Consider the following 49,940-nt stretch of genomic DNA (forward strand, 5'->3'; position numbering starts at 1 on the left):
CCCCCGCCGGGTTCGAGTCCCTCCCTGCGCTTTGGGTGTGTTGCGTTGGTGCCGGCCTCCCCCCCCGGCCCCCCCCCCCCCCCCCCCACGACTGTATCGGCAGGCGGCAGGCTCGCCAGCAGATTGCGAAAATCGTCGAAGGGCAGCGCGCTGGTCATGTCGGTCCTGATCATCCCCTGTGGTTGATCAGCGGCATAACCGCCTTGCCCGGCCGGCACAACTCCCCTCGACATTGGCGCGAAAGCGGTTGCCCGCGCCGCATTCCGAAGGGCTTGCATTGGCTTTGCCGTTGCACCATGTGGAGATGAAATGAGGATTCCGGACGGAGCCTTCAAGAGAAAGTCATGACGGCCATCGAATCCCCGTGCATCCTGGTCTGTTCGATCGACATGAAAACCGGCTTCTGCTTCGGCTGTGGCCGCACGCGCGATGAAATCGGCGCCTGGATGGGCATGACGCCGGAGGTACGCCGCAGCGTCATGGCCGAGTTGCCGGCCCGATTGGAAACGGTCGAGCGCCGGCCGCGCCGGGAAACACGCCGCAGCCGGATGGCGCGCGAGCGCGACGTCCTCTCTTGAGGCGGCAGGTCCAATGAACCGACTGTTCTGGATCGTGATGGCGGCAATCGGCCTCGGGCTGGTGCTGCTGATGATCAACAACGACGCCGGCACCACGTTCGGCATCGAGAATTACGATTTCAGCCGTCTGGTCTGGCTGGGGGCGATCGGCTTGCTCGTCAGCGCCGGCCTTGTCCGGTCCGGCAGGCCGCTCGGCGTCATGGCCCGCAATCTCGGCACGTGGGCCCTGATCGTGCTGGCGCTCGTCGCCGGCTACCAGTACCGCTACGAGTTGCAGGATTTCGCCAGCCGGGTGACGGCGGGCCTCGTTCCCGGCAGCCCGCTGGCGCTCGGCGTCGAGGACGGCCATGCCACCGTGACCCTGGACAAGGCCGACAGCGGCCATTTCGAGGCCCGCATCACGATCAACGGCGCGCCGATCCGCACCGTCGTCGATACCGGCGCGACCAGTACAGTGCTCACCGCCGAAGACGCGCAGGCGGCCGGCTTCAATCCGGCAGCGCTGAGCTTCACCGTCCCGGTCTCGACTGCCAATGGCATGGCACGCGCCGCTTCGGTGCGCACCGACGAACTGGCGATCGGCGGCATCGTGCGCAAGAACATGCAGGTCATGGTCGCCGCGCCCGGCGCGCTCAGCCAGAGCCTACTCGGCATGAATTTCATCGGTTCCCTGTCGGGTTTCGACGTGCGCGGCGACCGGATGATTCTGCGCGACTGAACTGCTTAAGCGGCCTTTTCAACACGGTCGAAATCGACGGCAGCGAACGCTGCCTTCAGCACATCCGGTCCGGCGCCGGGTTTCGTCGCGTCGGTGGACAGTATCTGCCGGAAGCGGCGCGCGCCCGGCAGGCCGTGGAACAGCCCGACCATGTGGCGGGTGACGTGGCCGAACCGCCCGCCCTGCTCGATATGCCGCGCGGCGTAGTCGGCCATCGTGTCGATCAGCGCGGCAAAATCGTAGGTGCCGGCCTTGCCGCCGTAGAATGCCGCGTCGACGCCGGCCAGGATGCCTGGCGTGTGGTAGGCGGCGCGGCCAAGCATGGCGCCATCGACATGATCGAGGTGGCGAGCCGCCTCTTCGAGCGATTGAACGCCGCCATTGATGCCAATGAATTTGTTCGATTTTCTAGCCTTGAGGCGATAGACCCTGTCATAGTCGAGCGGCGGGATGTCGCGATTTTCCTTCGGGCTCAGACCCTCCAGCCAGGCCTTGCGCGCATGCACCCACAGCGCGTCGGCGCCGGCCGCGAAGACGCCGTCGGCCAGCGCGTCGAGCGCGGGCTCCGGATCCTGCTCGTCGACGCCGATGCGGCATTTAACCGTCACCGGGATTGTCACCGCCGCCTTCATCGCCGCCACACAATTGGCGACGAGGTCAGGCACTTTCATCAGGCAGGCGCCGAACGTGCCGGACTGGACGCGGTCGGACGGACAGCCGACATTGAGATTGATTTCGTCGTAACCGAACGCCTCGCCGATGCGCGCCGCCTCGGCCAGCTTTTGCGCATCGGAGCCACCGAGCTGCAGTGCCACCGGATGTTCGGTCTCGTCAAAACCAAGCAGCCGCTCGCGGGCACCATGGATGACAGCGTCCGCCACCACCATTTCGGTGTAGAGCAGCGCACGCTGCGTCAACTGGCGGTGGAAGAACCGGCAATGCCGGTCGGTCCAGTCCATCATCGGCGCAACAGCCAGTTTATGATCTTGATATTTCAGCATTTTTTCTTTAACATCAAATCGTTAGAACCTAACGAGTGCACACGAATTTACGCCAGAATACGACCCGTTTTCGCCACGTTTCGATCTCTCAGTGCACACGGAGGGCACACGAAAAAATGGCCACCTGCACAAAGCTCTCGTCCGGTTCCTGGCGTGTCCAAGTCCCTCTCAAAGGTCGCTACGTTAGCGAGACCTTTCTGCGCCGAGACGACGCCAGGCGCTGGGCAACCTAAACCGAGCGCCAAGTCGATCGCGGTGAGACGCCCACCAAGTCCCGCATAGCGCGCCTTAAAACCTTCGGCGAACTAATAAACCTTCATATCGACGACATGTGCGATGTAGGCAAGTCCCCTCGCCGCTCCAAGGCCGCGGCCCTCAATATGCTCCAACGGCATTTGGGGAAGTGCAACCTAGCAGCGCTTGACCGCGAACGGCTCATTCGTTTTGGTCGTGAGCTCGCCGCCCAAGGTGCCGGACCAATGACCCTCGGTATCGACATCGGCTTTATAAAACTTGTTCTTACTCACGCCGCTGCGGTCCACGGCCTGCCCGTCAAGGTCGAACCGGTCGATCTCGCGCGTGTCGCCCTCACGAGGCTCGGTCTCGTTGGGAAAGCCATCCGCGCGACAGACGGCCGACGCAGGACGAACTCGATATCCTGATCGCTCACTTGGACGCAAATCCTCGTCAATTTGCACCGATCAGCCAGATCATACGTTTCGCCGTCGCAACCGCGATGCGCCAGGAAGAGATCTGCAAGGCGCGTTGGTCCGATTTGGAGTCTCGCACGCGGATGCTCCTTGTCCGCGACAGGAAGGACCCTCGAAACAAGAACGGTAACAACAAGCGCATACCGCTGTTTGCAGCCACTGGCTATGATGCGTGGGCCATTGTTGAAGAGCGGCTGAGAAAGCGTAGCAATGACGACGATCGAATTTTCCCGTTCAACCATCGGTCAGTTGGAACTGCGTTCCGTCGAGGATGTGCTGACTTGGGAATCCACGATCTTCATTTTCATGACTGCGGCACGAAGGGACAAGCCGCCTTTTCGAGGCCGGATTCACAATCGAACAGGTTGCGCTGATAACTGGGCACAACGACTGGAAAATGTTGAAGCGCTACACCCATCTGAAGCCGGAGGCTCTCCACGCGCTGTTGGCAGCGCGCGCCGCATAGATGTGAGCATCAAAAGGTTTCGGCGCCGGCGGTATCCTCTCGACGCTGGAGGAGGTGGAAGGGCGCGGTGTCCTGCATGCCGGCATCGGGGCCGACGAGACTGACGCGAGGAAACCTGGGGCCGCCGGCTGGGCGCGCGCGACGTCGCGCTTCTTGCGATGGATGCAGGTCCCGGCCCGACCAACATGTATGCCGAAGACCGCACGGCCTTCCGGCCGGCTCGGCCCGGCGTCAATCGTCTGAACACCGTCCGCAAGATAGGGGTGCCGGACGGACATTTCAGCAGACTGGCAAGGCTGAGCGCTCAATTGCAAAGCTCCCCCTTCGAACTGGCCAACTATGCGCAACCGGAGGACCCTGTTGAGGCGTCGGCCGGCACGGAGATCAATTTCTACGGAACCGTCTTCGCGCAGGCCGCCGATTTCGGCCGTCTGATAGAAGTCGACCAGCGGAGCGCGGCCATACACCTGTCCGACATCCGGCACGCGGCTGCACAGGGCGATTTCGTCATTGCCTATCTGCACCACCATCATTGGGAGCCAGGTTGGCAGGAGGTACCGCGCTGGGTGCAGAGCTTGCCCGTATGTGCATCGACGCCGGCGCGAACCTTTTCGTCAGCCACGGCGCGCCGGTGCTGCAGGCCGTGGAAATCTACAATGGCGCGCCGATCTTCTACGGCCTTGGAAATTTCCTATTTCACGTCCACCCCGCGCCGCGCTTCCCGTTACGGCGATGGGTACCAGTCTGGCCGTTGCTGATCCGGGAGACTGTGCCTCCGCGCCGATCACGACCGGCAGGAGGTCTATGGCTGCCAGGTTTCCGCCCGCATCATAGCGGCACGCGGCGACGAACGAAGCACGTCATTGAAAGGCCGAAATGGGGCCGGAACCGGCCGGTCGCTATCGGGGCGAGCTCGGCGGATAGCTGCCATTCGGCAGACGACCTCTGAGTGGACGTTGATGCGAGTTGCATGCATACAGATGCCCGGGGCCCTGAGGAGGGATCTCAGACAGCGCTGTCTGTACGGAGAGCTTCATGAGCGTCTAGGGCCTGACATCGCGCCAAACAGGCAGGGTGGGGTGTTCATCAATAAAAGTGCGGCGAGGAACCCAAGCTCCAGAATATCCGCGCCACAAATTGTAGGCAGCGCTTATAGCGGCGATATTGCCGACGAGCGGACGCATTTCTACAGCTGCCCTACCAGCAATTCACCCTTCAGAACGGTGATGTCGAGTTGGCAGAGGGGGTGATAACGCGATGTCTTCCTGCTGCTGGAGCAGGCTCCCCTTTTCGGCCAGTCGCTTGCGCCTCTGTTCGCGGCAGGCTGTCATGCCATAGCGGGTGATGCCATAGAACAACAGGCCAACAATCAGCCCGAGGGGCACCGCGCCGCACAGCATGGGCTTTAAGACCGGTGCCCACAATTGCGAGATTGAAAGGGTCTGCAACATCTCACTCAAATGGGCTGGCCGTTCGTGACTTTGCATGTGGCCGTGCAACATGATCTTGCCGGTCTCCCAAGTCGCTCCCTCCCACAACAAACGGGAGGGTCAGCGGATTGCCAAAGACAAATGTTCCTAGCCCGGCCGCCACCATGTTTCCTGAAATCAGCCAGCACACGATGGCGGCAATGGCGAAATGGGACCCTAGTGGAAAGAAAGACGCGAAAACCCCAGCTGCCACCCCCGCCGCAACGGCGTTTGGAGTGGCGTTCAGACGGAGAATTCGCTTTGAAACATACTGAAACGATCGCGAGAAGGAGCGGCGTGGCCATATATAAATGCGCAATCGCTCGAAGAGACCATCAGGATTTCGACGTCTAAAGAGCACTCTCTTGCCCCTTCAAACGCGGTCGGTTGAACGGATGGACCTCGTCTCTAAAAAAACGCAGCCTGTGCTGCTTTGTTCCGAATTTGCTGATCAACCGGTGCCCGCAAGCGCAAGTGCGGATAGTCGGGCAGCAGTCGTAAAACCCAGGCTGAGAACGGGGCATAGTTTTGTACTGAGTTGAATGGGCATTCCGCCAACCCTACGTTGGGCGCCCCTTTTTTCGGCTCCTGCGCGGCGCGCCACGGGCCGGCGGGCTTCTAAAGTGGCAGCATTTCTTACCTCAACAGCGCCCAGGACCAATACGCAACAATTCAGAGGTGGTCCCAACACAGCTGACGACCCACCCGGTCCTGACTCGCTGACCCGTGTCACCGCACGCGGGCACAGTTGGACCCTGAGTTGGGGGCATCTTCAGCCCCGGGAATAGTGGTGAGTGAGCTATCTTGTCGGTCGCATGCGTTTGGCGGCACCTCCGATTGCGTTGCGGAAGGCAGCATCGAAATTTACGCCTGCGATCTCCCACTTTGTACCTTCTGGTCCAAGTGGCAGGCGCCAAACCGCATGCCAGCCCGGCTCGTTGGTTTTCCAATGGAGGTGCCCGACCAAGATCACGTCAGCCCCCAATCTGGATTTCAGTCTGGCCAGGCGCTCATGAGGTATTACATCGACGTTTTCCTGCGCGACCGCCGACAGATTGGCTTCTTTTGCGAAAATGATCGGTATGGCGAATAGCACCGAAGCATCTTCAAAGCTTGCGCGCAGGTCCGATCCGTGGACGCCATCGGCCGCGAGTACATAGCTACGCGTCATATCGGTAACCTCGATGACAAGCGCCAGCTTCGGGCGCGGCCCCAACCACGGTCTCTCACCCAGCAGCGCCATCGCATGGTCCATTCGCGTCCGGTCGAACTGGAAGGTGAGATCGAAAGGGCGATCGCGTGTGCCCTGCTCGTCGTGAATTGGCCTGCCGAACATGCGGTCATGGTAGGTGTAGGACCAAACCATGGCAGGTGCCCCGGTCGCCAGCGAAGCGAAGGTCAGATTGTGCACGACGTCGGGATTTCCGGTCAGCTTTTGCGCTGCCAGTGCGAAACCCTCAGGGATGGCAGGGACGCGCGTTTCCTCGCGATCTCCGGTGACGATCACGCTTGAGCGATAAAGGACATCGTCGTTTGCCTGGCCAGTGACTGCAAACGCAAACCAGGACAAGACCGTCAACAGAGGCTTCTTCATTTAACCCACCCTGCCCTCTTGAGTAACTGTTTAGGAGGTTACATATTGACAGCGATGGAATCAACAGAATTTCTACGGACCTACGTCTCGCCGCGCGGGCCTATGCGCATGCTGGGTGGTGCGCCCGCACTTGATCTTGCCAACACATTGCACTGGCGCCAGGGAGCAGAGATCGATTGCATAACGAGCTATCAGGATATGTTGGCCTTTTGCATTCCGGCCCTGTTTTTGTCGGAAACTGAAAGGCGGGTCCTCGACCGTCATGCCGTAAATCGCCCACGGGTCGCTCGCGAGGTACATCTCGAGGTGCTAAAACTGCGCGCCGCCCTCAAATCCTGGCTCGGTGTCTGTGCAAAAAACCTCGGCCGTGGTGTCGCCTCGAAACGCGTTGCCCTGCGCAGCTTTCACAAAGCGATAGGGCACGCTGGCGGCTCGGCGGGCCTCGGCGACATCTTGAACCTCCAATCCACGTCGACAAACGAAGGGCTATACCTGCCGCTGCGCCGGTCAGCAGCAGCCGCTGCCATGCTGGTGCTGTTTCCATCAGGAAACGACATCCGGCAATGTGAGGCTGACAATTGCGGTGGCTTTTTCATCGACGACAGCCGCTCCAAACCGAGGCGCTGGTGCTCGATGGACAGTTGCGGCAACCGCGCCAAGGCCGCCCGCTACCGCCTGGCACATCGGAAGTAGCGCGGTCGAAGCGCAGAATGAAAAGGCCAGTAGCCAGTCCGCGCAACGCCATCGGACATTCAGGGGGACTGTGTCGCTAGTCGCGATGGTACAGATTGTTGGAGGTGGGTCCGACTGTCTCTATCGGTCGAGGCATGTCCGCCGTGGCGGGGGCACGCAGCAAGCGTTGCGTGACCTGGAGATATTGAACTGATGTGATCGATTTGTTCGTCCGAAAGAAGCGATCAAATCGGCGCACTCGTCCCTTTGACTCGCCCCGGCCGGGTTGAGGCAGGCAGATAGCGAAATCAACGGCGCTGACGGTAAGTCGCCTTAGGTTTGCTGTGACCGGTTGCTAATGATTCGCCGGACTATGCACGAGATATTTCAGTGACAATCATCCGTCTTTGGATAGCGGCGACGTGCCGAGGGTCAGGTGTAGTCGGGCTGTAGTGCGTAGGAATCGGGGGAAGATGTCCGCTTGCAGGCGATGGCGAAGCTGATCCAAATGGCAGACTTTGGGCGCATAGCCGCCCGGCAGCCTTGGGGCCGGAAAATGACCGAGTGGTTGTTTTAGGTCAACGGTCTAAGAAGCGGACATTCGGCTGAGATGCCACCTAGGGCATATTCCTTCCGGTCAATCGGCCGGGAAGCGCATGCTTAGGTGCATTACCAAAGCGGCCTCCGGCTTTTTGGCGTACTCGCGACGGTTTTGCCGGTCAGGATTGTGCTACGAGAACATATTCGGACCGATCTCTCCACCAATTTCAATGATGGCATCTGCGGGGATGTTGTTCCTTCGTGCCGCAACCCGAATAGCCTCCGGGTTAGGCGCCTCGTAAAGGCAATAGCTCTTTTTCTTGTCGGCGCTGAGGAACGAGAAAATCCACTGCACGCCTTCCTGGTCATTGATCAAATTGACACTCTCAACGCCCTCCTTCGTGAGGTTGAGCTGTTCCGCGAACTCCCTTTCGATTACGTAGCGTGGCATAAGCATGCTCCTTCTCAACGTGGTGATGCAGTGAGGCATGAGAGCCTACCTAGTGAACCGTTGTCTCCAGCCTCTTCTGCAAACGGACCATACCCAGTTCAGCCGCGGTCACCGAGGCTTGCTCCGAAAGTGACATTGCCCTCCCAATCGCTTTCTTGCTACCTTTTTTCATAAGCAAGTTCGCATATTCAGCCTGGGAATGCGCCAGCCAAGGTCGTGATTCGCTGGCTGCGTTCATATCCATCGCATGCTCGAAGTGCTCGGCGGCCTTCCCAAAATCGCCCAGCGATGCCGACAACATTCCCAGATAGCGACTTGCCGCTCCAAAGCAGACCGTTGCGACTCCTGCCGTGATCGTCATATCCTTGTAGGCGAGCATAAGGTTGTAGATTGTCCGAGCCGCCTCCGTGTCGCCCAGACTAACAGCAACCTCAGCCACGAATGAGAGGGATGCGCTTCGCTTTCCATCCAGCGGCATTGCGAAATTAGCACTCGCTAGTTCACTCAACCTGCGTTGCGCTGCGTCCCGGTATCCCAAATCGGCCGCAACCAGCGCAAACCCTGGCAACCATGTGGTCTCATCCGGATTTTCATCGATAAGATTCTTCATCACCGGAGCCACCTCCGACAGGCGATTCTGTTCGCGTCGGATCGTGAACATCTGCATGCCATAGACGCCTTCGACTTCCGCGCCATGCGTCTGTCTGCCCAGACCCAACGCTTCTCCAGCCAGCTTCTCGGCGGTGGTGAACCTTCCATCGAGGATGGCCATCATTGCCCTTGCGTTCCACGCAAGCCATAGAATGTTGAGCCGTTGTCGCAACGTTCCCAACTCTTCCAGCCCGCCCACGGCTTGATCGGCGCGCGCGCGGTCGCCAAGCTCAGTCGAGACGTAGACGTCAAGCGCGAGAGCGCGGCCGCGCAGGTCATCGTCGTTGATGCCGGCCGCGAGGCGCTTTATCTCATCTACCCGCGCCATCAGTTGAGTTGCCTCTGCCGCGGACTTCACGGTCCGGGGCGTTAAGAAAGGCAGGACAGAAAGTTCAAAAAGCGAAGCTTGGTCGCCTAGTTGCCGAGCCAATTTAACCCCTTCTGCGTGACATTTGGCGCTGTTCTTACTGTCGCTAAGGTAAAAGTATGCACGCGTGAGGCGGCTGAGGAGTTGGCTCCGCGACCTCTGATCCTCGGGATCGAGCATACCCATTGCTTCAGTGAGCAGCTGAAGCGATTCGTCTAGCAGCTTCGAAGACAGGAACTGGGCGCCGTCAAAACCAAGAGCAGAACGAACGAAGGCCTTCGTGTCATGGGTCTCGCGAGCCAAGTGCGCGGTCAGCTTGTATTTTGCAACTGAGTCCGACAAGCGACCTGCGGCACTCAGTGCCTCCCCGAGCTTTAGGGTCGCCTCGAGCACTTCCTTTTGCCGAGCCGGTCCTCCCGGCAGGTGCTCCGCGATGGCGACAGCGTTCTGAAAGTGATCAACCGCCTCATAGTTGGCTGATTGCCCTAGCGCCCGTTCGCCGGCCTTCATCCAGTATGGCAGCGCGAGCGCACCTTGCTGTGCCTTGACATAATGCTGGGCAATGAGCTCGGGTTGGGTCACGATGAGATCCGGATATGCGTCGATGAGCGCATTAGCGATGGCTTCATGATATTGACGGCGCCTTTTGCTGAGCAGCGATTGGTATGCCGTATCCTGAATGAGCGCATGTCGGAATACCAGCGCGTCTCGCACCACACCGCCGACGACAACGAGCTGGGTAGACATGAGCTCATTGAGCGCTTCGCCGAGAGTTGGGTCATCGAGACCGGCAACCTTGGAAAGTAAGCCGCGGTCAAATTCCCGGCCTATGACAGAGGCGATTTGCGCCACCTCCTTGGCTGCCGCTGTCAAACGGTCAAGTCGAGCCATGAGAGATCCCTGCAGACTGTCGGGAATCTCAACATTGAGAGACGCCGCCTTTCCGCTTTCCAGAATCGAACGTGTCAATTCTTCCACAAACAGCGGCACACCGTCAGTTCGCTCCACGATCCTGTCGGCAAGCTGATCCGGAACGTCTGCGAGCATCGAGTCGATCAGCTCGCGCATCTGTTGCTTCGTCAGCCGACCAATGGCCAGCGTCGTCACGTGGACCAGCCCCGTGGGCCAGGTCGGCGTCCATTCGGGCCGGTGTGATACGACCACAAGGACGGCCGCGCCATGCATGCGACGGACAACCTCTGTGAGAAATTCATTGGTCGACGGATCGATCCAGTGAGCATCCTCAACAACAAACAAAACGGGCGCCATCTTTGCCGCGAGCAGCACCCGGTTCGCCAGTGTGCGGACGATCAGTTCTTTGCGCTGTTGGGCGGAGAGATCGGGCGGCGTGAATTCACTGGCCAGATCCAGCGAGAGCAGCTCGGCATATGTGGAGCCGACTTCTGAGGGATCTTCGCCGTAACGCTGAACAATTGCGCGCAGCTTGTCTGCTCGCATCAGAGGTTCGTCGGCGGCTGAAAGACCTGCCAGCCGGCTCAGGCGCTGAATGATGGGATAAAAGGCCGAGGTGGAGTGATAGGGCGAACATTGCAGTCGTATTAACTCGGGCTGGTTCTCATGCAACCGTTCCTCAAGCGCGTCGACGAGACGCGATTTCCCGATTCCCGCCTCTCCCGATACAAAGACTGCTTGGCCTTGTCCGTTTTTAGCCAATTCCCAGCGATCCAGCAGCATTCCAATTTCACTGCTGCGGCCAACGAATTTTGAGAGTGCACTAGTTTGCGCGGCATCGAAACGGCTTTCCACTTCTCGTTCCCCGTGGACCGCAAACAGCGCAATAGGCAGTCGAAAGCCTTTCAATTCCTGCGCGCCGAGGCTCTCGATCTCGAAGGATTGCCCCGCGAGCCGCCGCGTGGCGTCTGCCACCACGATCTGGCCAGGCGCAGCAGCAGCTTGCAGGCGAGCCGCGAGATTCGGAGTATCTCCTGCGATTGAGGCCCGCTCGTTTGCACTGCTGCCGGCGATATCACCGACGACCACGTGACCCGATGCAATGCCGATCCGCGCCTTCAATTGCTCGCCGCTGGGGGACTGAAAGGCCTCGACTGCAGCGAGGGCCTCAAGGCCTGCACGAATCGCACGCTCGGCATGGTCCTCGTAAGCCATGGGCCATCCAAAATATGCAAGCACGCCGTCGCCTAGATATTTCGCGACGTAGCCTCCAAAGCGCGTGATCGCGCCTGCAACACTGTCCTGATAGCGTCGCGTAAGCTCGTGCATGTCTTCGGGGTCGAGTTGGGCAGATATCGCAGTCGACCCGACCAAGTCACAAAAGAGCACACTAAGCAGCCGTCGGTCTGCAGTCGGTTCTTGAGCGAGGTCGCTGGCCTGAAGTTCCGAACCCGCAGGAGAAGGTGAAGGGACCAGGGACCCGGCGAGATTTGGCTGAGCAAGTCCGGCGACAGCAGCCATGATAATTTTGCGATGCCCAAGTGAGACACCAAGCTCCTGGAGGTCGCGTTCAGTGACATGAGGGAGCGCTCGCAGGTCCACGTCGTTTTGGACGAACGCCTCCAGGTATTTGCCGAGGCCGAGCTGGCTCAGCCAGTGTTCGATCGTCTGCATCGCGTTTTTGCCGATGTCACCATGCTAAACTAGCGCGAAGTTAGCCATAGCACCATGCCGCACTGAGGGTCAGCTTAGTTGCGATGAGGCCTCATTTCACGATTCCCTTGGACCAAGGGCTCATTTTCGGGCAAAGTAGGCGTTGTTCTTAAGTGATGGCTGCCGGTCAACATTGTCAGCTAGGCGGCCCGTGCCGGGAGGCGGCGCGCCAGAAACTATCTGATCAACCTTCGATCCGAACTCGGAAACTCGGTATCGCGATTTCTCGGGGGGTGGAATGAACAGCGGCGCCATTGCCAAATTCGCGCAGGATATCCGAGGCACGCTAATCGGTCGCGATCACGCTGACTATGATGAAGCTCGCAAACTCTATAATGGCATGATCGACAAGCGGCCTCTTCTAATTGCGCGCTGCATGGACGTCGCCGATGTGATTGCTGCGGTGAACTTCGGCCGCGACAGCCAACTCCCCATAGCAATCCGCGGCGGCGGGCACAACGGACCGGGGTTCGGCGGTGTCGACGATGGCCTCGTCATCGACCTCTCGACTATGAAGGGCGTTCGCGTCGATCCACAGAACCGCACGGTGCGGGTCGGGCCTGGTTGCACTACAGGCGACGTGGATCATGCTACCCACGCCTTTGGCCAGGCAGTGCCGTTCGGCATCATCTCGACCACCGGGGTCGCCGGTCTGACGCTGAGCGGCGGCCACGGCTACCTCAGCCGGCAATATGGGCTTGCCGTCGACAATCTCATCCAAGCCGACGTGGTGTTGGCGAACGGGAGTTTCATGACCGCCAGCGAAACCGAGAATGCGGATCTCTTGTGGGCGCTTCGCGGCGGCGGAGGAAACTTCGGCGTCGTGACCAGTTTCTTATTTCGCACGCACCCGGCGAAAATGCTCTATGGCGGGCCGATCATCTTCGATGTTGGCGATGCCGCTGAGGTGATGCGCTGGTATCGTGATTTCCAGGCGAATGCTCCGGAGGATTTCTACATCTTCCTCGGACTGCAATCCGTGCCCGGCGGCGATCCATTTCCGCAGGAGCACTGGAACAAGAAGATGTGCGTCCTCCTTGTCGCGCATAACGGCGAGGGTGGAGAAGCGGCTGTCAATGCCATCCGGGCGGCTCTCCCCAAGCCACTCATCGACTGGGCGGGCCCGATTCCTTACACAGGGTTGCAGACCTTATTCGACGCGCTCTATCCGGCCGGGCAGCAATGGTATTGGAAGGGCGACTTTGTCCGAGCGCTGCCAGATGCCGCCATCCACGCGCATCTCCTGCATGCAAGCAGGGCCGGCCCGGCGTCGTGCATGCATCTTTACCCAATCGACGGGGCGGTGCATCGCCTAGGCAAGGGCGACAGCGCCTGGAACGCTCGTGATGTGACTTGGTCCATGGTGATCGCCGGGATAGATCCAGATCCGGGAATGGCGCCGGTCCTCAAGGAATGGGCCACCGACTACTGGAAAGCTGTGCATCCGTTCGACGTCGGAGGCGCGTATCCCAACTTCATGATGGATGACGAAGGCGAAGAGCGCGTCCAGGCGAGCTTCGGCGACAATTACCCGCGACTCGCCGCGCTAAAGGGCAAGTTCGACCCTACCAACCTTTTCCACATCAACCAGAACATCCGCCCGGCCAGCTAGTGGTCAAATCTAACGCTAGGTACCCGACACGAAAGACAGGATCACAACGTGAACAGGGCAAACTCATAACGGGGCCAACTGCGGAGCACGCTCACAGCACATCATCGGACGCAGCCTCGCAACAATCTGTGCAGTTCCCTAACCAGTCTGCATTCAGGAATGCGAAAGCTGATGAAAGCTAACTGTGGCCTCCGAAAACATCAATGTCCGCTTCTGGTGATGGACGGGAGCGTCGCAATGGCCGAAATTGGGCGCAAAGCTGTCCGGCAGATTTGGGACAGGAACCGGAATGACAGCGCTAAGGCCCGCAAGAAATAGGCGGGCTTCCCTCCTGTGCCGAGGGGAGAAGAAATTATTCCCTGACGAAGTCCCTGATCTACCTCAGACAGGGGCATGCCATGTAACTTCGCCGTGACCTGATCCCGTTCGGGGAACAATCAGATCGAGCTCCAGTTTGGCCTTCCAAGCGAAGGCACTGATGGAGCATGCCATGAGATTTCCACACAGCACGACGGCCGCGGCCGCCGTTTTCATAGTCCTTGACCTCCCCCGCGCTCGCCCAGACAAGCGGAACACCATCACCCTCGACACCTGCACCCGCTCCGGCAACCGAACCGCCGGCCGCCGGACAGTTGCCGGATGCGACCGGACAAGCGGATGGACCAACACGCGAAATGATCCGCCAGATGGTTGAGCAAGCTGTCCGGGAGAGAATGCAGCAGGATCGCGGTTCCGAAGAAGGTTTCCGCGAGGAAGATAGTCGCAACTATCAAGGCGGTCGCAACGAGGATGCTGACCGCCACGATGAAGATGGCGGCCGTTGGCAGAACCACGGTGGCCGCGATCGTGGACACAGAATGGCTGGACGCTGGCATCATCAGCTGATGCGCGGTGCCGGCATGCGACTGATGTTCGGGCTGTTGGACACCGATGGCGACGGATCGGTTTCCGAGGACGAGGTTCAACGCGCGGTGGGCAGGATGTTCAGTAGCATTGACGAGAATGGTGACGGCAAGATCGATGCGGACGAGATCCAGTCCTTCATGCATGGCTCCAGCATGCATGGCACTGATAGCGAGGACACGCCGTAGGTCGCGCAAAGGGGGCGTCTATTGGCTGTTCGCCCGGCGGCTAACCAGCACTCTCTCCAGCCTTGCCGCAAACGCGCTATTCCCGCAAGCCCGCCATGCGCCAGCCATCAATAAACGGCTGCGCATCACTCGGGCTCTTGAAAGGTGAGTTCGCCACCAAATCACCGACCTTCCAATTTGGATTGCCCGCAAGAAATAGGCGGGCTTCCTCTTGTGCCTCAGGAACGCGACCGGCAAGGGCAAGCGCGGGAACCAGGTGCTCCCTTGAACCCGTCCCGTACGTTTCTTCCCGGCTCAAGGACGCAACAGCTTCTTCGTAGTGTCCAGAGGAAATCTGAGCCATTCCCATGATCCAGAAATACCAACCGGGTGGACGAGGATTTATACGGAGCGCCGCGCCACACGATATCAGCGCCGCTTGCGGATCGCCTAAGTAGATTTGAAGCTCACCCATCCATGCAACTGCATCTGCATTGTTGGGATTAAGCCGAACGGCAGCATCGAATTGGAATTTTGCTTCGTCCCAATTGCGCTCATAAAGCTGAACGCAGCCCATGATCCTGCGAGCATGGGAATCGTCGGGATCGATCTCCACGGCCCGTTGCGCGTGTATCAGAGCCTTTGCGCGGCCGGGTTCCTGTGGCTCTCCCCAGACAATCCAGCCAAATAGCAGTGAGATGGCAAGATTGGTGTGCCCCTCGCAGTAGTTTGGATCGATCTGAACGGCACGTTCCAAGTCAGCACACGCCTCACTGTTGTCCGATCTGGAATTGTTGCACTTGCCTCGTGACCTAACGCACAGATCATAGGCTTCGAGATTTGACGGTCGGGAACGGGCAACAAGTTTCTTTTCACCAAGCTTGCCAGAAATCGCTTCAACAACGCGTCGGGTGACTTCGTCCTGAACGTCGAATATGTCGGCGCTTTCGCGGTCGAAGCGCTCGGCCCACACATGATTGCCGCCTTCTGCCGCATTGACAAGCTGCACATTGACGCGCAACCGCTTGTTGGATCGGCGGGCGCTGCCCTCAAGAATATACCTCACACCCAGATCGCGAGCGATCTGACGGACGTCGGTGGGTTTGCCTTTATAGGCGAAGGTGGAGTTGCGGGCGATGACGAAGAAGCCGGACACATTCGACAGATCAGTGATTATGTCCTCCGTCAGCCCGTCGGTGAAAAATTCCTGTTCGGAATCGCCACTCATGTTGATGAAGGGCAGCACGGCAATCGAAGGTTTGTCGGGCGGTGCGAGCGGCTGCGGAGGATTCTGTATAAAAAGGGGCTTGGTTGGTGCTGTGGGCTTTGCCTTGGAGGGAACGCCGACCTGTAGCGAATAAACCCGGACCGGATCGGTGATGTTCTTGAGCTGAACCTCACCGCGATCGTTGATCGCGATATCGAGCCTTGACTTTACCTGCCAATAGGCTTGCTCGGAAAGACAGATATTGCCAGGTTCGCAGATACCTTCTAGGCGCGCGGCGATATTGACGCCATCGCCCATCAGGTCGCCGTCGCGTTCTTGCACAACGTCGCCCAGGTGAATGCCGATACGGAACTCGACGCGGCGATCATCCGGCACCCCGGCATTGCGCTCAACCATGGCATTCTGCACTTCGATCGCGCAGCGCACTGCTTCTACCACGCTGCTGAACTCGACTAGGCTTCCGTCGCCTGTGCGCTTGACGACGCGACCACGATGAACGGCGATTGTGGGATCGATGAGATCGCTGCGCAACGCCCGCAGCCGTGCCAAGATGCGATCTTCATCTGCGCCGGCTAGCCGGCTGTAGCCGACCACATCCGAGACCAGAATCGCTGCTATTTTACGCGTCTGCCTCATGTCGTGCTCCCTCCATCCAGTCTGGCATTACTGCCGAGCCAAAGGAAGCTAGCCCCATCCATTCGTCGGATGATCCGCAACTCCAGTCGTTTGAGATACATGTTGGGCGGATAAAAGCCTCTGACGGCCGTCGGTAAACCGCCTGAACAACGCGCGCTGGATTGCCGACTGCCTTGCGGTGCCACAGAATTCAACCGGTCGATGAAAGCGGACCTTGCGGGCGAGGTCGCAAAGCGCGCTGCGTTACGCATGAATCTCAAGACCCTGGCGGATATGTTCGTCGACCCGCAATCGGTCGAACTCATTCGAGTTGCGAACGGCCGCGGCTTCAGGAGCGGCCTTAATGATGCTTTGAACCGCACCGGCGCCGAAACCGGTGGGACATTGTTCGACCCTGCTGGTCAGCGGTGAAATCACTCCCGGAGTTTGCTATCAACGGCCCTGCCTAACCAAGGAGGAACTGATCCGGTCGTGCTGACGAATTGCGGCAGATGCTGTCATCCCGGAGTGCCAGCGTAATCACCGGTCTGGAGCCGTCGTTTCCGCCCGCCGGTCCAAATACCAGAGCAAGCCGTAGATGAAGATCAGCACCCGGCCAGTTCGAGAGCCTCCTCGAGGTTCGTCTCCACGCGATACCAAAACACCTCTGTGCCTTCGGCTTCCGCGATCTTGCCGCCGACCATTTGCAACCCCACCGCACCACCGAGAAAGAGCGCGGCGGAGAGCAGCATAAGGACCGTGAGCCGCAGCGGAAGCGAGCGTAGGAACGGAATGAAGGCGGCAAGTCCCAGCAGGCTGATGATCCCGGCCGGCGCCGCCCAGATCCGAGTTCTGCTCTGTTCCGGCACGGTTACAATAACAGTATCGTTGCTATCCGGGAACAGGGGTTATTGACATGGAGACTCTCCGCAGCGCCTGACGGGTCAACACTCGACCACATGACAAGCACCTGGCGGCAGTGTGACGGTGTCATGACATTTTGTGGCACTGAACAAGCATCGCACAACAGAACGCCGATGGTTGCGTCATCGGTGCGCAGCATCACATCACGCACAACTCTTTCGGCGGCGCCGTGACGCTTGGCGGGACGGCAACCGAAATCGACTTCTCGGGCAATATCCTGTCCGGCACGATCACGATCAACAGCGCCGCCGCCAACAACCACGTTCAGGGGAATCGCTCCACCACTGGTGCGGCTGTGGTGGACAATTCCGGCGTTGCAACAAACTTCTTCACCAGTTCCTCCATCACGTCGACAATCCGGTTGTAGTACGACGAGGGCCTCATGCGGTCGGCCTCGTCGAACTTGCCGAAGGCCTTCGCCACTTGACGACTGATTGGGGATGGTGACCATCCCCATCCATCGCCCGAGAATGCGCAGCTGGTTGACGGCGTTGAAGCTCTGCGAGCCACCCGCATCTGCATCACAGCGAGCGTCCTGCCTTGCGTCGGGCGTATCCCACCCATCGAGAGCGGCAGCCAGTCGATCTGCGCCTTCATTACTCCTGTCATAGACCCGTGCCGTTCCGGAGAGCACCAGACCTGGGCCTCCGACAAAATCGACAGATCCCGCAGTTCCTGGACCTTCGGATGATCGGCAGACGCCGAATCGGGGAGTGGCAGGCCCGAGGGATTGAAGATACGCACCTCGGCACCCAAACGGCGCAGGATACGGGCAGCCTCCTCCGTAGCGAGCCGGGAATAGGACCGTTCGCGCAAAGATCCGTAGAGCATCAGCACGCGCGGTTTGTGAATGGAGCGGGGCGCGTCCAGCAGAGCCTGCATGTCGATCGGCCGAAACTGCTCGTCATAACAAACAAGCGGCAGCTTGCAGGCAGTTGTAATCGGTGGAATGGATTTACGAGTCGAGGCGCCGGACCAGGATGGGCTCACTTGCCTCGAAGTTCAGCCTGTTGGAATGGCGCCGAGGACCGAGTAGTGGTATCTAACGAGCCGGCGGCCCTCGATGTTTGACCGCTCGGCCTGCAACTCTCGTATGTCGTCCCGCAAAGTAGTGGCGCTACCGACCACTTCTAAGGATCAGGAGGACTAGTTTGCACAGTGTCTCAGACCATGCCAACCGATGACTGAGGCCAAGCCTCTATTACCGGCAGAAGATACATATCGTCGTCGGGGGCTAAAGGGCACCTTCCTGATAAAGACTCAACCACCACTGTGTTCCTCATTTTGTCGTCGCCGAGTTCTCTTCCCGATAGGCCATTCCATCCGACGGCATCTCCGTGCATTGAGGAACTGAAAGATCTTTGCCCGCGGTGCATGCTAGCCGCTGGCCTCTTGTCAGTGATAGTAACTATCCAAGCGAATGCTGTCGGTTGCCGACACAGCAATATCTCTCGCAATCTTCGTGCGCGTTCCAGCACGAACCGCCATGGCGCCCCTGCCCCACGCCGCAGGCCAGTGAGACGGCCCACCTGATCCTGGCGCTGATGATCGACGAGGCCATCACCGACGTTCTCGACTCTCCCCCCTGTGAGGACCAAACCACGCACGGCGCAATCGCTGTCCCTTTGGAGGCTGCATAGTCTCCTGCGTTCTGAAATCCTCAACGCCATACTGATGGTGATGCGGCCGGGAAAAATCCTCACCCGCGTCACTGAAATCATTCGTCACGTCTGCGGCCCACCAAGACGGCGCAAAAGCCAATCCGCCGCTGCAACAAGCGCCGTCTTGGTGCAAAGTTAGCGCTTATGGGCTCTTCTCTCACCCCAGCAGGTGCACGCTATCTTTTGAGATGTGGAGGCGCTGAGCTTGCGCACCGCTCACAATCCACCCCAAAGACGGCTGCCCCGATAGCCAATCCTATTGTTCGCGCAGAGCCCGACCCATGGCAGCGTAGACCGGAGCGCTAAGATATTCCCATGCTGACCTCGCTCCAGTCTCGATCATCACTTGTGTGTTCATTCCGGCTTGCAATGCCACGGGCGTCGCCTTCAGGGACTGAGGTGTCAGAGCGATGCGAGCTGCATAAAATGCCTTGCCAGTGCGCGGATCGACCAGCCGGTCTGCTGAAAGGGTGCGGACATCACCGTTCATGGGCTGCTGATACCGCCTGCCCACCGCGCTGAGCCAGATGGTCGCGTGCAGCCCCACTTTCACCTGGTCGACGTCAAGCGGGTCCACGTTGGCAATCACGACGAAGTTGTCGTCGATGGGCACGATATCCATCAGAGGATCGCCTGCTGCTATTACCCCGCCAATGGTGTGAATCTTGAGCCCCACTATGGTGCCTCCGATGGGAGCGCGGATCTCGGTTCTTGTCATCACGTCATCGGCGGCGGCTATTCGTTGAGCGGATTCATATATCTTGGCACGCACCACCCCAAGCTCAGCGACAATGTCGGCCGCCGTGGATGCGTTAAGTTCAGCAACCTTGAACTTCGTCTCCTCCATTTTTTGCCTGGCAACGCCAATCGACGCGATATAGCCGCTCAGGTCGCCTCCCACATCCGCCTTTTCAGTCTCCAAATCTGTCAGGCGCGTCCTTACCACCAGTTTTTTTTGATACAGGGCACGAACATCGCCCAGCTGCTCCTCGATCAACTCCAGTTTCCGTGTGGCCGCCACCACCTGCCCTTCATAGCCCTCTATCTCCTTATGCAGGCTTCCGGTCGTTTGCTGCAGCAAGGAAAGTCTCTCACGAAGCAGGGTCTGACGTGTTCGAAAGATACTCTCCTGGCCGGAAACAGCCTCGGCCGCCATTTTACCGGGCTCCTTTAACTCTGGCGGAATCTCGATTGAGTCCTTGCCGTCTCTCTCGGCGATCAACCGTGCCTCGGTAGCTTTCGCCTCGTACCATTGCGCCTTGATCTCGTTCGCAGCGGCCGTAGAAGCAGTGCTCTGCAGTCGTACCAGGACCTGACTTGGCGATACGCGATCGCCCTCCTGAACCAATATCTCGGATACAATCCCACCTTCGAGATGTTGCACTGTCTTTACGTTTGAGGCTACCTCCACCAACCCATTGGCCACAATGGCGCCCTGGATTGGAGCCGCAACAAGCCACATGCCGGTCAGGGTCGAAAAAATTGCGATTATCGCGAAACCGAGAACAATGCAGTTGTTACCAAAGGGCGCAGGATCGTCTCCAGCTTGTTTGGCGTCAACGGCGAGCGGGACTGTCACTTGACGCTCCGCAACTCAGTTTTCTGAGGACGAACCGGGCGCTCCGTGGGATCGGAGAGCTCAGGCGTTCGGCCGCCCAGGATCAGCGTCCGGTCGATTAATCCGGCAAGACGGTTGGTTTGTCCCGACATTGTAATGATTACCGAGCATCCAGACTCCTTCATGACTTTCACCGCCGCTTCAAGCGCCCTTCTCGATGAGCTGTCAAAATTGGCGAAGGGCTCGTCCAGAACGATAAGTCTCGGTGCGCGAAACAGCGCCCTTGCAAGTGCAATTCGTTTCCGTTCGCTGCCGGACAGTCCGACCGTGTCGTCAAGCACGGTGTCATAGCCCTGGCCTAGGCGAATAATAACCTGGTGGATTCCCGCTATTTTTGCCGCAGAAACCACATCGTCTATAGAGCTTTGTTGAAACCGGGCAATATTCTGGGCGACGGTTCCCTCGAACAGTTCGACCTGCTGTGGCAAATAGCCAATAGCCTCGGCTCTAATATAATCCGGAAGCCGGGTGACGTTCATGTCTCCCAGGCGGACCTGTCCGGTCCGTGGCTTGAGCAAACCTATCAGGAGACGGGAAAGCGTTGTCTTGCCGGTAGCTGCGCGCCCGATGACCAATAGCAACTCGCCTGGCGCCAGCGACAGCGACAGTTTCCTGAATACGTCTTCTCGCGATCCCGCGTGCCTGAACGCCACTTCATCAAGAATTAATGTGCCGCGCGGAGTTCCAGGCAGCAACGACGGGCCTCCGTCCGACGGCTTGGCAAGGTCCGCCTTGATCTTTGCATATCCTTCCCGCGCTTCCCTGAAGCCTCTGAACTCTCCAACCGCCTTGCCCACCATCCTGTAGGCAAAATTGGCAATGAGTCGGGCTGCAAACAGGCCGCCGAGCGACGCTTGATCGTTCAGGAACAGCCATATGCCGGAGGCCAGCAGAATAATGTAAAGGCTACGGTTCAGCACCCGGATCGCAGCATCGAGGCTCGATCCGCGGGCGTTGAGCCGGTCTCGTTGCAAGAAGCCGTCCACTCGGTTCCTGCCCCAGCGACCAGCGATCGCATCCGCCATTGCGAACGCGCTGACAACGTCTCTATGCCTATCCGCCGAGACCAACACCTCTTTTGCCTGCTTGACGGCATCACGTTCCGCCTGGCGGGGCTCTCGCGTGAAATTTTCTTTCAACAGGCCCAAGCCAATCAGCAAAAGTGTGGCTGCTATTGCGATCAGGAAGAGAACCGGATGGATGAAGTACACACACAACAGGAAAATCGGCGCCCAAACCACGTCCAACCAGGGAGATAGCCCGCGCTCAATAAAGCCCGCGACTTTCTCGATGCTGGCCAGCAGCGGCGGATTGGCGACACCTGACGTCAATCCGGCTTTCACGGACTGGCTGGTCAACTGGTGCTCGATCCATACGCTCCAACGCGAAAGCATGCGACGGCGAATGGTTTCCAGTGCGACGCCGGCTACCAGGGCGAGCAAGGCAGCCAGGGACAGGATGACAAGGGTTTCAACGCTGCGGCTCGAGATGACCCGGTCGAATATCTGTATGAGATAGAGCGGGCCGGCAAAGCGCAAAACATTGATAAACACGCTGAATACCACCAGAGCCGCAAGGCCGGGTATCGACTTTCTCCACATTTCGCTGAGGGGGCCGCTATACCGACGCCTGCCTCGTGTGTTCATCGGGACACCGTCTTTCACGCGCGTCCAAGGGGAGCGTGCTGATCAGAATGCTCATTGAAGAGGCCAGAGAAATTCATGATCACCGCATCAATGTCATCATGAGCATCCAACGGCGGCGCCTCAAGTGCGTTTTGCAGAGGTCTGTCGTGATGATCGGCCGCCTCAAACATTGACCAGGTTTCATTCAGCAGGTAGGACATCCGGGCAGCCGGGAGCGGAGCGCAGCCGAGGGCCTGCAAGATGCCGCAGAGCGACGACTTGAGGGCACCGCGGCTTTTTGCCAGCACTGCTGCCTCTACTAGTTCCGTGGGCGCCTGCACCGACATGAATGTGGGGATAGAACCCTGGGAAGGCCGCTCAGGCAGAGTGACCAAGATGCTTCCGAATGGACTGGGCCACGTCGCCAGGCTGCCATTGGCATTTACTTCTCCAAGTTCGGCTACAATCAACTCGCGCGCGACCTTTGCCAAGAAATCAATCCGGAGTTGGTGAGAATGGGCTCGATCCACGCCGACCGGCATGGCTGCCTCCGACGATGCCGCAATGCGCCGCAGGTACGGGTTGTTGCTCTGCCCATTGGACAGTTTTTCCGCAGCGCGGGCCCTAAACACAGGACCGAGCGCGCCATCCTGGAGATCCCACGGGGAATAGCAATGCAGCCCGGTAGCTTCCTCAGCCTCTCTCACGCCAAGCGGGGATCGGCCAAGTCTGCCGCTGATGGCCAGCACCTTGTGGCCGGCAGCGCGCAACGTATCCACTCCATACTTTGCACCCATCGCGTCGTAGGACGCGAATATCGTGCCAAGAGCCATGCTGCGAAATGATTCCGCCAGAATTAACTCGGACGTTTCCTTCTGCTGCAGCCCGTCGGCAATCTCGATGACAGCAACGTCGCATCCATTTTCGGCAGCATGGTTCAGCAGGCGGAAAGCGCCCTTTTCGATCATTTCCACCGAGGCAAGATAGGTGGTTGCAAACCCGGCGTCGGTGAAATCAAGAACGATGTCAGCGCCCGCATCGCGCACAATCCAGGTGTCGCCACCGGACCCGGTTCCGGTAATCTTCAGCGCGGCAACCTTAAGCCCTGCTCTTTTGAAACCTCTTACCAACGACGTCGCCGTCAATGTCTTTCCCGCGTTCATGGATGTTCCCAGCGACAGGACAATCGGCAGAGAGGGCCGAAGGTCGTCGGAGCTGACCTTGTAATCCCAAACATTCAATCGGCGACCGAACTTGTCCCCGATCAGTCCGAGAGGGGTGATCTTTGTTGGCGCAATCATGCGATCATGTCTGGAAAGCTCACACGCTGCGATGCCCCCCCCCGCCACTAGGTCACATGGTCCGAGATCAGGGCCAATAACAGCTTCGAACTGGTCCGGTGCGTATCTGTTTCCATAACAAATGATTATCTCATCGCCGGGAAACATGATCGCCTTTCTCCCGTTGATCAGCTCCAATCTGCTGTGATTGCCGAGTTTGTCCACACGAGCCAGGACAAGATCGCCTGCGATCGGCTGCAAGGAACCTGTGATCAACGTGCGCATGTGCGAGGCCGCGACCCGGCGAGTCGCGAACGAACGCTTGGCTTTCTTCATGCGCCCGCGCTGAATTCTACAAACAGACATGATACCCACCCCAACACTACTTCAATTACGCAGTTCGAGTCTTTTTATTTAAAACTTAATTTAAGATTTGTTTTCCTCTGGCTCCAACCTCCCTTTATTTTTTTGTTGCCTTAACCATTAGCTAACCATAATATAACTGAGGGTTGCGCGCAAGCGATGGAGGCAGGAACCTTTCGTAGAGCAGTCGGAAGGTTAATTCGGGGGCAAAATGTATGGCTATAGTATGCCCAGTTGGGGAATTAGAGCCGTTTGAGATCACCGGGTTCAAGACGCTATCCGGCCTCAATGTGTATAACGCGAATACAGTCGTTAAATTGACGCTTAATTTAGGGCAACTGGCTACTGCCCGCGTCTCCGGTTTTACTCATGAGGTCCGATTGGTGCTTTCCGATCTCTTTCCGGAGTGCGAGCAGGATGCATCGGTAGCTTCGTATCTTGCTGATGCGATCCTGGCCGCGGACCTCGAGCTTCGCCGCGCGATGAATTTTTATTCGTTTCCAACTGTGGCCACGTTGGTGAGCGATCCGTCCGAGAGCAATTCAGTGATCGTCTGGGAGTCGGACGACCCGCAAATGTCGCGCGCGGCCGCGGCGGCTGTCGTTCATGCGGTCAGCGAGGCAACGCGAGATGGGGATGCCACATCGAAGTATTCCCTCGCACGGGAATTGAACCTGGAAAGAGCAAAGAAACGGCGACTTTCAAATTCGACCGCAGTGCTGGTTGCGGCCGCCAAGAGGAACCGCATCCCGTTCGAGTTTGTCGCGCGCAACCACCTTCGTCTCGGCCAAGGCAAAAACCAAAAGCAGCTCTTCTCAACGATATCCGGTTCGACATCGTTTGCGTCCGCGAAAGTGGCCCTCGACAAGAGGCTGGGCAACAGGCTTTTGGCGCAGGCCGGCTTGCCCGTACCGCGCCAGCTTACGGTTCGCAGCAAATCCGAGGCGGTCGCTGCCGCCAAGCAGCTGGGCAAATCTGTGGTGGTGAAACCCGCCCAAGGCAATCAGGGGCGCGGAGTTTCAGTCAAGCTGCGGGGACGCCGCGCTGTTGAAGCCGCGTTCGACATAGCGTGCCAGGTGGCTCAGTCTGACCGGTATGGCGTGCTGGTAGAAGAGTTCATCGCCGGCCCGGAGTATCGAGCGACGATTGTTGATTTTCGTGTCGTGGCGGCAGTCCTATGTTGCCCGCCGCAGGTTACTGGCGACGGCGAAAAAACGCTGCGCCACTTGATCGATGATTTGAATCGGGAACCTGACAGGGACGGCAGGCGTCTGTCGCGTCTGGAAATCGACGACGACCTGCTTAGACACCTGTCATTGCACCATTTTACGATGGAGACTATCCCGATTGCCGGGCAGCAGGTGGTTCTGCGACCAAACGGTCACCTCGCACGCGGAGGCGTACCGGTCGACGTTACAAACTCCGTCCATCCGGACAATCATAAGCTATGTGAACGTATCGCCAGGGTCATTGGGCTCAGTATTGCCGGGTTGGATCTGATCATGCCCGACATTGCGCAATCTCACAAAGATGTCGGGTGCACTGTCATCGAGGTGAACGCTAGACCAGGGATCGAGTTTCATCTTTGGCCGCGGGCCGGCACGGCAAGGGATGTGAGCGAGATAATCCTGGCCAATATGTACGACGATCCGGCTTCATCGGAAGTTGCCACGGTGCTCGTCCTTGGCGACCGGCATACCAGCATGGTGGCAAAAGCGATCGAGCACCGGTTCATGGCAGAGGGGCGGAGCATCGGCCTCTTGTCGAAGAAAGGCGCCTACATCAACACCGCACCACAAGAATTCAGCCAGCGAGCAACACCGCAAATGCTGGCCAGGGATCCTTTATTGGAAGCGCTGGTTTATGCCGCTTCTCCAGCAAGAATCTCGGAGAACGGTCTTGGTCTGGGCGCTTGCCACGCCGTGTCGGTGGCGGCGACGGACGTCGAGAATTGCGAGCTTCTCAAAAACCTGGCCAAAGCAGTTTTGAACGCCGGTAACCGGGGCTGTTTTATAGTCCACAATGAGGATTTAGTATCCCGCCAGGCGTTGTCGGCGCTGCCTGTTGAAAGATTGATTCTGACAAGTGCCGAGACTGAGCTTGGCCATGATTTGCGGCGACATCTACAACGCGGTGGATTGGCTCTATCGATGCGGTGGAGCACCGATGGGTCCGGAGCCAAGATGACGCTTGCATCGGGATCTGGCGAGCTGGTTGCGGAACCTGCCACGTTTGCGTCGCGACCGCCGCAGCTCAAGGCTGCCATGCATGCAATGGCAATTTCGTATCTGGCAAAACGGGATGCATGGTTCGATGAGGTGGCGTCGCCACCTTCGAATCGACCTTACGCAAATGGAGTTCAGCAGCAGGCAGGAGTTTCTCTGCTGAGGTAAAAAGGGAGTAGCGTTCATGGATACTGTTTCAGCAACTGCGACACCAAATGTTTCGCAAGGCGACGCGGCAGCACTCGTCGCCTTGGCCCTGCAACGCACCAAGAACAAGGCGGGGGAGCCTAGAACCCGTGCAAGGATGTCTTACAAGACATTCAGGCGCTTGACCGGGCGTCGTATAGGGGGGGCGAAATTTGTGCGGGAGTTCACTGCGGAGATGGTGAACCTGGGCTGGCTGATGGTCCGCATGCCGTCGGCGTATGGCTTCGTGCGCGCAGCGTCCCTAGACAAATGGCCGCTCACAAAATCGGATGTGCTCGCGCAGGAGCTCAAGCTGATCGGTGAGGGATCGATCACGGAAGTGCTGGACAATGCACGGCGGGAGCTTGGCAAGGCGACTGACGACAGCAGTGCATCGAGCGCCCCCAATGGGTCAACCCGCAAGAAGGGAGAGAAGACAGGTCCGATAGGCATGAATTGACAGGTTTCATTGGGAGAGGGATTGATCGGTGCCAATCGCGCTCAATTGGTACGACGACGGAGAGGAGTTTGACACCAAAAAACTCCTGGCCTTGGAATTCCAGAAGCTGGGTCTGCAGACTCGGGTGCGAGGACCGCTGCTCATCGCGTCGGCGGGGCGTGAGAAATGCCTGCTTCTGGAAGCAGAGACTTGCTTCACGGCTCTTACGGCATTCCGCATATTGAAAGACAAGAGGCTTGCGCGAGCGGCTTTCAAGCGAGCGGGGGTGAGCTTCGCCGAAGGCAAGGTTTTCAAGCTGAGCAACAAAGAAAGCGCACGAGAAAAGGTTATCGAGTTCGGGAAGGCGGTGGTGAAGCCTTTCGACGGGAACAAGGGACGCGGTGTCTCGGTTAACGTAACCGCTGCGACTTTCGACGAAGCATGGAACGCTGCGCTGCAAAGCCTCACAAGCCGCATCCTTGTCGAAAAGTGTTTCACTGGTGGAAGCGAAGCCAGATACTTGGTGATTGACTCGCAATGCGTTGCCGTTGCGAAGCGTGTTCCGCCCTTTTTAATAGGTAACGGGGTCGATTCCGTCAGCCAACTCATAGCTGCCAAGAACAACAGTCGTTTGAACAATCCCCACCTCCGAGATAGGCCTATAATCATTGACGACTACCGCAAACTAATCCTGAGTTCTCAGAAACTGGATCTAAGCTCTATTCCAGGGCGAGGCTGCAAGGTTACGGTGGACTGGAAGAGCAACGCCTCAACCGGCGGCGAAACTACGGAAATCACGGATATCGTTCATCCTAGCATGAAGCGCATAGCGGAACGTGTCGCAAGAACGGTTCAAGGCTTACACGTTGGCGGCATTGATATTCTGGCGCTTGATCATACGTCAAAAGCTGCCGCGGGTAACTACATTGTAATTGAAGCGAATACACGGCCCGATCTTGGAATACACCTTTTCCCGATGTTCGGTCGACCAGTAAATGTCTCTAAGATTATCGCAGAGAGCTGTATCAAACACATGGGGCTTGGTGGCGCCAAGCCCCATGTCGCGAAAACCTAAGGGTGATTGAAGGGTATGCTCAGAGCAACTGAAAGAGCCCAGCGAGCTGGCAATGAAGCCATTGCCACAGCTGCTCCTCCTTCCCAATGCAGCCCAGATTCGGTCGGCATCTCATCAGGCCCTCAGAGTGACGGTCACTGCTTTGCGCACGGGGATGACGGCGAAGCACTAACCACTGCAAGGGAGTAAACATGGCGACTGGCTCTGTTTACATTTGGGAGTCATGTGACTCGGACTTTACTGGCGGCCGCGTGCATCTGGCCAAGGTCGAATTGCCCCATCTCGTCCAGCGGGCCGGAAGGCGCTGCCTGCGCGGGCGGTACGTAGACGTCATCAGCCATCCATGCAGGGAAGAGGATTGGCCGACCGGCCAGATGAGCGAAGTGTCGCCCGACGAAGACGGCAATTTTTCTTTCCAACCGTCTGGCGGTGGGTTGAAAAGCCCCCATGCCGCCGCGCGTTTTGGCCAGGTAAACGTCTACTTCCACGTCTCCTTGATGAGCCAGCGCATCAACGATGTGCTTCGTTCACTTGGAGTGGGCCCTCTCCCGAAAATCAGGGCGATCGTCAATGCACATCGGCCGAAGCAACGGCAGGGCAGTCGTGAAGACACCAGCAGACGGGTGCCCGTCAAAGGCGCCAGGTATCGTTACCCGGCAAGAATGGAAAACCTCGATGATTTTTCAATTCCCCTCTGCGGAGAGTTGCTCTTTGGACCGGGGCATGGGGTCACCGAAGAAGGGTGGCTGCCGCGAATTTCAGGCGGCGCCTATCTCTGCGATCCATCCCACGACGCCGGCTTGATATACCAGGCGTTCGGGCTTCACGTCGTGCGTCATACCGCTGATGTGCAGGCCGACAGGTTGCGTGCACCGCGTGCCGCGTTCAGCCGACCGGGCGCCCTTGAATATGCCGTGAGCACTTACTTGGCGGCCTCCATGCTATCGAGCCCCCACGTGTCGTGCTGGCATGCTCGCCACGATACCGAGTTTGTGCCTGCCGATAGCCTTGCCAATGATGGCCGCATTGATGATGACGAAATGCAGCCGCAGGAGGCGTTGGTCGCACAGGCCGTCGCGGGGGCGATGTGGGATCTGCACAAGGCATTTCACTGGCACGAATTTGCCTGCATGGAGCTGGTTGTCAGCGCCCTTTTTGAGCTTGGGCGACTTTCCGACAGCCCATTCGCGCCTTCCCGGGTCGGAACCAGGGCAATCAGATCGTCACCACGCAGCTTTGCCTCGTGCCTGCTTCATGCGGACAACGTGAAGTCCGGCGGCCTATACGAGAGGCTGATTCGGGAAATCTTCGAGAAGCGAGGGATAGGCTTTAGTTCGCCCGCGACCAGCATGCTGCTTGCGCCGTCAGTTCCGCCCCTCGCTCACAGCCTCAGCGGCTCTAAACACGTGCAGCGCCACGTTGCCAAAATCCGCGAAAAGTTTTCAGAAGTCATAATTCCGGGTGACGGCGATCTCATCGACCCGGATCAGCTTGAGCAGACTCTATCTTCGTCAACCCGCAGCCATTATCACTTGGCGGCAGTCGGAGACGTAATGACCGGGATGCGGATGCGGCATCGCATCCGCAGATTCGGCCCGGACTATTGCTTCGCCTGGGTCCGCCCAATCCTCAGCCGCTGTACCCTGATTACAGGAAACCAAGAAGGTCCGTTTTCCTCACATTCCGAGAAGGATGAAACCACGCGCAACTACTCTTACAAGGTCGATCCCAAGTCGGCCTCGGTCCTGCGCCGCGCCGGCTTTGCTGCGATGACTGTCGCAAACAACCACATACAGGATTGTGGTCGAGAGGGCGTGATTGAGACCTTGAACACCCTGGAACAACACCATATCAGGCCTTATGGTGGCGGAAGAAACCAGAACGGGGCGCACGATCCCGCGATCTTCGACGGCACAGATATACGTGTCGGACTGCTCGGCTATTACTGGAATCGTCGAACGGCGGCGCATGCTGATCTCCCGGGTTCAGCACAAGATCTAGCGGAACTGGTTGAGCGCGACCTTGCAAGGCTGCGGCCACTGGTCGATCGCATCGCCGTGATGGTACATTGGGGCGTACCATACCAGCGCCAACCTACCGAGGAAGATCGCATGAAAGCACAGCTTTTCATCGATTTGGGAGCAGATGCGGTCATCGGCCATCATCCACATATCCTTCAGCCGGTCGAAATCTATAAAGCTCGGCCGATATTATACAGTGTCGGCAATTTCGCCTTCGGATCGGGAAACAGCAAGGGTGAGTCTATCTTGCCTTGCTTCTACTTTGGCGCTGGGCAGATAGATCTGGATATATATCCAGTTTACGTTCAAAACAGAGATCCGCGCCTCGACTACCAGCCAAAAATAATGGGAGGGGCGGCCGGCCGGGCCACGATCGATCGGCTGCTGGATTTGTCGCCTGGATTGGGCGGTGCAATAGTTGATGTCCAGGACAGATGCCTCAAATTGTCTATCCCCTCGCGCACTGAGTGATCGGATGTCCCCGTTGTAAAGTCGTCTCTCTCCCACCAGACATAGCGAGTCGCGGAAGGCTGTCCTTCGACAAGCACCACCCTATGACTGAAACGAAGTCTTTACCGCCCGGACAGTTTTGATTTGTTTAGAAATTTCTAATGGAATATGGCATAATGCGGATTGTCCAATGGGAGCGACAGGTGCGATTTCTGATCCGTCTGTTGGTTGCGGCGGTAATGGGCTGCAGCCTCATTTATTCGGGCCCCGTTCTTGCCTGGAAGGTGGGCAAGGGTACGACTACAGCAAACATTAACGGGACGAAGCTGACGGTCTATACCTACCACCCCAAGAGCTGCAGCAATCCCGCGATTCTGTTCGTCTTCCATGGGTTGAGCCGAACGGCGTCTTCCTACAGGGACTATGCGCAGTCTCTCGCTGATCGAAACTGCCTGATCATAATGGCGCCGCTCTTTGACTTGGAAAGGTTCCCAAGCTGGAGCTATCAACGTGGGGGGATCGTCAACAGCGGCGCTATTCAGCCGCGGGATCGATGGACCGTCTGGTATGTGAAGGGCCTGGTGAACTGGGCGAGGTCACGAGAGGGGTTGCCGAACGCGCAGTATTACCTTTTCGGGCATTCCGCCGGCGGCCAATTCACTTCTCGTGTTGCGGCCTTCTCCCTGGCCGACGCGAAAAGGTTGGTGGTTGCCAACCCATCCTCATATGTTTTGCCCTCGCTGGCGGAAGCCGTAGCCTATGGGCTCGGCTGCGTGTCCTCGGGATGCGTCTATACGCCGGATGAAGCAACCCAGGAGATGAAAGCGTATCTGGCTTTGCCGCTGACGATCTATCTCGGAGAGGACGATACCGGCGATGTCGACCTAAATGAAAGCGCCGCTGCCATGCGGCAGGGAGCGACCCGCCTGGAGCGGGGGCAGTACACATACGAGTTGGCGCAAGCTGTCGCGACCGCAAACGGGTGGCCGTTTAACTGGCGTATTGTGATCTTGCCGGGAGTCGGGCATTCGGCAAGTGACATGCTGCGGTCCGACCAGGCAGCGAGTGCATTCGGACTCAAATAGCGGGATCTGCGGTCCTGTAGCTCGGCAAGATGTAGATACCTCGATGAGCGAGATAGCCTAGCGCGAGTCGCTTGGTCAAAGTTTGCGCAGCCTGCGGCGGCACGCAATTTAATTAGGATATTCTAATTTAGCAAAGTTTAAACGCGATTCGAGCTAGCCTGCTTCTCTGCGAGGGCATCTCAATGCGAAAGCTGAAGGACCTGCTGCTCGATAGGAGCGGAAACTTTGCCGTGGCAGCGGCGTTGGTGGCGCTACCGCTATGCTTGGTCTTGGGCGTGGCCATTGACCTTACCAGTGCGGTCACCTGGAAATCCAGGCTGCAAGAATTGGCCGATTCGGCGGCTCTGGCAGCTATAGAGAGCGACGGTGGAGACGAGGAAGCCGTCGCGGCCGCCAAGAACATTGCGCTTGGTAATGGCTCTTTTGCGGTGGGAGCGGTGGTTGAAGTCGACATCACGACGCCGACTCCCGTCTCGCGGGAGGCAGCAGTTGATATCGCCGCAACAATGCCGACGGACTTTATGAATCTTGCCGGCATTCAGGCTATCAGCCTTCACGTCACGGCAAAGGCACGAAAGGCCCCCCCGGAGTATTGCATCTATGCTCTCGATCCAGATTCAACCGGAGCGCTGAGTGTGACCGGTTTAGGAAAGGTGTCGGTGCCAAATTGTGGCATTCAGGTAAATTCTTCCAGCCCCGAAGCACTGAGACACGTTGGGGCCGGCAAAATCGCCGCGACAAAAGTCTCGGTAGTCGGCAATTACCAAGGCGGCGGATACAGCGTTTCCCCGAAGACGAACCAGCCCTTCCTCGCCGACCCACTTGTCAGCACACCAGAACCGGTTCCCCCGACCGGTTGCGACTACAGCAACCAGGCGCTCTCGGATGTCACCATTCCGGCCGGGCGGGTGTTCTGCGGAAGCATCGACTTCGGTGGAAAAATTGTGCTTTCCCCAGGCGTTCACTACTTTCACAATGCGATAGTCGGCATCAGCAACAATGCGAAAATCACAGGCAAGGAAGTCACCATATTCGTCGATTCCAAGTCCAGCATCATACAGGCAGGCGGGAACGGCGCCATGGAACTTTCCGCTCCTACAAGCGGCGTTTATACCGGCATTGCCATCTTCGGATCGCGTACCGCCTTGCCATTATTGCCGACTATATCGCTTGCAATAAATAAGAATTACTCGGTAAATGGTACAATATACTCTCCAATGCACCACCTTAAAATGAAAGGGACCAATGACAAGAAGTTGGCTACCGGCCTGGGATGGATTGTTGTTTGGCAATTCTCTTACAATGGAGATTCGAGCGTCAACCTGGATGGCTACAGCGGCACCCCACCAAAGGGTCTCGGAGACGCAGCAATCGCGTTGCTGCAATAGATGGAGACGGTACCCGCTTCGTGGCTTCGAAGGTGCCCTTCCGGCTGAGTTAGCGAACTCTCAAACGCAGTCCTTAACGGGATGCGACCACGCTTCTAAAGTCTCGCGGGGGGGACCGTCGTTGCCGATCTACGCGCCTTTGCAGCATTCGCCGAGACTGCGAACCCGAGCGAGGTGCAGCAAGCTGAGGATGGTATTTGCAAAGACCTCTAGCCCTCGCTGCTCTAGACGGCCATCGGTCTCTCCTTTCTGGCCATCGTAGTAGTTGCTTCTTAACCAAGTCGAGCGCATCCTCTCTCCCGGCTTGAGGAGCGATTTCCGCGTGGGCTTTTTGAGAATGCTTCTGATTTGCGCGATTGCGAGCGCCGGTGCCGGTGGGTTCGTCACCGTTGTCCAATACTTGATGTTTACCCCACCGGCTCCGGTCGCGGCCGACGCTCCGGTCCTTCTGAAGAAAGACCCGCCAAAGAAGCGAATATGGCGGCGAGCGCTGACCTAACTTCCGCACCGACGATAGGGCTATCGGCAAAACTGGCGATCTTCGGCCTTTGCTACGCCGGCGTCGCGGCTGGCCTTTTCCCTGAAACCTACCTCGCGGCACTGGGAACGCGGCGGCTGCTGATCCTCTATTTCCTGCTGCCCTTCATCATTCTGCTTGGGATCGGCATCGCGGCACCATTCAGAGACCGACGAGCCCCGGCGACTTGGTTCCTCGCAAAGATCAGCTCCCGGTGGCGCGGCGCGACCCTCACCCTTGGTATCTTCATTCTCTGCCTGGCCGCCTTCACCACCTACAAGTATGAACTTGCGCAGATGGTGCCGTTCTTCGCCGATCGGCAGCTTGCCGAAATCGATGCGGCCTTGCATTTCGGGCATGTCTGGAATTGGGCGCGCTCGGTTCCCTTGCCAGGTGTTGTCGATCAAATCCTCTATGTCCTCTATGCCCAATTGTGGTTCGTGGCCGTCGCCTTCGTGGTCGTCTCAGCCGCATGGATGGACGACGCCGCCAAGCGCCAGCGATACTTCTTGTCGCTCTCTGCGACTGCGGTCATCCTCGGCATCTTTGTGCGGATAATAGGATCATCCGCAGGGCCAATTTTCTACGACCGGCTGTTTGACCCGGACCTGTTTGACGATCTCACCGCCTCGCTTCGAAGCAGCAATGCAGGCCCGGCCATCCTGCGCATAAGCGACTATCTCTATTCGTCCTACACCAGCCGCCAGGCCTCGATCGGGACCGGCATATCCGCCATGCCAAGCTTCCATGTCGCCGTGGTTACGCTTAACGCGCTGCTGCTTAGCAGCATCAACTGGACGGCCGGCATCTTCGCCTGGCTTTACGTCGCAGCGATCATGTTCGGCTCGGTCTATTTCGGTTGGCACTATGCCATTGACGGCTATGTCTCGATCATCCTGGTGTGGCTGATCTGGCGTGCCACAGGAAAGCTTACAGGCGCAAAGCAATAACAGATTACATTTCGACGGAGCCACCGTTCGAGCGGCAGGCGCTGTTTCACGCAATACCAAGTCTCAATGTAGCCATGGCGCCCCTCAACACGCTATTGTTGGGCGATTTGTAGGTGAGAAGGTGATCTCATTGGAATAGGAGCTAGCCGTGTACAATCGCGTACAAGCAAGCTCAGTTTATTTCGACCCGACGATCTTTCATACCGATTTGAAGGCCAGGCTGGGCGTTCGACAGTCGTCTTGAAATTGCCCAGATGATTGGCGTCATCAGCATGGAAGCGTATCCATCGACCGCATAGTGCCAGGCCAAGTGCACCGAGCCCAGCTGGATTGCGGCCAGAAACGCAATGCTGGCCCAGCGGAGCAAACGCCCGAAACGCCAGAGATAAATCGCGTTCAGGGTCGCGACAGCCACGTGCAAGGACGGAAAGGCTGAAATGCCGCTGCCCAAGCGTGGACCATCAAACCCGGCATCGACCAGCAGATAATTTTGCGTAGTCAGCGCCGAAACGGGATAGGTCAAATTGGTCGACTGAAGGTAGTCCATCAGGGGAGAAAACGTACCATCGCCGTAAAAGGGCATAAAGAATGCCGGCCCAACTGAAGCGAAGGCTGCCGCCAAAACGTTACCTATCAACACCCAGGTAAGGACAAACGCGACCAGAAACTGGGAACGCAGCCGTCCATTCCTCGCTGAAAAAGCGACGCAAAACAAAACGATGAAAACCTCGGCAAACCAGAGATTGTAAAGAACGTTCAGCGAAAAGGTGACAGGGCCAAAGCCAAGCATAGGATGAAAAAGCCTCCATGCATCGACCCCGCCATGAATTGCCCTGTCGATCGCCACCAGGGACGTGTCGGCGTAGAATGGTTGGATCCTGCTGAGTCCCCCCTTGATGCTGGTGAACATCGAGAAAAAGAGCGGGATGACGAGCGCAACGGGCAGTCCCAATGCAATTCGATCCGGCAGGTTGTTGGCCAGCATGAGATCCTTCATGGCACGTAACGGTTGCTCCGGCCGTTGAATAGTCAACCGAACCAGGACTACAGCGAGAAGGATCAGGGTTACGGCTGCCCCAAAAAATAAGAAATTCTTATTATATATTTTCAAGTTTATGACGATGTTCCAATGCGCCGCAGCAATAAGCGCCAGTAGAATATAGGCGAATACCGTCACGAAAAATGGCTGATTAGCGCGCCACGCCTCCGAAGTGGTACGGATCGCCAGCCGCGCTATCGACATGGAAGAAGATCTCCGGAACCAAGCGCTAGTTAAGCTGCCGCAGTATCCCAGAACTGCCCACCAGCGCCAGAGTGGCATAGATTTGGAACGCTATCGTGCAGATCGCAGCAGCTGAAATCGGCACGCCAAAAGGCACGACGCCCTTGCGGTCCAAGTGCTGTATATAGACCCGAAACGCGCCTGCCGGCAGCATGAAAGGGTTTTTCATGATGGCCACGGTGGCGACGGCGAAAACCAATAGCAGCACCGAGAACAGGGCGAGACCGTTTCCACCGGTCAGAAACGGAACGACCGCCATCAGCTTGACGTCGCCGGCTCCGACCTTGCGCAAAATCCAGAACGGAAAGAGCGCGACGAACAGCACAAATCCGGCGACCGCGCTCAATCCCATATCCCACCACGATCCGCTAGCTATGGAAACAAGCTGAAGCGATCCCAGCCCGAGACACAAGAGCAGCAGCACATCACGGTTGGATATCTTCTGGGCCGAGAAGTCTATCCAGGCGACCCATGCCAGCAGAGGGATCACAAGCGCCTTTATCGACAGCGACGCGCCAAACAACATCCTACCGCTCGATGTTCTGCACGCTGGACGATAGCAGCTTCAGATTGTTGACCACGGTCGGATCATTGGGCGCCAATTCATAGGCCTTGAGGAAATTGCTGCGCGCCTCCTGCAGCTTGCCGCGCAACAGATTGGAATAGCCGACATTGTTGTAATATTCGGGCGTCGCACCCAACAGCTTGAAGGCCCGGCCATAGGCCCGATCGGCAAGGTCGAAGCGATGGATCCGGTCGCAGGAGGCGGCCAGTCCCATCCAGGCGCCGCCATCATTGGGGGCAAGCTGCGTCGCCTTGAAGAACAGTGCGCCGGCATTGCCGTAATTTTCTGCACGAAACTGGTTCTTGGCCTCCGCGACGGCTTGGTCCGAGGCGTAGTATTCAACATCGCCGACCGTCTTCAAGCCGTCGAACGCATCGCCAAAGGACGTTACGTCGCCTTTCGACGGCTCGTTGGTTCGAACGACGCCGTCCGCTCCGTTCGTCTGGCAGCCGGCGAGTGCCGCCATGAACAGGCAGGCCACGACTGCAATTGGCCTATTCATACAATCTCCCCGAGTCCCCCGACCGATATTAGGAACAGAGCATATACGCACCTAGAAGAAAATGCCCTTCATGCGAATGATCACCGGCAGCATGATTACCATCATTACCACCGGAAAGATGCACAGGCCGAGTGGGATCATCATTTTGACAGGCAAGGCGTTGGCGCGCTCTTCCGCCTGCAGAATCCTCTGGCTGCGCATCTCCGCGCTGTAGACACGCAGGGCGTCAGTCAGGCTGGTGCCCAGTTCTTCGGACTGCCGGAACAGCACGGCCAGCGCCCGCGCCTCGTCAAGGCCAATGCGGTCAGCCAGTTCGCGAAGCCCTTCCCGAAGTGGCTTGCCGGCGCGCAGTTGCAGATTCATGATCGTTAGCTGAATTCCCAGCCATTTGTGCGTGGCCGCAAGTTCCTGGCTTACGCGTTCGACCGCGGCCTCGAGGCTCATACCGGCGTCGGCGCAAGTAATCATCATATCCATGAAATCAGGGAAGGCGCGACGATATATCTGTTTCTGTGAATTCTCGAACCGATCCAGCATGATGCTGGGAATGACGATGCAGCCTAACCCAAACAAGGCCGAGCCACCGAAAGTTAGGAATCCTGGCAGTCGTGGAGGCAGCACCCACGACAGCAGGGCATACAAGGCCAGAAAGCCTATACAAACTGCGCCGAGGCGACAAACCGTATAGACGAGAGGCGCACCCGCTCGATAAAATCCAGCGCGGAAGAGTTTCGCCTCCAGAGCATTGGGTTCAGTGCGTTCTTTCTCGATCGACCTGAAGTAAGCGTCGACCGGCTTCTGCGCCGCGATCTTGGCGAGGCGGTCCCGCCCCAGGATCGATCGCGGATCGACCGAGCCTTCGCCCAAAAGGCTGTCCGCGACTAGCTTCCGCGTTTGCAGTGCCGGCAGGAAGACCAGCGCCGCAAACAGGAACAGCGCCACCGCGGACGCGAAGACTGCGATGGATACAAAAAAAGTCAGGTCGTCGGTGTTCGAAAACAGATTTATGACTCGCTCCTGTCAGAAATCGAAATTGACCATTCGATACATGATAAAGTCTCCCAACAGGGCCCAGCTTCCACAGATGACGAATGCAGGCGTAATGAGAGGACTGCTCCAGACTTTGCCGTAGTAGCCGGGCGCGATCAGCCAGAGCGCCCCAAACATGACGAGCGGAAACAAGGAAATGATCCAGGCCGAGGCCCGGCCTTCGGCTGACAAGGCCCTGATCTTCAACCGCAGTTTCTGGCGTTCCCGCAGCACGGTCGAGAGATTTGCCAGGATTTCGGTAAGATTCCCGCCGGTCCTCGCCTGGATAGAAAGGGACACCGATAGCAAATTGAGTCCCTCGAAGCCGACCCGCTCCGTTAATTTCCGCACGGCCTGCTCCATGCTGAGTCCAAAAGTAATCTCGTCGGCGACGATGCCGAATTCCGTGCCAAGCGGGTCAGGTATCTCGCGGGCGACGAGGCCTATCGCAACTGAGGCCGGATGGCCTGCGCGCAATGAACGAACGATCATGTCCAGTGCATCGGGCAATTGCTTAGCGAACTTCTTGATCCGTCTGTTACGTGCCCGGCGCAAAACAAGAACAGGGAAGGCAAAGCCCGCCACGAGAAAGATGATGAAGGCTGCCGGCGCCGATACGTGAAGGAAAAGCCAGAGCAGCAATGCCGACCCCAGGCCGGCCAGAAAAAACGAGGCTGCGAAGGTCATCGGGTTTCCGGTGATGCCGGACTGGGTATAAAGCCTGTTCAGCGAGACAAAGCCGAAGATGAAATCTCCTGAATCAGTCAGGCCGCGTTCTCGCAGCAACCCTTGCAAGGTTTTTTCCGCGGGCGCTTCATCAGCGAGACGACGGAGCCGGTGGTTCACCGCCACGAGTCGGGAGCGGCGACCGGCCAGAGAAAGGTAAAGGGCTTCGCCGGCAAGGATCACCGAGGCTGCCGCAAGCATGTAGATAAAATAAAGCAGCGCCTGTCCACTAAGCATCAGAGGGCGACCTGCGGGTTGAAGGCATCCTTGCCGAAATGGAGCCCCAGCGTTGCAGCCTCTGGCGCGAAGCGCGGGCGGACACCGGTGGCGCGAAAATCCCCGATGATCATTCCATCCGCAGCTACATCGCGCCTCACGAAGTTATAAATTTCCTGCAGTTGGACGACATTGCCTTCCATGCCGGTAATCTCGGAAATCGACGTTACGCGCCTGCCGCCATCGGCGAGCCGCTGCGTCTGCACGATGATGTCGATGGCCGAAGCGATCTGTGCCCGGATGGATTCGTGCGTCATCGGCATGCCGGCCATGCCGACCATCTGCTCCAGACGAGAAATAGCGTCGCGAGGCGTGTTGGCATGGATAGTGGTCATCGACCCCTCATGGCCGGTGTTCATCGCCTGCAGCATGTCAAAGGCCTCCTCGCCGCGAACCTCGCCGACGATGATGCGGTCCGGCCGCATGCGAAGCGCGTTCTTCAGCAATTCGCGCTGACGAACCTCGCCTCTGCCCTCGACATTCGGTGGCCGCGTCTCCAGACGGCCGACATGCGGCTGCTGCAGTTGCAGTTCCGCCGCGTCCTCGATGGTGATCAGGCGCTCTCTGGCCGGGATGTAGCTCGAGAGCGCGTTGAGCAAGGTCGTCTTGCCGCTGCCGGTGCCGCCCGAGACCAGGATTGACTTGCGGGCCTGGACGGCGATCCGCAGCAGCTCGATCATTGGCGGGCGTATCGAATTGAACGCCATCAGGCGCTCAAGCGAATAGGGATTCTTGGAGAATTTTCGGATCGACACCAGCGGACCATCTACAGAAATCGGTCGCACCGCGATGTTGACGCGCGAGCCGTCTGCCAGGCGAGCGTCGACCATCGGCGCCGATTCGTCGACGCGCCGGCCTATAGCCGAGACGATCTTGTTGATCACACGCAACAGATGCGCCTCGTCGCGGAAACGGATTGCCGTCTCTTCGATCACGCCGCGCCGCTCGATGAACACACGGTCGTGCGTGTTGATAAGGATATCGCTGACGGAATCGTCCTTGAGCAGTGGTTCGATCGGTCCGAGACCGAGCATCTCGTCGGCCGTGTCGCTGGTTAGCTGGTCAAGCTCGCGGGCGTTTAGCGGCACGGCACGAGTGCGAACGAACTCGCGAACGATCGGGCGAATCTCGTTGAGGATCTGGTCCTTGGAGGCTGTTTCAAGAGCGGAAAGATTGAACCTGTCAATCAGATGTCGATGCAGCTCGACCTTGAGCGTCAGAAAATCGTCGCCATGCGGTTCGACTTCAGCCGACGGGGCTGGTGCCACGCTTGCTGGCACCGGCGCTAGCTGCTGCAGCGCCTGCGGCTCACTCGGTCCCTTGATAAACCGCCCCAGCATAATGCCTTATACCCCTAGAGCCCATATGAGCCGAAACTAAACGTTAACCAAGCGGCGCACAAGCGCCAGGGCACCTCACGTGAGGCCAATACTTTCAACATAGTTAAGGAGTGCGGCAGAAAAATATCGATTTATTTCCGGCACTCGCGCTGCCAAACACGAGTGACGCACTAAGCTTTCACGTTACCAGCGCCCCTTGGGTGACCTGACACGGGGCATCCTCTTCACAAATGCCACAACGCCTTAGATATAAAGGAATATGCGATCTGGCTAAAGTACGTATGCCTTGATTAGCTCAGAGGGGCAATTGTGAACGAATGGTTAAGAACGCTTGAAAAATTAGACGAATCAAGCTCTTGCTAAAAATTGAGGTCACGCCGAACTCGCAAATTCATGTATTAGAAGGTTAAAGGACCGTTAATCCCGTTTGACTCTCCAATTTCTCGGGACCTAGGATTGAGGTGACGGGGGATGCTTGGGTATGGAGTTCATCCTTGGCTCTGTCTCGTCGGGTTGAAACCTCCAGAGGGAGAAATTGACATGAAAAAGCTCATGACGATGACCCGGCAGTTCCGCGACGACGAAAACGGCGCTGCTATGGTCGAATATTCTATTCTGATTGGCATTATTGCGGTCGCCTCTATCGGCTTCATCATCGGCATCGGCGGGTGGGTTACGGGCCGCTTCACCGGCCTTTGCAACGCCATGGACGCCTCCGGTATCGGATCTTGCGCCAGCGGTGCCGGTTCTTGATCGTTTGATCGGCATCAGGCCCGGGTTGTCCAAACCCGGGCCTGAATTCAGTCGTGGCGGGCGAATTCCCGCTCTATTGGCTGGGGGCTTGGGGTTATGCGCGCCAACACACTTATTATGATAGTCCTCGCCGGCGTCTTCGGGGTGTTGGCGGTCGTGCTGATCAACATCTGGCTCGCTGGCCAGCGTAGTGCTTTGGCTCAATCAAACGGCAAAGGCAATACGATCGTTGTCGCGGCACTGCCGCTGAAGTTCGGCGACACATTGAGCGCCGACAAGTTGCATGAGATCGCTTGGCCCGCGGGCGCAGTCCCGGCTGGAGCGTTCAAGACCACCAAGGAAGCCTTGGCCGGCAGTGGCGCAAGGCAGGCGCTGCAAGCGATCAGCACCAATGAGCCGATCCTCGGCAGCAAGATTACCGGTCCAGGCCAGCGCGCCACGCTTTCGGCGGTGCTGGGTGAAGGCATGAAGGCCGTCTCCATCCGCGTCAACGACGTGCTTGGCGTCGCCGGCTTCGTCTTCCCGGGCGACCGGGTTGATGTGCTGCTGACGCGCTCGGTGCGCGGCGATGACGGTGCGGACAAAAGTTTTGTCGACGTTCTGCTGCAGAGCATGAAAGTGCTCGCCGTCGACCAGGTCGCTGACGTGAGCAAGGACAACCCGACGGTGGTTAAGTCGGTGACGCTTGAAGCCACCACAAAGGACGCGCAGAAACTGACGCTGGCCGCCGGTGCGGGGCAATTGTCTCTTGCACTGCGCCAGGCTGCCGCCAACAAGGGCGAGACAACCGAACGAGTCACGCTTTCCGACCTGAATGGCGAGACGCCGGACGATGTCGCAAAGAGGCAGGCCGAACTGGACAAGCAGGCCGCAGCCGACGCCGCAGCCGCAGCCGAACGCCAGCGCGCAGCTGACAAGATCGCCGGATTGGAAAAGGCCGTGGACAGGGTGGGAAGCCAGCTCGACGAGTTAAGCAAGGTCAAGCCGGTGCCGCCCGTGGTGACGGCACCCGCATCAAAAGAAGTCGTCAAGGAAGTTATCAAGTATTTGGAGCCGGAACCGCCGAAGAATGTTACAGTGGGCGTCTTTCGCGGCGTGAAGCTTGAATCCTATGACGTGCCGCGACAACCATAAAGGGATGCGGCGAAGCGGGGCTGCCGGCGGCAGCAGTTTGGGAGATGGGGATGCAGGGGTTTTGGATGAGGGTAGCGGCGGCCGCACTGTCCTGTTTGGCTGCGCTGCTGACGTCTAGCCTTGGGACGGAGGCAGCCGACCGTTTCATCGACGTATCGAACCCGAGCGTCCATCGCATCTTTCTGCCCATGTCACAGTCGGTGACGCTACAGGTGAGCGCCAATCTCGGCGATATCGTTGTCGGCGACGAGAAGATCGCCGATGCCCAGCCGATGACCGACCGAACGCTTTATGTCATCGGCAAGAGCGCCGGCACCACCACGGTCAATCTGTTCTCCCCGGAAAAGCGCTCGCTCGGCGTCATCCAGATCGAAGTCGGCGTCGACGTCAGCGATATGGCGCAGGCGATCCGCCAGGTGGCACCCAGGGCGCGCATCGAGATCGGTTCGATCAATGGCAAGGTCAGGCTCGGCGGCCACGTCAAGGATGGCGCGACGCTGGCATCGATCCTCGAGGTGGCGCAACAATATGGCCCCGACGCAATCATCAACTCCGTGATCGTCGATGACAGCCAGCAGGTCAATTTGGCTGTGCGCATATTGGAGGCGAAGCGCAATGTGGGCCGGGATCTTGGCGTGTCCATCAAGAGCACCAACGGCAGCGGCGCTACCAAAGTTGGAACCGGCGACGCCACTGTCGACGCGGATGGAACAGTGTTGGGGGCAGGCGACCTGGTCAGTGGGCTGCTGTCGAGATCAAATCCCTTCGCGGCACTGATCACCCGCGTTATCGACAGCAACATCAAAGTCGACCTCATTATCGAGGCGCTTGAGGCCAAGGGTGTGGTGCGCACGCTCGCCGAACCCAACCTGACCACGCTTTCTGGTGAAACCGCCAGCTTCAACGCCGGCGGCGAAATCCCCATCCGCAGCATAGACTCCAACGGCCAGGTCGTGATCGAATTCAAGCAATTCGGCGTCAATCTGCTGTTCACGCCTGTCGTGCTGGACGACGGCAAGATCCATATGAAACTGGCGCCGGAAGTGAGTGACCTCACCAGCTTCACCACCGCCGGCGACCCGATCTTCACCAACCGCAAACTGCAGACCGTGGTTGAACTGCGCGACGGCCAGAGTTTCGCGGTCGGGGGCTTGTTGTCGAGCAAGACCACCAAGCTCCAGAATCAGGTGCCATGGCTCGGCCAGGTTCCGATTATCGGGACGCTGTTTCGAAATTCGAGCAGCCAGAAGGAAGAGACCGAACTGGTCGTCATCGTCACGCCGCACGTCGTGCGGCCGGTGAAGCCCGGCGAACAGCTGGCGACGCCCTTCGATAAGACACGGCCGGCCAACGATCCGGAATTCTTCGTGCTCGGTCAGCTCGAGGTGAACAAGGACATGATCCGAAAATATGAAACGGGAGACGGTGTGACTGGGCCCTATGGCCACATGCTGGACTTCAAATCGAAGGACAAGATGCTCTATGTCAAGAAATAGCGCCTCGATCCTCATTCTGTGCGCCGGTGCACTATCGGGCTGCGCCGCCGACTATCTGAACCACTACGACACGGTGACGCTCGCCGCCGGCGACACGCAGAAATTCAATTCGCTGCTGCAGACGGTCGATCCGTTCAATCCGAACTCGAAGAACACACATATCGAAGGCGACGGCACGCGGGCTGCGCTTGTTGCCCAGAGCTACAAATTTCCACCGCCACCGCCGCCACCGCCGGCGATGACGGTCAATGTCGGCGGGTCGGGTGTGACCAACGGAGCGAATTGAACAGAAGGATGCGGTTGCGTTGCGCTGGGTGAGCGAGGGCCCTGGTGCAAGGAAGCAGAGAGTAAGGTCATGTTGGGGACCATTAGGGCGTTCTGGAATGATCAACGCGGCATAGCGATGATCCTCGTCGCAATCATGCTGCCTGTGCTGGTTGGCTTCGCATTGTTGGCCATCGACATGAGTCGGGCCTACGGACTGCACAATGATCTTCAGAAGGGTGTCGATGCGCTTGCGCTTGCGACAGCCGCGGAACTGGATGGCAGATCGGATTCGATCACCCGAGCCAACCTAGCGAAGACGACCCTTCTGACCGAGCAGAAGACTAAGTTTTCGACCGCAGGCGATCATACGCTCGCCCTGTCTGATGTAACGGTAACCTACTTGACCGGCATTCCCGCCAGCGACGACACGAGGTTGAGCGCTGCCGGCGTCGACTCGAACGGCGTCAACTGGGCAAGCACCGATCCTAAAGTGGTGTCATTCTCGCTGGTGACGGTGAATGCTTCCGGCCTGACTGATGGTGCGGGTGCCTTTGCAACGATCTTTCCTGCAAGCTTTATCGGCAGCAACGATACTATGGACATCCGGCCGCAGGCCGTGGCCGGGTTCGTCCAGTCGATCTGCGAAACCGTGCCGGTCTTCATGTGCAATCCGTTCGAGACGTCCGACACCTCGACCAGCAAGACCATCCAGCAGGCCTTTGCATCGGGGGAAACCTACAGCCGCGAGTTCCGTATCCTTAAAGTCGACAGCAATCCCGGGCCAGGCAACTTCGGGCTGATTGACAACAGCCTGAGCTCATTGCGCGATGCCATTGCCATGGGTACCTCCGGCACCTGCTACAATCGCAACGCGCTGACCACAAAAACCGGCGTCACCTTGGGTCAGGTCAACACGGGGTTGAACACCAGATTCGATCTCTATAGCGGCTCACTGAACAAGAACAACAAGGATTGGAACTACCGGCCCGCCAGCAATGTTCGCAAGGGCCAGAAGACAGGTTGCAGCAAATATGACCCGGTCACCGATGGAACGGCGCTGCCGCTCCCTCCCGGCAACAACTACGTCGACACGAAGGGAATGTCCGACAAGATCGCCAATACAACCTTTTGGTCCACATACTGGACCGTCAATCACGGCGGGACATATCCCAGCGTCCCCAGTGCTACCAACCCGACCGGTAGCAAAACCGCGCCGGCTTCCCGATACGACGTCTACAATTATGAGATTTCGCACGGGCTCGTCGGGGACAAGTCCAAGGCGCCGACAAAGGAGACCGGCGTCCCAGCCTGTTTCAAAGGCACGACCCCGACTGCGGATCCCGATCGGCGGCGGCTCAACATGGCGATCGTCAACTGCATCGCCAACAAAGCCAAGATCAATGGTCATATCCAGCTCAAGCCTGATGGCTATGCCAGTGTGTTCGTCAACGCGCCGGTACAAAAGCAGGACAACACCAAGGACCCCGAGGACCCCTCAGCCGGTGAGAAGCCTATCAGCCTTGAGATCGTCGACGTCGATGGCGGCTTTGCCAACAACACTCTGGTCGACAAAGCATTCCGCAACGAAGCCCAGCTGTACCGGTAGAGCCGACATGACCAAGCTTGGCCACATCATCAGGCGGTTCCAGGGCGACGAAAGGGGCGCCGCCTTGGTGGAAGTCGCGATCACCGTCCCGTTCGTATTGCTGCTATCGGCCGGTGTGTTTGAATTCTCCAATATTCTGAACACGCGCCTGCTCCTTGCAGCAGGCGTCGAGGATGCAGCCCGCTACATGGCGCGATGCAGTAGCGACTGGGACACTTGCAAGGGGTGGGCGCAAAACCTAGCTGCCAAAGGGGCAGTCGTTGGCGGCAGTGACAGAGTGTCTGGATGGCTTCCTGCGACAGTTAACATTACCCCTACGTCTACGCCTGCGACCGATGTATCCACAGGCGCCCAGCTTTATCTCAGCAACACGAGCATGGTCGTCGTCGTAAACGTCAGTACATCCTATGCTTACCCGGACGTTGGATTCTTGTCGTATCTTGGCTTTGGTGCCCTTACCCTCAGTGTCTCCCATCAAGAACGAGTCGTCGGATGGTGATGGGAAACCAAAGGTTTTGCGCGGAGCAGTCGGGCACCGCGATGGTCGAAATGGCCATCGCTCTGCCATTGCTATTGACGCTTCTGCTGGGCTTCGTCGATTTCGGCTACGCCTTTTACCAATGGAACGCGGGAAACAAAGCTGTGCAAGCCGGCGCAAGACTGGCGCAAATTTCTGGTCCTGTAGCACTCGGCCTTCCATCTGAAACGATAACGCAGGCCGATGTGACCAAAGTCGGCACCGCAGTGCCGGCCGGCACATACGATTATGTCTGCACTGCAAGCACGGCAGGTGTCGCCTGCTGCAGTATCGGAGGAGGCTTGTGCCTACCCGCGAATGCGAGCCAGGCCTCGTTCGACGCGATTTATGACGGCACGGCCAACCGTGCCGGAATGGAAGACTACCTGCCGATGCTTGAGAAATCGGAGGTGCGGATCGAATACGCCGCCTCCGGCCTCGGCTACTGGACGCGCCCCAGTGGCCCGGTCCCGACCATCACGGTCAGCATCACCAATCATCCCTTTCAGTTTTTCTTCCTGGCCGGGCTGCTCGGATTCGGAAACATCACCATGCCCTCCATGCTGAGCACGGTTACGGGCGAAGACATGAAGAGCACGTGGACACCATGAATGCCATCAACACCAAGGTTACACCGACCAAGCGAAAGCAGGTGGCGCTGTTCTCGTCGGATGCGAATTTCAAGCGCGATGTGGCGACGCGCCTCGATGCGCTGGCGATCTACGACGTCAGGGTTTCCGAGACCGGCGACTTCCTCAAGGGGCCGCCCGCCGACACGCGCCCCGGCATCGTCATCCTCGACCTCGGCAATGGCGAGTTGCTCGGCAAGCCGGGCATCGTCGCGGCGCGCGCCCTTTGGGCGACCGTGCCGCTGATCGCGGTATCCGACGAGCTATCGTCGGAGCAGACGCGCGTGCTGGTGCGCATGAACGCTTCGGACTGGCTGCACAAGCCGCTCGACGGCAAGGAACTGCTCAACGCGGTGACTTTCCACGACACCGGCAACCAGGGAACGAAAAGCCGGATCATCACCTTCATCAGCGCTAGCGGCGGCGCCGGCGCGACCACGCTCGCTTTGTCGGCGGCCGAATTCCTGGCGTCGAAATCGAAGGAACGCGGGGCTTCCACCTGCCTGGTCGACCTCGATTTCCAGAGCGCCAATTGCGGCGCCTATCTCAACCAGTTCAACCAGTTCGACCTTGGCGGCATTATCGGCCAGCCGGAGAGGCTCGATGTCGAACTGATGGACGTCATCAAGCTCTCGCGCCCGTCCGGGCTGACGCTCTATTCCTTCGAGAGGCCACGATTGCCTTTCGAACCGCAGGGCAGTGACTTTGTCTTCCGGCTGCTGGACCTAGTCGCCTACCGGTTCGACGACATCGTCATCGATCTGCCGAACATCGAGACGCCTTGGCACAATTCGGTGCTGTCGACGAGCGACGAGATCTTCATCGTCTTCGAACTGAACGTCGCCTCGCTGCGACAAGGCAAGCGGCTCTACAAGAAGATCCGCGAGTTGCGTGGCAATGCTGTCAGCATCACGCTGGTCGCCAACAAGCACAAGCGCAAATGGTTCGGCAACCACTTTTCGCGCAGCGAACTCGAAAAGATCTTCAAGGCGCCGCACATCAAGTCGGTCGCGCTGGACAATGCGCTTCTCACCGATGCGTTGAACCGTGCTATCCTGCCTGCCGAGGTGGATGGACGTGCGCGCTTCAACAAGGACCTCAAGCGGATGTTCAAAGAGCGGCTCGATGACGCTGCCAAATAGGGGGCGGCCAAGTAGGTATCGAATTGGCCCGGGATTGGCCTGCGTCATGAGCATTGCGCTGATGATGCTGGTGGATTTCGCCAGCGCACGATCGGCACTTTCGGATCGGCCGCCGCTGCCGGCAATGGGACCCAGCCTGCGCAAAACTGTTGCCTTCGAGACGACAGAACAGCCCGGAACGATCGTTATCCGCAAGGGCGAGAAAGCGCTTTATCTGGTGACCCGACAAGGCCAGGCGCTTCGCTATCAGATCAGCGTCGGACGCGACGGATTTGGCTGGACCGGGGTCGTCAAGGTGGGGGCGAAGACCGAATGGCCGGAATGGCGCCCACCCCGCGAAATGCGCGCCCGCCAGCCGGACCTGCCGCAAATGGTGCCTGCCGGTCCCTACAACCCACTCGGCGCCAGGGCGCTCTATCTCTCTCGGGACGGGCGTGACACGCTCTATCGGATACACGGAACCAACGATCCCAAGGGTGTTGGCTTCGACGGAACATCGGGGTGTTTTCGCCTTACCAACACCGATGTGATCGATCTCTTCAAGCGCGTCGCGATCGGCGCAAAGGTGGTGGTTCAATGACGATGATCAGCGAACCGGACATGCCGGCAATCGAGATTGGGACAGCAACCCGCATTGGAGAGCAAGCTGCCGTTGTGAAACCGAGCGACAAAAGCATTATCGGCGCGGTCATGATCGGCACGTCCCTGCTCACTTTGGTGAATATGGTAGCCGCAGTTTATCTCTACCGCGGTATCAGCGATATGCGGTTTTTGGAAGGGCGGCTGGAGGAACTCGGGACGTTCGAACAACGAATCGGCGGCCGGTTGGACACGGTCAACAACGGTTTTCAGAGCCGATTTGAAAAAATGGACAGTCAGCTGCAGAGCAGCTTTGGTGAAATCAACCGGAGCATAGCCCGGCTGGAACAGAACCAGCCTATTGTCCGTGACGAAATCACGTCGAGCGCAGCGGAACCTTCCGTCGACACGACCAGCAGCATGGCGGAGGCGCCTGCTGTTCTCGATGGTGAAGACGCGACCGAGCCCAGCGTCATCGATACACCGCGTCCGCCCAAAAGGAGGATTGCAGCTGCTTCGCCTGCCCCAAGCCCCGACTACCAGCGCATAGAGCAGGCCGACGGCAAGGTTTACTACCGGAAGATCAACTAACGCTAGAAAAATTGGGGCTGCCTTAAAGATCTCGCTGCAGAGCAACAAGCCTCGCGGCCAGCGCTCCGGATTGCTCTCGAGCTTCGCTGAGAAAGGCAACATGACAGTAGGCGCATGCTGTCAGACCCAGAACCAGCACAAGGCTGTTCTTCAAGGTGAAATCGACTATCAGCGAGAAGGGAAGCCCCCCGGGCACGGCGAATGAAGCGATCGTGCTCGCTGTTTCGGAATGGCTGGTGACGGCGATCATCAACCCGGCGAAAAGCAGGGCGACGTGATTGGCAAGAAAGAAGAAGGCAGCCGACTTTCTTGTGCGGCACGCCGTCCAGCAAACGATCGACGCGGCAGCCACGATGGAGGCATCAACGACCATCGACCCTCCCAGACAGACATCGACCTGTTGCCAAAACATCGTCGATAGCGGCCTTAGTTCAAGCCAAACCCGCCACATTGTGGGACTGGCCGGATATGCTCCCAGCAAGAAAGTCGCCATGCGCTCCCCTGCAAGGATCAGCAGGATCAGAGCTGGGAAGGCAAAGAGCATTATCGAGTTGCGCTTCATGTCACCCTCAACAATCTTGCCTTCAAGATAGATTGCAGAGATTACGCGAGGCTTAACGGAGCGGTGGTGATTCTGTGGTGGCGCGGCCAGTGGGGCATGGCAGCCTGCAAGAGCCATTCGCGTATGGCGCAGCTGCTAGGTGTTTAGTCCCAAGGTTTGATGGGTTGGATCGAGCCTGAATCGTTCGGGCTCTTTTGTCCAGATTTTGCAGATGTATTCAAAGGGCGTGAGGCCCTTGAGGGTCTTCAGTCGACGGCCGAAATTTTAGGCTAAGACGAAATCGGCGAGATGCTGGCGCAGTTGTTCATGGCTCTCGTAGTAGAAGCGTTTGACGGTCGCATCCTTGATCGTGCGGTTCATGCGTTCGACCTGGCCGTTGGTCCATGGGTGCCTTGGCTTTGTCGTTCGGTGGTCGATATCGGCCTTGGCGCAAGTATGTTCGAAGGCGTGCGCCCATATGATTTCTCCCGCCGCCATGGCTTCCTTGATCAGCGGAACGGCCGAGCCGCCGGCACCTGGGGTCGTGAATTGAATGCCGTTGTCGGTAAGCACTGTGTGGATCTTGTAAGGGACAGCATCAAGAAGATGGCGCAGGAAATCGGCGGAGACCGCTGTCGTTGCCTTCTCGTGCAGCTCGACGAAAGCGAACTTCGAGGTCCGATCTATGGCCACGAACATATGCAGCTTGCCCTGCTCGGTTCGGACCTCGGCGACGTCGATATGGAAGTAGCCGATTGGATAGGCCTTGAACTTCTTCCTTGCCGGCTTGT

At 58.3% G+C, this 49,940-nt stretch carries 43 protein-coding genes and 3 pseudogenes; 25 read left to right on the forward strand and 21 right to left on the reverse strand.

The window, feature by feature from the left end:
- Nucleotides 1-344 precede the first annotated feature (344 nt).
- Together NKI10_RS28655 and NKI10_RS28660 are read left to right on the forward strand one after the other, a co-directional pair.
- Nucleotides 345-578: a DUF1289 domain-containing protein gene (locus NKI10_RS28655; RefSeq protein WP_023824914.1), complete on the forward strand. Its 234-nt coding sequence runs from the start codon at nt 345-347 to the stop codon at nt 576-578.
- 13 nt (nt 579-591) lie between these two features.
- Nucleotides 592-1,296 (forward strand): TIGR02281 family clan AA aspartic protease, encoded by a 705-nt coding sequence (locus NKI10_RS28660; RefSeq protein ID WP_352862455.1) that lies wholly within the window; start codon nt 592-594, stop codon nt 1,294-1,296.
- A gap of 5 nt (nt 1,297-1,301) precedes the next feature.
- Here NKI10_RS28660 and dusA read toward each other — a convergent pair whose 3' ends face one another.
- Together dusA and NKI10_RS28670 are read right to left on the reverse strand one after the other, a co-directional pair.
- Nucleotides 1,302-2,297 (reverse strand): tRNA dihydrouridine(20/20a) synthase DusA, encoded by a 996-nt coding sequence (dusA, locus tag NKI10_RS28665; RefSeq protein ID WP_352862456.1) that lies wholly within the window; start codon nt 2,295-2,297, stop codon nt 1,302-1,304.
- 410 nt (nt 2,298-2,707) lie between these two features.
- Nucleotides 2,708-2,995: a hypothetical protein gene (locus tag NKI10_RS28670; protein ID WP_352862479.1), complete on the reverse strand. Its 288-nt coding sequence runs from the start codon at nt 2,993-2,995 to the stop codon at nt 2,708-2,710.
- On the opposite strand from NKI10_RS28670, the gene NKI10_RS28675 reads away from it, so the two are divergent.
- The gene (locus NKI10_RS28675) at nt 2,968-3,381 is read left to right on the forward strand and encodes a tyrosine-type recombinase/integrase (protein WP_352862457.1); all 414 of its coding nucleotides are present in this window, start codon (nt 2,968-2,970) and stop codon (nt 3,379-3,381) included. The two genes, NKI10_RS28670 and NKI10_RS28675, sit on opposite strands and share 28 nt — an antisense overlap.
- A 34-nt stretch (nt 3,382-3,415) precedes the next feature.
- Here the strand turns inward: NKI10_RS28675 and NKI10_RS28680 are convergent, their stop codons facing one another.
- Complete coding sequence (locus NKI10_RS28680) at nt 3,416-4,003, reverse strand: hypothetical protein (RefSeq protein ID WP_352862458.1); 588 nt, start codon at nt 4,001-4,003, stop codon at nt 3,416-3,418.
- Between the two features lie 53 nt (nt 4,004-4,056).
- Here NKI10_RS28680 and NKI10_RS28685 point away from each other — a divergent pair, with 53 nt between their 5' ends.
- Nucleotides 4,057-4,422: a CapA family protein gene (locus NKI10_RS28685; RefSeq protein WP_352862459.1), complete on the forward strand. Its 366-nt coding sequence runs from the start codon at nt 4,057-4,059 to the stop codon at nt 4,420-4,422.
- A 259-nt stretch (nt 4,423-4,681) separates the two neighbouring features.
- On the opposite strand, the pseudogene NKI10_RS28690 reads toward NKI10_RS28685, so the two are convergent.
- Together NKI10_RS28690 and NKI10_RS28695 are read right to left on the reverse strand one after the other, a co-directional pair.
- Nucleotides 4,682-5,303, reverse strand: a pseudogene (locus tag NKI10_RS28690) (DUF2062 domain-containing protein).
- Between the two features lie 438 nt (nt 5,304-5,741).
- Nucleotides 5,742-6,536 carry a DUF8605 domain-containing protein gene (locus tag NKI10_RS28695; protein ID WP_352862460.1) on the reverse strand — a complete coding sequence of 265 codons (795 nt, stop codon included), beginning with the start codon at nt 6,534-6,536 and terminating at the stop codon, nt 5,742-5,744.
- Nucleotides 6,537-6,590: 54 nt separating this feature from the next.
- Here NKI10_RS28695 and NKI10_RS28700 point away from each other — a divergent pair, with 54 nt between their 5' ends.
- Nucleotides 6,591-7,229 (forward strand): CGNR zinc finger domain-containing protein, encoded by a 639-nt coding sequence (locus NKI10_RS28700; RefSeq protein WP_352862476.1) that lies wholly within the window; start codon nt 6,591-6,593, stop codon nt 7,227-7,229.
- Between the two features lie 709 nt (nt 7,230-7,938).
- Here the strand turns inward: NKI10_RS28700 and NKI10_RS28705 are convergent.
- On the reverse strand, nt 7,939-8,199 hold the full coding sequence (locus NKI10_RS28705; protein ID WP_023706858.1) for a DUF4242 domain-containing protein: 261 nt from the start codon (nt 8,197-8,199) through the stop codon (nt 7,939-7,941).
- Between the two features lie 49 nt (nt 8,200-8,248).
- A complete protein-coding gene (locus NKI10_RS28710) occupies nt 8,249-11,803 on the reverse strand; it encodes an AAA family ATPase (RefSeq protein ID WP_352862461.1) in 3,555 nt (1,184 codons plus the stop codon).
- A 277-nt stretch (nt 11,804-12,080) separates the two neighbouring features.
- On the opposite strand from NKI10_RS28710, the gene NKI10_RS28715 reads away from it, so the two are divergent.
- Together NKI10_RS28715 and NKI10_RS28720 are read left to right on the forward strand one after the other, a co-directional pair.
- On the forward strand, nt 12,081-13,454 hold the full coding sequence (locus tag NKI10_RS28715) for an FAD-binding oxidoreductase (protein ID WP_023750716.1): 1,374 nt from the start codon (nt 12,081-12,083) through the stop codon (nt 13,452-13,454).
- 674 nt (nt 13,455-14,128) lie between these two features.
- A complete protein-coding gene (locus tag NKI10_RS28720; RefSeq protein WP_352862462.1) occupies nt 14,129-14,545 on the forward strand; it encodes an EF-hand domain-containing protein in 417 nt (138 codons plus the stop codon).
- A gap of 76 nt (nt 14,546-14,621) precedes the next feature.
- Here the strand turns inward: NKI10_RS28720 and NKI10_RS28725 are convergent, their stop codons facing one another.
- Nucleotides 14,622-16,388, reverse strand: coding sequence for an adenylate/guanylate cyclase domain-containing protein (locus tag NKI10_RS28725; protein WP_352862463.1), 1,767 nt, complete (start codon nt 16,386-16,388; stop codon nt 14,622-14,624).
- A 201-nt stretch (nt 16,389-16,589) separates the two neighbouring features.
- Between NKI10_RS28725 and NKI10_RS28730 the strand changes: the two genes are divergently transcribed.
- Nucleotides 16,590-16,799: a hypothetical protein gene (locus tag NKI10_RS28730; protein WP_023707079.1), complete on the forward strand. Its 210-nt coding sequence runs from the start codon at nt 16,590-16,592 to the stop codon at nt 16,797-16,799.
- Between the two features lie 173 nt (nt 16,800-16,972).
- Here NKI10_RS28730 and NKI10_RS28735 read toward each other — a convergent pair whose 3' ends face one another.
- The 5 genes and pseudogenes from NKI10_RS28735 to NKI10_RS28755 all read right to left on the reverse strand — a co-directional run bounded on the left by NKI10_RS28735 (nt 16,973) and on the right by NKI10_RS28755 (nt 23,811).
- Nucleotides 16,973-17,236 (reverse strand): DUF8692 domain-containing protein, encoded by a 264-nt coding sequence (locus tag NKI10_RS28735; protein ID WP_352862464.1) that lies wholly within the window; start codon nt 17,234-17,236, stop codon nt 16,973-16,975.
- 319 nt (nt 17,237-17,555) lie between these two features.
- A pseudogene (arsH, locus tag NKI10_RS28740) lies at nt 17,556-18,173 on the reverse strand (arsenical resistance protein ArsH).
- A 1,035-nt stretch (nt 18,174-19,208) separates the two neighbouring features.
- Complete coding sequence (locus NKI10_RS28745) at nt 19,209-20,531, reverse strand: HlyD family type I secretion periplasmic adaptor subunit (protein ID WP_352862465.1); 1,323 nt, start codon at nt 20,529-20,531, stop codon at nt 19,209-19,211.
- A complete protein-coding gene (locus tag NKI10_RS28750) occupies nt 20,528-22,216 on the reverse strand; it encodes an ATP-binding cassette domain-containing protein (RefSeq protein WP_352862466.1) in 1,689 nt (562 codons plus the stop codon). Before NKI10_RS28750 ends, NKI10_RS28745 begins: the two co-directional genes overlap by 4 nt.
- 14 nt (nt 22,217-22,230) lie before the next feature.
- Nucleotides 22,231-23,811: a hypothetical protein gene (locus tag NKI10_RS28755; RefSeq protein ID WP_023707072.1), complete on the reverse strand. Its 1,581-nt coding sequence runs from the start codon at nt 23,809-23,811 to the stop codon at nt 22,231-22,233.
- 410 nt (nt 23,812-24,221) lie between these two features.
- Between NKI10_RS28755 and NKI10_RS28760 the strand changes: the two genes are divergently transcribed.
- The 7 genes from NKI10_RS28760 to NKI10_RS28790 all read left to right on the forward strand — a co-directional run bounded on the left by NKI10_RS28760 (nt 24,222) and on the right by NKI10_RS28790 (nt 34,174).
- A complete protein-coding gene (locus NKI10_RS28760) occupies nt 24,222-26,231 on the forward strand; it encodes an ATP-grasp domain-containing protein (protein ID WP_352862477.1) in 2,010 nt (669 codons plus the stop codon).
- 16 nt (nt 26,232-26,247) lie between these two features.
- On the forward strand, nt 26,248-26,709 hold the full coding sequence (locus tag NKI10_RS28765) for a hypothetical protein (protein ID WP_352862467.1): 462 nt from the start codon (nt 26,248-26,250) through the stop codon (nt 26,707-26,709).
- Nucleotides 26,710-26,737: 28 nt separating this feature from the next.
- Entirely contained in the window at nt 26,738-27,763 is a 1,026-nt protein-coding gene (locus NKI10_RS28770; protein WP_023748960.1) for a hypothetical protein, read from the forward strand.
- Nucleotides 27,764-28,137: 374 nt separating this feature from the next.
- A complete protein-coding gene (locus tag NKI10_RS28775; protein WP_198021026.1) occupies nt 28,138-30,255 on the forward strand; it encodes a CapA family protein in 2,118 nt (705 codons plus the stop codon).
- A gap of 182 nt (nt 30,256-30,437) precedes the next feature.
- The gene (locus NKI10_RS28780) at nt 30,438-31,319 is read left to right on the forward strand and encodes an alpha/beta hydrolase (protein WP_156936529.1); all 882 of its coding nucleotides are present in this window, start codon (nt 30,438-30,440) and stop codon (nt 31,317-31,319) included.
- 182 nt (nt 31,320-31,501) lie between these two features.
- Nucleotides 31,502-32,707, forward strand: a complete 1,206-nt coding sequence (locus NKI10_RS28785; protein WP_352862468.1) for a TadE/TadG family type IV pilus assembly protein — start codon at nt 31,502-31,504, stop codon at nt 32,705-32,707.
- A gap of 348 nt (nt 32,708-33,055) precedes the next feature.
- Nucleotides 33,056-34,174 carry a phosphatase PAP2 family protein gene (locus NKI10_RS28790; RefSeq protein ID WP_352862469.1) on the forward strand — a complete coding sequence of 373 codons (1,119 nt, stop codon included), beginning with the start codon at nt 33,056-33,058 and terminating at the stop codon, nt 34,172-34,174.
- Between the two features lie 172 nt (nt 34,175-34,346).
- Here the strand turns inward: NKI10_RS28790 and NKI10_RS28795 are convergent, their stop codons facing one another.
- Genes NKI10_RS28795 through NKI10_RS28820 form a run of 6 tightly spaced genes read right to left on the reverse strand, consistent with a single transcriptional unit; the run spans nt 34,347 to nt 39,894 of the window.
- Nucleotides 34,347-35,417 carry a phosphatase PAP2 family protein gene (locus NKI10_RS28795; RefSeq protein WP_023707063.1) on the reverse strand — a complete coding sequence of 357 codons (1,071 nt, stop codon included), beginning with the start codon at nt 35,415-35,417 and terminating at the stop codon, nt 34,347-34,349.
- Between the two features lie 25 nt (nt 35,418-35,442).
- Nucleotides 35,443-35,982 (reverse strand): prepilin peptidase, encoded by a 540-nt coding sequence (locus NKI10_RS28800; RefSeq protein ID WP_023707062.1) that lies wholly within the window; start codon nt 35,980-35,982, stop codon nt 35,443-35,445.
- Between the two features lies 1 nt (nt 35,983).
- On the reverse strand, nt 35,984-36,523 hold the full coding sequence (locus NKI10_RS28805) for a tetratricopeptide repeat protein (RefSeq protein ID WP_023707061.1): 540 nt from the start codon (nt 36,521-36,523) through the stop codon (nt 35,984-35,986).
- A 51-nt stretch (nt 36,524-36,574) separates the two neighbouring features.
- Complete coding sequence (locus tag NKI10_RS28810; RefSeq protein ID WP_023723920.1) at nt 36,575-37,525, reverse strand: type II secretion system F family protein; 951 nt, start codon at nt 37,523-37,525, stop codon at nt 36,575-36,577.
- A gap of 18 nt (nt 37,526-37,543) precedes the next feature.
- On the reverse strand, nt 37,544-38,515 hold the full coding sequence (locus tag NKI10_RS28815; protein WP_023707059.1) for a type II secretion system F family protein: 972 nt from the start codon (nt 38,513-38,515) through the stop codon (nt 37,544-37,546).
- Complete coding sequence (locus NKI10_RS28820; RefSeq protein WP_352862470.1) at nt 38,515-39,894, reverse strand: TadA family conjugal transfer-associated ATPase; 1,380 nt, start codon at nt 39,892-39,894, stop codon at nt 38,515-38,517. The genes NKI10_RS28815 and NKI10_RS28820 overlap by 1 nt, the downstream gene beginning before the upstream one ends.
- Before the next feature lie 540 nt (nt 39,895-40,434).
- Between NKI10_RS28820 and NKI10_RS28825 the strand changes: the two genes are divergently transcribed.
- From NKI10_RS28825 to NKI10_RS28870, 10 genes are all read left to right on the forward strand, one after another.
- Complete coding sequence (locus NKI10_RS28825) at nt 40,435-40,647, forward strand: Flp family type IVb pilin (protein ID WP_023707057.1); 213 nt, start codon at nt 40,435-40,437, stop codon at nt 40,645-40,647.
- 96 nt (nt 40,648-40,743) lie between these two features.
- Nucleotides 40,744-41,781 carry a Flp pilus assembly protein CpaB gene (gene cpaB / locus NKI10_RS28830; protein ID WP_023750723.1) on the forward strand — a complete coding sequence of 346 codons (1,038 nt, stop codon included), beginning with the start codon at nt 40,744-40,746 and terminating at the stop codon, nt 41,779-41,781.
- 50 nt (nt 41,782-41,831) lie between these two features.
- Complete coding sequence (locus NKI10_RS28835; RefSeq protein ID WP_352862471.1) at nt 41,832-43,277, forward strand: type II and III secretion system protein family protein; 1,446 nt, start codon at nt 41,832-41,834, stop codon at nt 43,275-43,277.
- Nucleotides 43,264-43,563, forward strand: coding sequence for a hypothetical protein (locus tag NKI10_RS28840; protein ID WP_023707053.1), 300 nt, complete (start codon nt 43,264-43,266; stop codon nt 43,561-43,563). The genes NKI10_RS28835 and NKI10_RS28840 overlap by 14 nt, the downstream gene beginning before the upstream one ends.
- Before the next feature lie 69 nt (nt 43,564-43,632).
- The gene (locus tag NKI10_RS28845) at nt 43,633-45,150 is read left to right on the forward strand and encodes a TadE/TadG family type IV pilus assembly protein (protein WP_352862472.1); all 1,518 of its coding nucleotides are present in this window, start codon (nt 43,633-43,635) and stop codon (nt 45,148-45,150) included.
- A 7-nt stretch (nt 45,151-45,157) separates the two neighbouring features.
- A complete protein-coding gene (locus tag NKI10_RS28850) occupies nt 45,158-45,649 on the forward strand; it encodes a TadE/TadG family type IV pilus assembly protein (protein ID WP_352862473.1) in 492 nt (163 codons plus the stop codon).
- Complete coding sequence (locus NKI10_RS28855; RefSeq protein WP_352862474.1) at nt 45,643-46,278, forward strand: TadE/TadG family type IV pilus assembly protein; 636 nt, start codon at nt 45,643-45,645, stop codon at nt 46,276-46,278. Before NKI10_RS28850 ends, NKI10_RS28855 begins: the two co-directional genes overlap by 7 nt.
- Complete coding sequence (locus NKI10_RS28860; protein WP_352862478.1) at nt 46,275-47,438, forward strand: CpaE/TadZ family protein; 1,164 nt, start codon at nt 46,275-46,277, stop codon at nt 47,436-47,438. Before NKI10_RS28855 ends, NKI10_RS28860 begins: the two co-directional genes overlap by 4 nt.
- 46 nt (nt 47,439-47,484) lie before the next feature.
- Nucleotides 47,485-48,018 (forward strand): L,D-transpeptidase, encoded by a 534-nt coding sequence (locus NKI10_RS28865; RefSeq protein ID WP_502897594.1) that lies wholly within the window; start codon nt 47,485-47,487, stop codon nt 48,016-48,018.
- Nucleotides 48,015-48,608, forward strand: a complete 594-nt coding sequence (locus NKI10_RS28870) for a hypothetical protein (RefSeq protein WP_352862475.1) — start codon at nt 48,015-48,017, stop codon at nt 48,606-48,608. The genes NKI10_RS28865 and NKI10_RS28870 overlap by 4 nt, the downstream gene beginning before the upstream one ends.
- A gap of 22 nt (nt 48,609-48,630) precedes the next feature.
- Here NKI10_RS28870 and NKI10_RS28875 read toward each other — a convergent pair whose 3' ends face one another.
- A complete protein-coding gene (locus NKI10_RS28875; RefSeq protein ID WP_023707046.1) occupies nt 48,631-49,170 on the reverse strand; it encodes a hypothetical protein in 540 nt (179 codons plus the stop codon).
- A 135-nt stretch (nt 49,171-49,305) separates the two neighbouring features.
- Nucleotides 49,306-49,940 (reverse strand): annotated as a pseudogene (locus NKI10_RS28880) (DDE-type integrase/transposase/recombinase); the annotation flags it as partial.

The sequence above is a fragment of the Mesorhizobium sp. M0802 genome, assembly GCF_040320115.1.
Lineage (GTDB): Bacteria > Pseudomonadota > Alphaproteobacteria > Rhizobiales > Rhizobiaceae > Mesorhizobium.

What these genes read in the sequence shown, in the direction of transcription:
- NKI10_RS28845 (WP_352862472.1), top strand. Translation starts at nt 43,633, where the DNA reads ATGTTGGGGACCATTAGGGCGTTCTGGAATGATCAACGCGGCATAGCG.
- NKI10_RS28765 (WP_352862467.1), top strand. Translation starts at nt 26,248, where the DNA reads ATGGATACTGTTTCAGCAACTGCGACACCAAATGTTTCGCAAGGCGAC.
- NKI10_RS28775 (WP_198021026.1), top strand. Translation starts at nt 28,138, where the DNA reads ATGAGCGAAGTGTCGCCCGACGAAGACGGCAATTTTTCTTTCCAACCG.
- NKI10_RS28860 (WP_352862478.1), top strand. Translation starts at nt 46,275, where the DNA reads ATGAATGCCATCAACACCAAGGTTACACCGACCAAGCGAAAGCAGGTG.
- NKI10_RS28705 (WP_023706858.1), bottom strand. Translation starts at nt 8,199, where the DNA reads ATGCCACGCTACGTAATCGAAAGGGAGTTCGCGGAACAGCTCAACCTC.
- NKI10_RS28755 (WP_023707072.1), bottom strand. Translation starts at nt 23,811, where the DNA reads ATGAAGAAAGCCAAGCGTTCGTTCGCGACTCGCCGGGTCGCGGCCTCG.
- NKI10_RS28850 (WP_352862473.1), top strand. Translation starts at nt 45,158, where the DNA reads ATGACCAAGCTTGGCCACATCATCAGGCGGTTCCAGGGCGACGAAAGG.
- NKI10_RS28855 (WP_352862474.1), top strand. Translation starts at nt 45,643, where the DNA reads ATGGTGATGGGAAACCAAAGGTTTTGCGCGGAGCAGTCGGGCACCGCG.
- NKI10_RS28685 (WP_352862459.1), top strand. Translation starts at nt 4,057, where the DNA reads ATGTGCATCGACGCCGGCGCGAACCTTTTCGTCAGCCACGGCGCGCCG.
- NKI10_RS28695 (WP_352862460.1), bottom strand. Translation starts at nt 6,536, where the DNA reads ATGAAGAAGCCTCTGTTGACGGTCTTGTCCTGGTTTGCGTTTGCAGTC.
- NKI10_RS28795 (WP_023707063.1), bottom strand. Translation starts at nt 35,417, where the DNA reads ATGTCGATAGCGCGGCTGGCGATCCGTACCACTTCGGAGGCGTGGCGC.
- NKI10_RS28730 (WP_023707079.1), top strand. Translation starts at nt 16,590, where the DNA reads ATGAAAGCGGACCTTGCGGGCGAGGTCGCAAAGCGCGCTGCGTTACGC.
- NKI10_RS28800 (WP_023707062.1), bottom strand. Translation starts at nt 35,982, where the DNA reads ATGTTGTTTGGCGCGTCGCTGTCGATAAAGGCGCTTGTGATCCCTCTG.
- NKI10_RS28820 (WP_352862470.1), bottom strand. Translation starts at nt 39,894, where the DNA reads ATGCTGGGGCGGTTTATCAAGGGACCGAGTGAGCCGCAGGCGCTGCAG.
- NKI10_RS28785 (WP_352862468.1), top strand. Translation starts at nt 31,502, where the DNA reads ATGCGAAAGCTGAAGGACCTGCTGCTCGATAGGAGCGGAAACTTTGCC.
- NKI10_RS28710 (WP_352862461.1), bottom strand. Translation starts at nt 11,803, where the DNA reads ATGCAGACGATCGAACACTGGCTGAGCCAGCTCGGCCTCGGCAAATAC.
- cpaB (WP_023750723.1), top strand. Translation starts at nt 40,744, where the DNA reads ATGCGCGCCAACACACTTATTATGATAGTCCTCGCCGGCGTCTTCGGG.
- NKI10_RS28865 (WP_502897594.1), top strand. Translation starts at nt 47,485, where the DNA reads ATGAGCATTGCGCTGATGATGCTGGTGGATTTCGCCAGCGCACGATCG.
- NKI10_RS28680 (WP_352862458.1), bottom strand. Translation starts at nt 4,003, where the DNA reads ATGGTGGTGCAGATAGGCAATGACGAAATCGCCCTGTGCAGCCGCGTG.
- NKI10_RS28715 (WP_023750716.1), top strand. Translation starts at nt 12,081, where the DNA reads ATGAACAGCGGCGCCATTGCCAAATTCGCGCAGGATATCCGAGGCACG.
- NKI10_RS28805 (WP_023707061.1), bottom strand. Translation starts at nt 36,523, where the DNA reads ATGAATAGGCCAATTGCAGTCGTGGCCTGCCTGTTCATGGCGGCACTC.
- dusA (WP_352862456.1), bottom strand. Translation starts at nt 2,297, where the DNA reads ATGCTGAAATATCAAGATCATAAACTGGCTGTTGCGCCGATGATGGAC.
- NKI10_RS28875 (WP_023707046.1), bottom strand. Translation starts at nt 49,170, where the DNA reads ATGAAGCGCAACTCGATAATGCTCTTTGCCTTCCCAGCTCTGATCCTG.
- NKI10_RS28870 (WP_352862475.1), top strand. Translation starts at nt 48,015, where the DNA reads ATGACGATGATCAGCGAACCGGACATGCCGGCAATCGAGATTGGGACA.
- NKI10_RS28700 (WP_352862476.1), top strand. Translation starts at nt 6,591, where the DNA reads ATGGAATCAACAGAATTTCTACGGACCTACGTCTCGCCGCGCGGGCCT.
- NKI10_RS28725 (WP_352862463.1), bottom strand. Translation starts at nt 16,388, where the DNA reads ATGAGGCAGACGCGTAAAATAGCAGCGATTCTGGTCTCGGATGTGGTC.
- NKI10_RS28660 (WP_352862455.1), top strand. Translation starts at nt 592, where the DNA reads ATGAACCGACTGTTCTGGATCGTGATGGCGGCAATCGGCCTCGGGCTG.
- NKI10_RS28825 (WP_023707057.1), top strand. Translation starts at nt 40,435, where the DNA reads ATGAAAAAGCTCATGACGATGACCCGGCAGTTCCGCGACGACGAAAAC.
- NKI10_RS28720 (WP_352862462.1), top strand. Translation starts at nt 14,129, where the DNA reads ATGATCCGCCAGATGGTTGAGCAAGCTGTCCGGGAGAGAATGCAGCAG.
- NKI10_RS28840 (WP_023707053.1), top strand. Translation starts at nt 43,264, where the DNA reads ATGTCAAGAAATAGCGCCTCGATCCTCATTCTGTGCGCCGGTGCACTA.
- NKI10_RS28655 (WP_023824914.1), top strand. Translation starts at nt 345, where the DNA reads ATGACGGCCATCGAATCCCCGTGCATCCTGGTCTGTTCGATCGACATG.
- NKI10_RS28815 (WP_023707059.1), bottom strand. Translation starts at nt 38,515, where the DNA reads ATGCTTAGTGGACAGGCGCTGCTTTATTTTATCTACATGCTTGCGGCA.
- NKI10_RS28835 (WP_352862471.1), top strand. Translation starts at nt 41,832, where the DNA reads ATGCAGGGGTTTTGGATGAGGGTAGCGGCGGCCGCACTGTCCTGTTTG.
- NKI10_RS28750 (WP_352862466.1), bottom strand. Translation starts at nt 22,216, where the DNA reads ATGAACACACGAGGCAGGCGTCGGTATAGCGGCCCCCTCAGCGAAATG.